Origin of the sequence: Saccharopolyspora karakumensis (assembly GCF_004349225.1) — a bacterium.
GTDB lineage: Bacteria > Actinomycetota > Actinomycetes > Mycobacteriales > Pseudonocardiaceae > Saccharopolyspora > Saccharopolyspora endophytica.
Genome location: NZ_SMLA01000001.1, coordinates 1 through 55,902, shown reverse-complemented (window position 1 = coordinate 55,902; position 55,902 = coordinate 1). Strand labels below are relative to the sequence as shown.

General features: G+C 69.8%; 56 protein-coding genes (1 of these 56 only partly in view). 32 read left to right on the top strand and 24 right to left on the bottom strand.

The features are described 5' to 3' along the window. The 8 genes from E1202_RS00275 to E1202_RS00245 form a co-directional block, all read right to left on the bottom strand. Positions 1 to 277 carry the 5' end (the start) of a DNA polymerase IV gene (locus tag E1202_RS00275; protein ID WP_132680232.1) on the bottom strand. It extends 1,076 nt beyond the left edge of the window, so only the first 277 of its 1,353 coding nucleotides appear in the window; its start codon is at positions 275 to 277; its stop codon lies beyond the left edge, outside the window. A 165-nt stretch (positions 278 to 442) separates the two neighbouring features. Further along, entirely contained in the window at positions 443 to 859 is a 417-nt protein-coding gene (locus tag E1202_RS00270; RefSeq protein WP_132680231.1) for a TipAS antibiotic-recognition domain-containing protein, read from the bottom strand. A gap of 198 nt (positions 860 to 1,057) precedes the next feature. Then, positions 1,058 to 1,234 carry a hypothetical protein gene (locus E1202_RS31175; RefSeq protein ID WP_165943689.1) on the bottom strand — a complete coding sequence of 59 codons (177 nt, stop codon included), beginning with the start codon at positions 1,232 to 1,234 and terminating at the stop codon, positions 1,058 to 1,060. A gap of 136 nt (positions 1,235 to 1,370) precedes the next feature. Next, positions 1,371 to 2,348 carry an ABC transporter substrate-binding protein gene (locus E1202_RS00265; protein WP_132680230.1) on the bottom strand — a complete coding sequence of 326 codons (978 nt, stop codon included), beginning with the start codon at positions 2,346 to 2,348 and terminating at the stop codon, positions 1,371 to 1,373. 58 nt (positions 2,349 to 2,406) lie between these two features. Beyond that, positions 2,407 to 3,459: an ABC transporter permease gene (locus E1202_RS00260; RefSeq protein ID WP_132680229.1), complete on the bottom strand. Its 1,053-nt coding sequence runs from the start codon at positions 3,457 to 3,459 to the stop codon at positions 2,407 to 2,409. Next, the gene (locus tag E1202_RS00255) at positions 3,459 to 4,223 is read right to left on the bottom strand and encodes an ATP-binding cassette domain-containing protein (protein ID WP_132680228.1); all 765 of its coding nucleotides are present in this window, start codon (positions 4,221 to 4,223) and stop codon (positions 3,459 to 3,461) included. The genes E1202_RS00260 and E1202_RS00255 overlap by 1 nt, the downstream gene beginning before the upstream one ends. Further along, on the bottom strand, positions 4,220 to 5,263 hold the full coding sequence (locus tag E1202_RS00250) for a class I mannose-6-phosphate isomerase (RefSeq protein WP_235877476.1): 1,044 nt from the start codon (positions 5,261 to 5,263) through the stop codon (positions 4,220 to 4,222). The genes E1202_RS00255 and E1202_RS00250 overlap by 4 nt, the downstream gene beginning before the upstream one ends. Continuing rightward, on the bottom strand, positions 5,260 to 6,234 hold the full coding sequence (locus tag E1202_RS00245) for a LacI family DNA-binding transcriptional regulator (RefSeq protein WP_132680386.1): 975 nt from the start codon (positions 6,232 to 6,234) through the stop codon (positions 5,260 to 5,262). The genes E1202_RS00250 and E1202_RS00245 overlap by 4 nt, the downstream gene beginning before the upstream one ends. 393 nt (positions 6,235 to 6,627) lie before the next feature. Between E1202_RS00245 and E1202_RS00240 the strand changes: the two genes are divergently transcribed. The 3 genes from E1202_RS00240 to E1202_RS00230 all read left to right on the top strand — a co-directional run bounded on the left by E1202_RS00240 (position 6,628) and on the right by E1202_RS00230 (position 8,838). After that, the gene (locus E1202_RS00240) at positions 6,628 to 8,013 is read left to right on the top strand and encodes a glycoside hydrolase family 47 protein (protein ID WP_235877473.1); all 1,386 of its coding nucleotides are present in this window, start codon (positions 6,628 to 6,630) and stop codon (positions 8,011 to 8,013) included. An 81-nt stretch (positions 8,014 to 8,094) separates the two neighbouring features. Continuing rightward, entirely contained in the window at positions 8,095 to 8,421 is a 327-nt protein-coding gene (gene cutA, locus E1202_RS00235) for a divalent-cation tolerance protein CutA (RefSeq protein WP_132680227.1), read from the top strand. Positions 8,422 to 8,478: 57 nt separating this feature from the next. Then, complete coding sequence (locus E1202_RS00230; protein WP_235877471.1) at positions 8,479 to 8,838, top strand: DUF3817 domain-containing protein; 360 nt, start codon at positions 8,479 to 8,481, stop codon at positions 8,836 to 8,838. Here the strand turns inward: E1202_RS00230 and E1202_RS00225 are convergent. Beyond that, complete coding sequence (locus E1202_RS00225) at positions 8,835 to 9,335, bottom strand: MarR family winged helix-turn-helix transcriptional regulator (RefSeq protein ID WP_132672322.1); 501 nt, start codon at positions 9,333 to 9,335, stop codon at positions 8,835 to 8,837. The genes E1202_RS00230 and E1202_RS00225 overlap by 4 nt on opposite strands. A gap of 100 nt (positions 9,336 to 9,435) precedes the next feature. Between E1202_RS00225 and E1202_RS00220 the strand changes: the two genes are divergently transcribed. Continuing rightward, on the top strand, positions 9,436 to 9,738 hold the full coding sequence (locus tag E1202_RS00220; RefSeq protein WP_132672495.1) for an MTH1187 family thiamine-binding protein: 303 nt from the start codon (positions 9,436 to 9,438) through the stop codon (positions 9,736 to 9,738). 68 nt (positions 9,739 to 9,806) lie between these two features. Here the strand turns inward: E1202_RS00220 and E1202_RS00215 are convergent, their stop codons facing one another. Continuing rightward, positions 9,807 to 10,058 carry a hypothetical protein gene (locus E1202_RS00215; protein ID WP_132680226.1) on the bottom strand — a complete coding sequence of 84 codons (252 nt, stop codon included), beginning with the start codon at positions 10,056 to 10,058 and terminating at the stop codon, positions 9,807 to 9,809. Positions 10,059 to 10,422: 364 nt separating this feature from the next. On the opposite strand from E1202_RS00215, the gene E1202_RS00210 reads away from it, so the two are divergent. Continuing rightward, complete coding sequence (locus E1202_RS00210) at positions 10,423 to 11,358, top strand: tetratricopeptide repeat protein (RefSeq protein WP_235877470.1); 936 nt, start codon at positions 10,423 to 10,425, stop codon at positions 11,356 to 11,358. A gap of 105 nt (positions 11,359 to 11,463) precedes the next feature. On the opposite strand, the gene E1202_RS00205 is transcribed toward E1202_RS00210, so the two are convergent. The 3 genes from E1202_RS00205 to E1202_RS00195 form a co-directional block, all read right to left on the bottom strand. Continuing rightward, positions 11,464 to 12,183 (bottom strand): tyrosine-protein phosphatase, encoded by a 720-nt coding sequence (locus tag E1202_RS00205; protein ID WP_132680225.1) that lies wholly within the window; start codon positions 12,181 to 12,183, stop codon positions 11,464 to 11,466. A gap of 44 nt (positions 12,184 to 12,227) precedes the next feature. Further along, complete coding sequence (locus E1202_RS00200) at positions 12,228 to 13,697, bottom strand: neutral zinc metallopeptidase (RefSeq protein WP_207918405.1); 1,470 nt, start codon at positions 13,695 to 13,697, stop codon at positions 12,228 to 12,230. Positions 13,698 to 13,850: 153 nt separating this feature from the next. Then, entirely contained in the window at positions 13,851 to 15,071 is a 1,221-nt protein-coding gene (locus tag E1202_RS00195; RefSeq protein WP_235877468.1) for a neutral zinc metallopeptidase, read from the bottom strand. 90 nt (positions 15,072 to 15,161) lie between these two features. Between E1202_RS00195 and glgP the strand changes: the two genes are divergently transcribed. Continuing rightward, the gene (glgP, locus tag E1202_RS00190; protein ID WP_132680223.1) at positions 15,162 to 17,711 is read left to right on the top strand and encodes an alpha-glucan family phosphorylase; all 2,550 of its coding nucleotides are present in this window, start codon (positions 15,162 to 15,164) and stop codon (positions 17,709 to 17,711) included. A 3-nt stretch (positions 17,712 to 17,714) separates the two neighbouring features. On the opposite strand, the gene E1202_RS00185 is transcribed toward glgP, so the two are convergent. Next, positions 17,715 to 18,887 (bottom strand): MFS transporter, encoded by a 1,173-nt coding sequence (locus E1202_RS00185; protein ID WP_132680222.1) that lies wholly within the window; start codon positions 18,885 to 18,887, stop codon positions 17,715 to 17,717. A gap of 105 nt (positions 18,888 to 18,992) precedes the next feature. Between E1202_RS00185 and E1202_RS00180 the strand changes: the two genes are divergently transcribed. Continuing rightward, entirely contained in the window at positions 18,993 to 19,565 is a 573-nt protein-coding gene (locus E1202_RS00180) for a TetR family transcriptional regulator (protein WP_132680221.1), read from the top strand. Positions 19,566 to 19,677: 112 nt separating this feature from the next. Beyond that, positions 19,678 to 20,622, top strand: a complete 945-nt coding sequence (locus tag E1202_RS00175; protein WP_132680220.1) for an NADP-dependent oxidoreductase — start codon at positions 19,678 to 19,680, stop codon at positions 20,620 to 20,622. 67 nt (positions 20,623 to 20,689) lie between these two features. Here the strand turns inward: E1202_RS00175 and E1202_RS00170 are convergent, their stop codons facing one another. The 3 genes from E1202_RS00170 to E1202_RS00160 all read right to left on the bottom strand — a co-directional run bounded on the left by E1202_RS00170 (position 20,690) and on the right by E1202_RS00160 (position 22,947). Further along, the gene (locus E1202_RS00170) at positions 20,690 to 21,814 is read right to left on the bottom strand and encodes a hypothetical protein (RefSeq protein ID WP_132680219.1); all 1,125 of its coding nucleotides are present in this window, start codon (positions 21,812 to 21,814) and stop codon (positions 20,690 to 20,692) included. Between the two features lie 174 nt (positions 21,815 to 21,988). Beyond that, positions 21,989 to 22,417: a rhodanese-like domain-containing protein gene (locus tag E1202_RS00165; protein WP_132680218.1), complete on the bottom strand. Its 429-nt coding sequence runs from the start codon at positions 22,415 to 22,417 to the stop codon at positions 21,989 to 21,991. Continuing rightward, the gene (locus tag E1202_RS00160) at positions 22,417 to 22,947 is read right to left on the bottom strand and encodes a cysteine dioxygenase (protein ID WP_165943699.1); all 531 of its coding nucleotides are present in this window, start codon (positions 22,945 to 22,947) and stop codon (positions 22,417 to 22,419) included. The genes E1202_RS00165 and E1202_RS00160 overlap by 1 nt, the downstream gene beginning before the upstream one ends. 540 nt (positions 22,948 to 23,487) lie before the next feature. Between E1202_RS00160 and E1202_RS00155 the strand changes: the two genes are divergently transcribed. From E1202_RS00155 to hrpA, 4 genes are all read left to right on the top strand, one after another. Beyond that, complete coding sequence (locus tag E1202_RS00155; protein ID WP_165943698.1) at positions 23,488 to 24,255, top strand: ABC transporter ATP-binding protein; 768 nt, start codon at positions 23,488 to 23,490, stop codon at positions 24,253 to 24,255. A gap of 144 nt (positions 24,256 to 24,399) precedes the next feature. Continuing rightward, positions 24,400 to 25,182: an enoyl-CoA hydratase/isomerase family protein gene (locus E1202_RS00150; RefSeq protein ID WP_132680216.1), complete on the top strand. Its 783-nt coding sequence runs from the start codon at positions 24,400 to 24,402 to the stop codon at positions 25,180 to 25,182. A gap of 101 nt (positions 25,183 to 25,283) precedes the next feature. Next, a complete protein-coding gene (locus E1202_RS00145; RefSeq protein WP_132680215.1) occupies positions 25,284 to 26,462 on the top strand; it encodes a THUMP-like domain-containing protein in 1,179 nt (392 codons plus the stop codon). A 166-nt stretch (positions 26,463 to 26,628) separates the two neighbouring features. Then, complete coding sequence (gene hrpA, locus E1202_RS00140; RefSeq protein WP_235877466.1) at positions 26,629 to 30,537, top strand: ATP-dependent RNA helicase HrpA; 3,909 nt, start codon at positions 26,629 to 26,631, stop codon at positions 30,535 to 30,537. A gap of 282 nt (positions 30,538 to 30,819) precedes the next feature. Here the strand turns inward: hrpA and E1202_RS00135 are convergent, their stop codons facing one another. Beyond that, positions 30,820 to 31,668: a DegV family protein gene (locus tag E1202_RS00135; protein WP_132680213.1), complete on the bottom strand. Its 849-nt coding sequence runs from the start codon at positions 31,666 to 31,668 to the stop codon at positions 30,820 to 30,822. A 296-nt stretch (positions 31,669 to 31,964) separates the two neighbouring features. Here E1202_RS00135 and E1202_RS00130 point away from each other — a divergent pair, with 296 nt between their 5' ends. Continuing rightward, positions 31,965 to 32,747, top strand: a complete 783-nt coding sequence (locus E1202_RS00130; protein WP_132680212.1) for an electron transfer flavoprotein subunit beta/FixA family protein — start codon at positions 31,965 to 31,967, stop codon at positions 32,745 to 32,747. 32 nt (positions 32,748 to 32,779) lie between these two features. Further along, positions 32,780 to 33,730, top strand: a complete 951-nt coding sequence (locus E1202_RS00125) for an electron transfer flavoprotein subunit alpha/FixB family protein (RefSeq protein ID WP_132680211.1) — start codon at positions 32,780 to 32,782, stop codon at positions 33,728 to 33,730. Positions 33,731 to 33,791: 61 nt separating this feature from the next. On the opposite strand, the gene rnhA is transcribed toward E1202_RS00125, so the two are convergent. Then, positions 33,792 to 34,238 (bottom strand): ribonuclease HI, encoded by a 447-nt coding sequence (gene rnhA / locus E1202_RS00120; protein WP_132676732.1) that lies wholly within the window; start codon positions 34,236 to 34,238, stop codon positions 33,792 to 33,794. Between the two features lie 463 nt (positions 34,239 to 34,701). On the opposite strand from rnhA, the gene E1202_RS00115 reads away from it, so the two are divergent. From E1202_RS00115 to mnmA, 5 genes are all read left to right on the top strand, one after another. Beyond that, positions 34,702 to 35,466, top strand: a complete 765-nt coding sequence (locus tag E1202_RS00115) for a GNAT family N-acetyltransferase (RefSeq protein WP_132680210.1) — start codon at positions 34,702 to 34,704, stop codon at positions 35,464 to 35,466. Continuing rightward, on the top strand, positions 35,463 to 36,287 hold the full coding sequence (locus E1202_RS00110) for a lysophospholipid acyltransferase family protein (RefSeq protein ID WP_235877464.1): 825 nt from the start codon (positions 35,463 to 35,465) through the stop codon (positions 36,285 to 36,287). Before E1202_RS00115 ends, E1202_RS00110 begins: the two co-directional genes overlap by 4 nt. A gap of 89 nt (positions 36,288 to 36,376) precedes the next feature. Next, positions 36,377 to 37,756 carry an MFS transporter gene (locus E1202_RS00105; RefSeq protein WP_235877462.1) on the top strand — a complete coding sequence of 460 codons (1,380 nt, stop codon included), beginning with the start codon at positions 36,377 to 36,379 and terminating at the stop codon, positions 37,754 to 37,756. 62 nt (positions 37,757 to 37,818) lie between these two features. Beyond that, the gene (locus tag E1202_RS00100) at positions 37,819 to 39,045 is read left to right on the top strand and encodes a cysteine desulfurase family protein (RefSeq protein WP_132680209.1); all 1,227 of its coding nucleotides are present in this window, start codon (positions 37,819 to 37,821) and stop codon (positions 39,043 to 39,045) included. 3 nt (positions 39,046 to 39,048) lie between these two features. Continuing rightward, on the top strand, positions 39,049 to 40,137 hold the full coding sequence (mnmA, locus tag E1202_RS00095) for a tRNA 2-thiouridine(34) synthase MnmA (RefSeq protein WP_132680208.1): 1,089 nt from the start codon (positions 39,049 to 39,051) through the stop codon (positions 40,135 to 40,137). Here mnmA and E1202_RS00090 read toward each other — a convergent pair. After that, a complete protein-coding gene (locus tag E1202_RS00090; RefSeq protein WP_132680207.1) occupies positions 40,118 to 40,357 on the bottom strand; it encodes a hypothetical protein in 240 nt (79 codons plus the stop codon). The genes mnmA and E1202_RS00090 overlap by 20 nt on opposite strands. Next, positions 40,354 to 40,566 (bottom strand): zinc finger protein, encoded by a 213-nt coding sequence (locus E1202_RS00085; RefSeq protein WP_132680206.1) that lies wholly within the window; start codon positions 40,564 to 40,566, stop codon positions 40,354 to 40,356. Before E1202_RS00085 ends, E1202_RS00090 begins: the two co-directional genes overlap by 4 nt. Before the next feature lie 122 nt (positions 40,567 to 40,688). On the opposite strand from E1202_RS00085, the gene E1202_RS00080 reads away from it, so the two are divergent. From E1202_RS00080 to E1202_RS00045, 8 genes are all read left to right on the top strand, one after another. Then, positions 40,689 to 41,543, top strand: a complete 855-nt coding sequence (locus E1202_RS00080) for a helix-turn-helix domain-containing protein (protein ID WP_132680205.1) — start codon at positions 40,689 to 40,691, stop codon at positions 41,541 to 41,543. Beyond that, entirely contained in the window at positions 41,543 to 41,740 is a 198-nt protein-coding gene (locus E1202_RS00075; protein WP_132680204.1) for a DUF397 domain-containing protein, read from the top strand. The genes E1202_RS00080 and E1202_RS00075 overlap by 1 nt, the downstream gene beginning before the upstream one ends. A gap of 80 nt (positions 41,741 to 41,820) precedes the next feature. Further along, positions 41,821 to 43,350 (top strand): fatty acyl-CoA synthetase, encoded by a 1,530-nt coding sequence (locus E1202_RS00070; protein ID WP_132680203.1) that lies wholly within the window; start codon positions 41,821 to 41,823, stop codon positions 43,348 to 43,350. 59 nt (positions 43,351 to 43,409) lie between these two features. After that, positions 43,410 to 44,441: a uroporphyrinogen decarboxylase/cobalamine-independent methonine synthase family protein gene (locus E1202_RS00065; protein ID WP_132680202.1), complete on the top strand. Its 1,032-nt coding sequence runs from the start codon at positions 43,410 to 43,412 to the stop codon at positions 44,439 to 44,441. Positions 44,442 to 44,619: 178 nt separating this feature from the next. Further along, positions 44,620 to 45,609 carry a DUF6461 domain-containing protein gene (locus E1202_RS00060; protein WP_132680201.1) on the top strand — a complete coding sequence of 330 codons (990 nt, stop codon included), beginning with the start codon at positions 44,620 to 44,622 and terminating at the stop codon, positions 45,607 to 45,609. Positions 45,610 to 45,659: 50 nt separating this feature from the next. Beyond that, on the top strand, positions 45,660 to 46,325 hold the full coding sequence (locus E1202_RS00055) for a hypothetical protein (RefSeq protein ID WP_132680200.1): 666 nt from the start codon (positions 45,660 to 45,662) through the stop codon (positions 46,323 to 46,325). 43 nt (positions 46,326 to 46,368) lie between these two features. Then, positions 46,369 to 48,540: an NAD-dependent DNA ligase LigA gene (ligA, locus tag E1202_RS00050; protein WP_132680199.1), complete on the top strand. Its 2,172-nt coding sequence runs from the start codon at positions 46,369 to 46,371 to the stop codon at positions 48,538 to 48,540. A gap of 35 nt (positions 48,541 to 48,575) precedes the next feature. Further along, on the top strand, positions 48,576 to 49,055 hold the full coding sequence (locus E1202_RS00045) for a GNAT family N-acetyltransferase (protein ID WP_132680198.1): 480 nt from the start codon (positions 48,576 to 48,578) through the stop codon (positions 49,053 to 49,055). 54 nt (positions 49,056 to 49,109) lie between these two features. Here E1202_RS00045 and E1202_RS00040 read toward each other — a convergent pair whose 3' ends face one another. Beyond that, a complete protein-coding gene (locus E1202_RS00040) occupies positions 49,110 to 49,763 on the bottom strand; it encodes an ACT domain-containing protein (RefSeq protein ID WP_165943697.1) in 654 nt (217 codons plus the stop codon). A 285-nt stretch (positions 49,764 to 50,048) separates the two neighbouring features. Between E1202_RS00040 and gatC the strand changes: the two genes are divergently transcribed. The 4 genes from gatC to gatB are packed head-to-tail and all read left to right on the top strand — an operon-like array spanning position 50,049 to position 53,594. Further along, on the top strand, positions 50,049 to 50,348 hold the full coding sequence (gatC, locus tag E1202_RS00035; protein ID WP_093413507.1) for an Asp-tRNA(Asn)/Glu-tRNA(Gln) amidotransferase subunit GatC: 300 nt from the start codon (positions 50,049 to 50,051) through the stop codon (positions 50,346 to 50,348). After that, positions 50,348 to 51,859, top strand: coding sequence for an Asp-tRNA(Asn)/Glu-tRNA(Gln) amidotransferase subunit GatA (gene gatA / locus E1202_RS00030; RefSeq protein WP_132680197.1), 1,512 nt, complete (start codon positions 50,348 to 50,350; stop codon positions 51,857 to 51,859). Before gatC ends, gatA begins: the two co-directional genes overlap by 1 nt. A gap of 35 nt (positions 51,860 to 51,894) precedes the next feature. After that, a complete protein-coding gene (locus E1202_RS00025) occupies positions 51,895 to 52,092 on the top strand; it encodes a hypothetical protein (RefSeq protein WP_132676766.1) in 198 nt (65 codons plus the stop codon). After that, entirely contained in the window at positions 52,089 to 53,594 is a 1,506-nt protein-coding gene (gene gatB / locus E1202_RS00020; RefSeq protein ID WP_132676768.1) for an Asp-tRNA(Asn)/Glu-tRNA(Gln) amidotransferase subunit GatB, read from the top strand. Before E1202_RS00025 ends, gatB begins: the two co-directional genes overlap by 4 nt. Before the next feature lie 50 nt (positions 53,595 to 53,644). Here the strand turns inward: gatB and E1202_RS31985 are convergent, their stop codons facing one another. After that, entirely contained in the window at positions 53,645 to 53,860 is a 216-nt protein-coding gene (locus E1202_RS31985) for a hypothetical protein (RefSeq protein WP_235877459.1), read from the bottom strand. Then, the gene (locus E1202_RS00015) at positions 53,857 to 55,059 is read right to left on the bottom strand and encodes an FAD-dependent monooxygenase (RefSeq protein WP_235877457.1); all 1,203 of its coding nucleotides are present in this window, start codon (positions 55,057 to 55,059) and stop codon (positions 53,857 to 53,859) included. Before E1202_RS00015 ends, E1202_RS31985 begins: the two co-directional genes overlap by 4 nt. Positions 55,060 to 55,151: 92 nt before the next feature. Here E1202_RS00015 and E1202_RS00010 point away from each other — a divergent pair, with 92 nt between their 5' ends. Further along, positions 55,152 to 55,739 carry a TetR/AcrR family transcriptional regulator gene (locus E1202_RS00010; protein ID WP_132680196.1) on the top strand — a complete coding sequence of 196 codons (588 nt, stop codon included), beginning with the start codon at positions 55,152 to 55,154 and terminating at the stop codon, positions 55,737 to 55,739. Positions 55,740 to 55,902 lie beyond the last annotated feature (163 nt).

Genomic DNA, 55,902 nt, shown 5'->3' with positions numbered 1-55,902 from the left:
AGACCTCGCGCACGATGCCCAGCACGTGCTTGCTCACCGCTTGGTAGACGCGGAAGCGCGGCGGCAGGACCACGGCCACCGGGCAGCGGCGGCGGGCCTCGGCCATCGGCATCGCCGACTTCGCCCCGTACTCGCGGGCCTCGTAGCTGGCTCCGGCGACGGTGCCGCGCGGCCCGAGCCCGCCGACCAGCACCGGGCGTCCCCGCACGGTGGGGCGGGTGAGCTGCTCCACGGACGCGAAGAACGCGTCCATGTCCATGTGCAGCACCCACCTCATGGGACTCATTGAACTCGAACGGGCCGACAACGGCGCGGAAGGCGCGGTTGTGAGCGCCGTCTCCGTTGCGGTTCGTCCGGTGGGTGAGGTGAAGGTCGTCCTGCGGTCACCTCGCCCCGGCGCGGACCGGTGCTGGGGAACCTTCCTGTCACTCCCGGGCGGAGTTCAGCGCAGGCGGGACCAGGCGTAGGTGGTCATGGCGTCGCGGAGGTAGGAGGCCATGCCCTTGGGCTTGCGCCGTTCGATGCGGTGCCGGAACTTCGGCTGGTTGACGTACATCTCGGCCAGCCGCAGGTAGGAGGCGCGGTCGGGCGTCCAGAAGTGGCCTAGCCACTGGTAGTGCTCGTGCACGATCTGCTGCGTCCGGGGGTCGTTGCTGGGCACGCCGGTGGCGAACAGCTCGGCGACGGTGGAGCTGATGCGCTGCCAGTCCTCGCCGATCTTGCGGGCCACGGCTTGCTTCTGCGCGGGGCTGCGGTTCCCGGCTCCTGAGGGGGTGAGGTTTCCGATCAGCGCGGTGCCGTCCTCGACGGCCTCGGTCTGTTCGAGAGCTGCGCTCCCGGACAGGTTGTTCGGCTGCACGGCATCCCCCTTGTTTCGATCACGCGCGCACAGCGCCTTCTGCCACGACCAACGGGCAGTGATGCATCAAGACTCTTTCGAGCGAAATGCGTCAACTGCCCGTGGCACAGTAGCGGAGACGACTGGCTGCGGTGCGTGATCTACCGGATCCGCGACAACTCTGTGATTGCGCTGCGGATTCTCCCGGGGGGAGGGGCGTCACTCCGGCCGGTCTTCGTCCGGTTCTTCCTTCGGGGCGGTGTCGCGGGGCGCGAGGAACACCACGCCCCGGTCCAGATCCAGCGGACCTCCCGGGTCGTGATCGCGGGACACGCCGTCCTGGTCGCCCTCGTGCTTGAGCTTGCGACCGGGGAACATCTCACCGATTGCGGCCATGACCCCACCGTAACCGCGACCTGCGGTGATGCACAGCGCTGAGCGGAAGGTTCCCATGCTCGCGCCCGCGCGAACGGCGCCGAAACGCCGGTGCCCGTCTCGCCCGGGGCGAGACGGGCACCGACCGATCAACGGTTCAGCACTGCGACTTGTAGAAGTACTGGGCCTGCTGGTCCAGGTTGTCGCGGGTGATGGAGATCATCTCCGTCTTCGTCTCCCGCTCCACGGGCTGTCCCTTGATCGCCGCGATCGCGCGCTTGACGCCCTCCTGGCCGATCTTGCCCGGGTTCTGGGCGATGAGGGCCTGCACCCGACCGTTGCGCAGGTCGTCGACCTGCTTCGGGCTCGCGTCGAAGCCCACCAGCTGCACCTGACCGGACTTGCCCGCGTTGGACAGCGCCGTGCCCGCGCCCTCGCCGGTGTTGAGGTTCGTGCCGAACACGCCCACCAGGTCGGGGTTGGCCGCCAGCGTCGAGGACACGATCTGCGCGGCCGTGGCCGGCTCGTTCTCGGTGTACTGGGTGGGCAGCAGCTTCAGGTTCGGGTGCTTGGCGATCTCCTCTTCGAACCCCTTGGCGCGCTCGTCCGTGGTGGAGGTGCCCGCCTTGGTGTTGAGCGCCAGCACCGAGCCCGGCTTGCCGCCCAGCAGCTGCACGAGGGTCTGCGCCGCCAACTGCCCGCCCGCGTAGTTGTCCGAGGACAGCGACGTGACCGAGATGGAGCGGTCCTCCAGCGCCGTGTCGACCTCCACGACCTGGATGCCGTTGCCCTTCGCCTGCTGCAGCGGCGCGGCCAGGGCCTTGTCGTCGGTCGGGGCGATGATCACCGCACCCGGCTTGCCGGCGACGATGCCACCGAGGATCTGCGACTGCTCGGCCTGCTCGAACTTCTCCGGAGCCTGCACGTTGAGCTGGTAACCCTGCGCCGCGGCTTCCTGCTGCGCCGCGCATTCGATGGAGACGTAGAACGGCTCACCGCGCTGACCGGTGATCAGCGCGAGATTCTTGTTGTTCGGGTCGGTCTGCCCGCCGGTGCCGCCGATCTGCCCGGAACCGCAGCCGGCCAGCAGCAGCGCCGCGGCGCCGAGCGCCAACAGCCCCTTGTGCGTTCTCATCGAAACAACCTCCACACGACTCTGTGTTGAAAAAGGCTTGGGTTTCAAAGGATTCGGTTCAACGGTTGTTGCGGGCTCGACGCCGACGCTGGTCCAGGTAGACCGCGGCGACCAGGACCGCCCCGACGGCGATCGGCTGCCAGAACGGGCGAACACCGGCCATCACGAACCCGGCGTCGAGCACCGCCGGGATGAAAACGCCGATGACACTGCCCAGAATCGTCCCGATGCCGCCGAACAGGCTGGTGCCGCCCAGCACCACCGCGGCGATCGAGTTGAGGTTGTCGTTGCTGTGACCGCTGATCGTGGTCGTGCCGAAGTAGGCCAGTGACATGAAACCGGCCAGCCCGGCCAGCACGCCGGTGAGCGTGTAGACGGCGATGAGATGGCGAGTGACCTTGATGCCGCTGCGTCGCGCGGCTTCGGAGTTCGAGCCGATCGCGTAGGTGTAGCGGCCGAAAGCGGTGGTGTGCAGCAGCCACATCGCCAGCAGCGTGATGATCGCCGCGAGGATCACCAGGTTCGGCACCACGCCGAAGGACGTTCCCGTGCCGAGCGTGGTGCGCAGCGTGGCGGGCACCGTGCGCACGTCGATGCCGTTGGTCAGCAGCTGCGCGGCACCCAGCGCCGCACCGAACGAGCCGAGGGTGACGATCAGCGCGGGCACTCGCGCCACCGCGACCAGCAGCCCGTTGAGCAGTCCCCACGCCGCGCCGCCGACCAGCGCCGCCACCAGGCCGATCGCGATGACGCCCCAGCCCGCAGCGGTGGCATCGCCGCCGCTGAGCGCCTCCATGGTCATGGCCGAGACGACCCCGGCGAACACCAGCACCGAACCGACCGACAGGTCGATGCCGGAGGTGATGATCACGAAGGTCATGCCCACCGCGAGCATCAGCAGCGGCGCGGCCTGCACCAGCAGGTTCTGCACGTTGAACAGGGTCAGGAAGGCGTCGGGCCGCAGTGCGCTGAACAGCGCGCACAGCACCACCAGCACCAGACCGGTCCACGCCGTGTTGGATCCGGCCAGCCGGGAACGCAGGCTCACGGCGGGTTCGTCGGGGGTCTGCTGCACGGGCTCGTCGGCGGAGGTCTTCTGCGAAGTCGACATCAGCTCGCGTCCTCCTGAGACAGGGCCCCGGTCATCGCACCGACCAGGTCTTCCAGCTTGGCTTCGGCGGCGTTGAACCGGGCGACCCGGCTGCCCAGGCGCAGCACTTCGACGCGGTCGGCGACCGAGAGCACCTCGGGCATGTTGTGGCTGATCAGAACGACGGCCATGCCGGTGTCGCGCACCCGGCGGACGACGTCGAGGACGCGTTCGCGCTGCACCACGCCCAGCGCGGCGGTCGGTTCGTCGAGGAACACCAGCCGGCTCGCCCACGCCACGGACCGAGCCACCGCGACGCTCTGGCGCTGACCACCCGAGAGCGCACCGATCGGCACGGACAGGTCGGGGAGCGAAACGCCGAACTTGGCGAACTGCTCGGTGGCTTCGGCGCGCATCTTGGCCTTGTCGAGCATTCCGAGCTTGCCGAGCAGGCCCGGCCGCCGGATCTCGCGGCCCAGGAACAGGTTCGCGGCCGGGTCCAGATCCGGCGCCACGGCGAGGTCCTGGTAGGCGGTCTCGATGCCGTGACCGCGCGCGGCGGTCGGCGAGTCCAGCGACACGGGATTGCCGCCGACCAGGATCTGGCCGGAATCCGGCTGCTCCACCCCGGACAGGCACTTCACGAGGGTCGACTTGCCCGCACCGTTGTCACCGATGAGCGCGACCACTTCGCCCGGGTGCACGGTGAAGGAGGCCCCTCGCAGCGCTTCCACGCTGCCGTAGCGCTTGACGAGATCACGTGCTTCGAGAAGTGGTTCGGTCATGCGTGGCTCCCAGCTGAGGGTGGTCTGCACAGCACGGTGGTGAGGTCGCCTTCCAAGCGGGTCTGCCCGGCGGCGTGCGGCACGACGGCGGTGGTTCCGCGCCGCAGCGGCAGAGGGGAACCGTTCGCGCAGTGCAGTTCTCCGCTGCCGTCGAGGACGATCAGCACGCCGAAGGACGGGTCGAGTTCGGCCGAGCCGTGCAGGCGGTCGGCGCGGAAGAACGGGGCCGCGTCCTCGGCGAGGAGAGGAACGCGTCCTTCCCCCAGGTCGCCGGTGCGCTTGATCAGCGAGGCGAGCAGGGCGTCGTCGAAACCGGAGTGGTTGACCGTCTCCAGTGCGGTGGCGGTCTCCAGGCCGAGGAACGCTCCTTCGGCGTCGGTCAGGAAGCCCTGCCACTCCAGGGTGATCGAGAAGTCGGTGGGCTGCTGCAGTTCGACGATGAACACCCCGGCGCCGATGGCGTGCGGAGTTCCGGCGGGCACGTGCACGGTGTCGCCGGGCTTGACCGGGATCTCGTTGAGCGAGCCCAGCATCGCCGAGGAGTCCTGGGTGCGCACCCACTCGGCCACCGTCTCCGGCGTCACGTCATCCCGGAACCCCAGGTGCACCACGGGGTTCGCGCCGCTGGTTCCCACCACGATCCACGCCTCGGTCTTGCCGAAGCGAGAACCCAGGTGCTGCTTGGCGAACACGTCGTCGGGGTGGCAGTGGACGGGCAGGCGCTGCCCGGCGTCGAGCAGCTTCACCAGCAGCGCGGTGCTCTCGCCGTAGGCCGACACGTGATCGGCGCCCAGCCAGGACCGGGGGTCGGCGCTGACCACGTCGCGCAGCAGCCGGCCGTCGGGCAGCCGGGACAGACCGGACTCGTCCTGCCCGAACCGGGTGGTGGTGGAGGCGACCCAGTCTTCGGGTCCGAACTCCCGGTCATCTCCGCCGCCGCGCAGTGCGGCGATCGACGCTCCGCCCCGGTAGAACTGCCGGGGTTGGTTCGCCGGCAGCACCGTTGCTCGCGCGGATGAAGAACTGTGGACGGAACTCAACGAACTACCTCTCCAGAACCTCGGACCAGCAGCCTGGTCGGGACGACCACGCGACCGGGCGGCGACGTGTCGCCGTCCAGCCGCGCGAACAGCAACTCGGCCGCGGACTTGCCCAACGCCCAGGTGTCGTGGGTGACCACGGTGATCGGTGGGTCCAGCAGGTCGGCCAGCTCGAAGTCGTCGAAGCCGACCAGTGCCGGACGAGCGGGCCGCCCCGCGAGCGCGCGCAGGGCGTGGATGGTGATCCGGTTGTTGCCGGTGACCAGTGCGGTGGCCTCGCGCAGCGGGCCCGACAAGACCTCGGCGACGGACTCGTCGGTGTGCGGGCCCATCACGACCAGATCGGACTGGAACGGCACTCCGGCTCGCGCGCATCCTTCGCGGAACCCGCGCAGTCGTTCGGCGGCGGTGTGGATCTCGGGGGCGTCGCCGAGGAAGGCGATGCGGCGGTGGCCGTGTTCGGCGAGGTGCCGGGCGGCCTGGGCGGTCCCGCCTGCGTTGTCGATGAGCACGGAGTCGGCGACGAGGTTGCCCGGCGGGCGGTCGACGAAGACGACCGGCGTGCCCGCGTTGATCTCGTGCGCGATGTAGCCGTGCTGGTGACCTGCGGGAACGACGATCAGCCCGTCGACGCGGCGCGCGCAGAACTCCAGCACCAGCTCTCGCTCGCGCGTCGGGTCCTCATCGGAGGACCCGGTGAGCACCTGCTTGCCCTGCACGCGGGCGACTTCCTCCACGGCGCGGGTCAGCACCGAGTAGAAGGGGTTGGCGAGGTCTTCCAGGACCAGGCCGAGGGTGCCGGTCCCGGTGCCGCGGCGCAGGTTCCGGGCGCTGACGTTGCGGCGGAAGCCGAGCTGGTCGATCGCGGAGAGCACGCGCTGCGCGGTCGTCGGGTGCACGCCGTCCTCGGCGTTGACGACGCGGGAGACCGTTTTGACGCTCACGCCGGCGAGCCGCGCGACATCGGTCATGGTGGCGCGGCGGACGTTCCTCGACTCAGACAACGTTGTCATGGCGGAGCGGATTGGACCGCACGTTCGAGCGTTTTGTCAATGCTGGGCTTCCACTTCTGCTGCGCTCGGTCGCCCGTCTTGCACCACCCGGATCAACTGGCAAAGGGTCGGAAACCTGGCCTCCAGGCGTGGGGCGGTGGCAGAGAGGTTCCCTTCCTCGCGGTTCAGGGCCTCGGTGCGGGGCGGGTCAATGCTTCCGACGGTCGCAACCGGTGCGCTGATCGGCGCCCGCCGGTGACCAAAAACGACAGGAACCCAGCCGCGTGTTGACCTCGCGCGCGACGGGTCGAGACTGTGGGCTCGCGTGGCTGACAAGGTTGTCTAGGTGCGGAGAAGACGATGCTTCCAGGCATGTCCAGAAGGTCCGTGTTGCGCGCGTTGGGCGCGGTCGCCGCCGCAGGCGGGATGTTGGCGACCACGTCGGTGCCGGGGTCGGCGCGGCGGGATTGGAAACCAGTCGCCGACGCCGTTCGCGAGGAATACCTGTGGGCGTGGCGCCAGTACGTCGAACGCGCCCTCGGTGCCGACCACATCAAGCCCATCTCGGGTGGCAGGGAAGATTTCTTCGTCGAGGGTCATTCGGTCGGGCTGAGCCTCGTCGAAGCGGTGGACACGTTGTGGCTGATGGAGGCGGACGCCGAAGTCGCCCAGGCCGTGCAGTGGATCGTCGACGACCTGGACTTCGACATCGACGCTCCCTTCCAGGTCTTCGAGACCAACATCCGCGTGGTCGGAGGGCTCGCCGCCGCCTACCACTGCACGGGTGACCAGCGGCTGCTCGAACGCGCCGAGGACGTCGCCGACCGATTGCTGCCGGCCTTCACCCAATCCCCGACCGGTCTGCCCTACCGGTACGTGAACCTGGCGACCGGGGCGGTCAGCGACCCCGAGACCAACATCGTCGAGATCGGCACCTACATCGTCGAATTCGGCGTGCTCTCGCAGTGGACCGGTGACAACCGCTATTACGACCTGGCGAAACGAGCGATGCGCGTCGCCTACGACAAGCGCACCGAACTCGGCCTGCTGCCGCACGACATCAACGCCGAGACCGGGCGGTGGCGGAACCGCCAGGCGACGGTCGGGCCGCCCGGGGACTCCTACTACGAGTACCTCTGGGACGGGTTCCGGCTCTTCGGCGACCCCGAGCTCAAGCAGTGGTACGACACGCTCACCGGCGCGATCCTGTCGGAGCAGGCCGAACGGCACGACGGAATGCTGTGGTTCCCGCAGGTGGACGCCTTCACCGGCGAGGTCCTCAGCCGGGAGCAGAGCGTCCTCGCCGGCTTCTACGCCGGACTGCTCGCCGAATCCGGGCACGTCGCCGAAGGGCGCGCCTACCACGACGCGTTCACCGCTGTGCAGGAGCGGTTCGGCGTGATCCCGACCTCCGTGGACTACTCGACGATGACCGCCACCCGCGTCGACACCGCCCTGCGGCCGGAGTTCGCCGACTCCGCGCTGATGCTGTGGCTGGCCACCGGCGACGAGGTGTTCCGCGAACGCGCCCGCACCCACTTCGAGAACATGGTGGCCACGTCGAAGACGACCTACGGCTTCGCGTCCCTGACCGACGTCACCGCCGAGCCACCGTCCCAAGAGGACACCTGTCCGGGCTACTGGTGGTCGGAGCAGATGAAGTACTACTGGCTGCTGTTCTCCGACACACCTCGCCTGGACTACCGGGACAACTACTTGAGCACCGAGGCGAACCTGCTGCGCGGGGCGCGGCGCTGAGGTGAGGATGGGAACCTTCCTGCCACTGCGGTGCGCGAAAGGTTCCCCTCCTCGCTCCGCTCACCCGGATACCCTGGGGCCATGGCTGATCATGTGCAGGTGGTGACCACCACCGACTCCGAGGAGTCCGCCGCGGAGCTCGCGCGGGGCGTCGTGGAAGCCCGGCTGGGAGCGTGCGTTCAGGTCGTGCCGATTCGCAGCTTCTACGTGTGGGACGGCGCGGCGCAGGACGACCCGGAGTGGCAGCTGCAGATCAAGACCGCCAGCGGTCGGCTGGACGCCCTGGTCGGGCATCTGAAGGCCCACCACGGCTACGACGTGCCGGAGATCATCGTGACGCCGATCGTCGGCGGGAACCCCGACTACCTGACCTGGGTCGACGAGCAGACGACTCCGGCGTCTCGGTGACGCGCGCCACCGGGCACACTCGCTGTGAGGTGTCGTGCAATCGGAAGTGGGGTCGACGTGCCGCGTAGCTATGGCGGGTGGTTCCGGCTGGTCGCGATCGCCGAAGCGTTCTCCTGGGCGGGACTGCTGGTGGCGATGGCGTTCAAGTACGGGCTCGGGATGCCGCTGGGCGTGACCATCATGGGTTCGGTCCACGGGGCCCTGTTCACCGCCTACGTGGTGACCACCCTGATCGTGTTCAGCCCGCTGCGCTGGCGCTTCTGGCCGCTGGCGTTCGCGCTGGTGGCGTCGGTGCCGCCACTGGCCACGGTGTGGTTCGAGCGTTGGGCCAACCGCCGCGGGATGCTCACCGAGCCCGACTCCGACGCCCCGACGTTCTGGGGCCACGTGCGCTACGCGCTCAAGGAGCTGAACTAGAAGTCGCCCGCCGCGTGGCGGACCTTGCCGAGCAGTTCGGTGAGCTGCTGGGTCTGGCGTTCGGTGATGCCGCCCAGGCCGAAGTCGATCTCGGTGACCGCGTCGGTCGCCTTCTGCATCAGGTTCCGGCCCTCTTCGGTGATCTCCACCAGGGTGGTGCGCCGGTCGGTGGGGTGCGGCACGCGCCGGACCAGGCCGTCCTGTTCGAGCCTGTCGACGATGTTGGTCACGCTCGTGGGGTGCAGCTGAAGCCGGTCGCCCATGACTCGCATCGGGAGGCTGCCGCGCTTGGAGAACGTGAGCAGCACGAGGGCTTCGTAGCGGGCGAAGGTCAGGTTGTGCGCGCGCAGGGCGTTGTCGACGGCGGACTGCAGGATCTGCTGCACGCGCATCACGCTGGTCACCGCGGCCATCGTCGTGGACGGGCCGATCCGTTCTGCCCAGGTCTCGGCCGCGCGCGCGATGGGGTCGAAGGGCAGTGGACCACGGGAGCTCATAGCGTCCGACGCTAGCAGCGAGAGCGAGCACGTCTGAGGGCTGTGCTGCTACTACTGGTTCCGGGACTCATGTGACGTGGACGAACCGATGGGAGCAGACGTGCTGGTGGCCTTCAGTGTTGCCCCGAGCGGGGCTGGTGAGAGCGACAGTGTCAGCGAGGCGGTGGCCGCTGCGGTGAAGGTGGTCCGGGAATCCGGTCTGCCGCACGAGACGACCTCGATGTTCACCACGATCGAGGGCGAGTGGGACGAGGTCATGGACGTGGTCAAGCGCGCCACCGAGGCGGTTTCGGCGCACTCCCCGCGGACCAGCCTGGTGCTCAAGGCGGACATCCGTCCCGGGCACTCCGGACAGCTGCGGTCCAAGGTCGAGCGGGTGGAGCAACATCTTCGAGAACAGTAGGTGAACGCGAAACGGGGATGGTGTCCTCATCGACACCATCCCCGTGATCACGTCAGGCTCGGCTGACGTCAGCCCTGCGGGTGGTCGACCACCGGGGCGTTGACGCACTCGGCGTTCTGCGGCGACAGAAGCGGGACGGTCAGACCCACGACGGCAACGTTGTTGCCGCAGGCCTGCACCGGCACGGCGCTGATGTTGTTGTCGTCCAGCAGGTTGACGCCGTCGTTGTCGGCGGTGTCCGCGAACGCGGTGCTGCCCAGGGTCACGATGCTGAGGGCGGCGACGCCGGCGGCACCGGCAACACGGGTTGCAATACGCACTTTTTCGAACCTCTCGTTGAACTACTGGCCGAAGGTCCCCCACGAGAGACCCCGCAGCCCGCGAGGCGACCACAGTCCCTCGCAGGCTCTGTGTCCTCTTCGGCGATCACCACCGGAAAACATGAGGGTTTGATCGCCTACGCCACCTGTTCGTGTGGCTTCGTTCACCGAATCGAATTGACCTTTGGGGCTTCGGCGTGTCGGGATGAGCGCATTCGGTGACCACTTCGCCGCCCGTACGTGACCTTGGGGCGGGTGGTGCGAGAAAGGTTCCCCGCATCGCACGCCCACGCGCCACGCCGCTGGTCGGACGTGTCAGGATGGAACTGTGACGAGGCCGGATCCACGCCAGAACGCAGCAGCGATGTCCGCCGCGATGGCGGGCGCAGTCGACCTGTCGGCACTCAAGAGCCGTGCCGAGGCCGCAGCCAATTCCACAGCGCAGCCGCCCAGCGGTGGCGGCGACGGGGCGGCCGGGCAAGCGCACCCGGCGATCATCGAGGTCACCGAGACCGACTTCCAGGCCGAGGTCGTCGAGCGGTCCATGCAGGTACCGGTCGTCGTCGACCTGTGGGCCACCTGGTGCGAGCCGTGCAAGCAGCTCTCCCCGGCGTTGGAGAAGCTCGCCCGCGAGGGCAACGGCGCTTGGGTGCTGGCGAAGATCGACGTCGACGCGAACCCGCGGATCGCGCAGCTGTTCCAGGTGCAGTCGGTGCCGATGGTGATCGCGGTGGCCGGAGGGCAGCCGGTCGACGGCTTTGCCGGCGCGCAGCCCGAGCCGCAGCTCCGGGAGTGGATCAGCTCCCTGCTCAACGCCCTGCGCGACCAGCTGCCGGGAATCCGGGCGGCCGAGGAGGGCGCCTCCGAGGCCGAGCCCGAAGAGGAGCCCGAGGACCCGCGGTTCATCGCCGCCGAGGACGCCTTGGAGCAGGGCGACTTCGCCGCCGCCGAGACCGCTTACCAGCAGATCCTCGACAGCGAGCCGAACAACGAGCAGGCCAAGGCCGCCCTCATGCAGGTGCGCTTCATGGCCCGCGCCGAGCAGGCCGACCCGTCGGCGATCGAGCGCGCCGACAACGCACCGGACGACCTGGACGCCCAGATCGCGGCCGCTGACGCGGAGGTCGCGTTCGGCAAGGTCGACGAAGGCTTCACGCGCCTGATCCAGGCGGTCAAGCGCACCTCGGGCGACGATCGCAACCGGGTTCGCACGCACCTGGTCGAGATGTTCGAGATCTTCCCCGAGGGTGACGAGCGGGTCGCCAAGGCCCGCCGCAACCTGGCCAGCGCGCTGTTCTGATCTTTCCCACCGCTGTCGCCCTCTCCTCGAACACCGGCGGGGAGGGCGACAGCGTGTGGTGAGCGAAAGGTTCGCCTCCTTCACGATCCTGCCGGGCTCGACCCGTCAGGCGAAGGTCACGAGGCGATGGCGCAGGGTCGCCAGGCCGTCGTCGCCGAGGCCGGACGTCCGCAGGTACTCGGCGAAGTCGCGGCCGTTGACGACCTCGTCGACAAGACCGCGTTCGGTGGCGTCGTGCTGGGCGAGGAACTCCTGGATCTTCGGGGTGTCATCGCCCAGACCGGCCGCCGCGCACAGCTCCGCGCGGCGTTGGTGGCTGATCGCGTAGTCCTCGGCGATGTCCTGCGCGCTCACCCCGACCGAGGCCAGCAGGACCAGGGCGATCAGCCCGGTGCGGTCCCGGCCGCCGCCGCAGTGCACCAGCACCCCACCGGGTTCGGCGTGGACCACCGCACCGACGACCTCGGCCACGAGTCGCGGATACCGGTCCAGGAACGGCTCGTAGTACAGGGGAGTGCACGAGAAGGCCCCTCCCCACCGGTCCCAGAACTCGGTGTCGGACTTCTCGTCCAGCGGGATGCGGACGGTGGTCAGACCGGCCGGGCGCGGTGAGCGGTCGGTTTCTCCCTCGTCCAGGCCGGTCAGGTCGATGATCGTGCGCACGCCGTGCTGCCACAGACCTTCCCAGCCCGCTGCCGTCGCGGCGGCGGGGTGCTCGGCGCGCACCACGGCCCCCCAACGGGTCCGCCCGCCCTCAGCGGGCAGGCCTCCCAGATCACGAGCGTTGAGAAGGCCGTCGAAGCCCAGAACTCGTCGTCTGCTCATGCTTCGAGGGACGCGCGGACCCGCTCCGGGGTTGAGCGGAGGGCTCAGCTGTCGTACTTGGTGGTGCAGGGCGCGAGACCTTCCTGCACGCCGACGCGGAACGCCTCCACCCTGGCGAAACCGACCGGGACCTGGTCGCCGTTGGCGTTGGCCGCGATCAGGCTCTCCTCACCCAGCAACGCCGACACGCCCTCGTCGATGTCCTCGGGCACGATCCGCAGCCTGCCCACGGGATTGCGCTGCCCGATCGGGTCTTCCACCAGCAGACCGCTCCACGCACCGACCATGCACGCGGTCCGCAGCCCGGCGGCCTCGTCGTCGACGGAATACCCGGCGGCCTTCTGCACCGACAGCGCGTACCGGGAAGCGATCTGCGCGTAGGCGGCGAAATCTCCGTAGCCCGCGGACTGGCTCGCCTTGCTCGGCGGCGTGGCGATCTCGCGCAGCTCCGGAACGTTCAGCGAGATCGTGTTGGTCTCGGTGCAGAACGAAGCGGGCGAGGTCGGCTGCCGGCCGGAGCAGGTCCTGGGCTCGGCGATGACCCTCGGCGGCTCGGCGCCGGTGTCGCGGAACACCGAGTGCAGGCTCTCCTGCACCGCCTTCAGGCTCTTGTCGTCGATGGGCAGCTCGGTCTCCTGCTGGGTGGGCTTCCAGTTCTGGAACAGCGTCGTGCGCTTGGTGACCTCCTCGTTGGTCATCTCCGCGCAGCGCTGAGGACCGTCGCTGAAGCCGAACTGGAAGGCGCTGACCCGGTCGAAGGCCGTGCCGTGCGCGTTGCTGCCGGTGAAGTCCGAGGTTCCCGGGGAGTCGCGGATGAAGTTGAGCACGCCCATGACCTCGTTGAGGCCCGAACCCGTGGAGACCTGGAAGTACTGCGAAGACCCCTCGGCGACGTGCCGGAAGTAGGCGCCGGTGAAGCAGTCGGCCTGCTGTTCGAGCACGATCACGGGATCGTTCTGCGCGACGGTGCCCGCCCGGTGCTGCACGGCGTGCCCCATCTCGTGGGCCAGCACGGTGACGACCGCCAGCGGACCGAAGCTGTTGTTGAGCTCGGGCAGCAGCGTCCCGCGGTCCCAGGCGACGAGGTCCTCGGACGGGCAGTAGAAGGCGTTGACCATGCCCGCGGTGTTCTGCTTGCACAGCTGCCCGCCTGGAGCCCCCGAGTCGTAGGAGATCAACCGCTTGACGGGCTCGAACTTCTTGCCGTCGAACGCCTGCGGGAAGGCTTCGGCCCAGTAGGCGTCGACGTCGGCGACGGCGTTGCGGGCGAGCTTGTCCATCTCGCCGTTGTCGGTGCCCTCCACCGGGAGCGGGGCCTGCGGAGCGCCCTCCTTCGGCCCGCTCGGACCGTCGGCGGCGGGAAGCCCCGCCACGCTGGTGGTGGAGTAGCCGCCCAAGGTCGTGGGAACGCCGCTGATGACCTGTGCGCATCCGCTGACCAGGGACGCGCAGGCGATTACCGAGACCGCGGCGCCGAGGACCCGCCCCCGCCGCCGGTTTGCCGTCGCCACCACTACACGCGCCCCATCTCGCTGCCGGTACCGAACTCGTTCGCCGTGGGCCGGTCGCGCGGCCCGGTCTTCGCGCAGCAGCCTATCGGGTGACCGATCTTCGTCACGGCCGATCTGGTCGGAGGCCGTTCGCGGGTGGCAGGAAGGTTCCCACGCTCACGTCAGGCACCCGCCCCAGCCGGAGCGCACCCCATCCGCGAAGGCCGCGATCCGATCGAAACCGCTCAGCGGTGCCTCGTCGCCGCCGCGGGACACCGCGTCGGATTCGAGGACGACCTGCACCGCCTCGTCCAGGTCTCCCGGCGACAGGTTCGGCTGCTCCGCGGTGAACGCGCCGGTCAGGCAGACGATGTCGGTGCCGTTCGCCCGGTGGCCGAGGTCGGTCAGGGCCGCCAGCGCGTAGCGGGAGGCCAGCAGCGTGGTGACCGCCTGGTCGCCGATGTCGTCGTGGGTGCGGCGCAGCGCCTCCGGATCGGCGGCGACCGTCGGGGGAGAGGGGCAGAAACCGACCGGCCCGCCGGCGCCGGGGCAGCCGGTGGAACGCGCCGGAGGGACCCATCGCCCGCCCAGGTCCGCGACCGCGGTCCCGAAGCGCTCAGCCACCGGCGCCGTGTCCAGGACCGACTCCAAGGGAGCGTTCGGGTCGTCGTCGACCGGTTCGGCGACCCCGCTCTCGGTCACCTGGGTGCAACCGCGGGGGCCTCCGGTGAAGCCGTGCTGGAAGGCCGTCACCCGGTCGAAGGCGGTGCCGTGCCCGGAGGTGCCGATCGGATCGCGGAAGACGGTGATGGCGCGCAGCGCGTCGTCGAGCCGGTCCGGGTCGGTGCGCAGGTGCGGGGCGTGCCCGTCGGAGACCCATCGCAGGAAGGACCCCGCGTAGCAGTCGGCCATCGACTCCAGCCGCAGCGGTTCGCCCTCGGCGAGCCCGGCTCGCTGCTGCACCGCGTGCCCGATCTCGTGGGCCAGCACCACCGCCACCGCCGTGTCCCCGTAGTGCTCGCGCAGCACCGGCAGCAGCGCGGCGCGGTCCCAGGCGATGGCGTCCACGGACTGGCAGTAGTACGCGTTGCCCTCGACCTCCCGCGGCTCGGAGGCGCAGGGCGGGGCGGTGCCGGTGCTGCCGGTGTCGACCGAGAAGAACCCGCCGTCGAGGTCCCGCCAGGGCGAGCCGAAGGTGTCGGGGTAGGCGTGGGCCCAGTAGCGCTGGACGTCGGTGACGACGGTGGCCGCCAAGCGGTCGGTCCCACCACGGTCCGTGCCGTGCACGAACGCCGGATCGACCGTGGGTTCCGACACATTCGGCGCCTGCTCGACGGGCGTCGTGCAGGCGCTGATGATCAGCCCGATGGTCACCGCGACAAGTCCGAATGCACGCACGCGCCCCAGCTTCCCACCTGCCTCGGGGTGTGCGCGGGCGTCGGGTGCACATCGCACGCGAGCGCGTCGAGCGAGATATGGTCCGCTCCCGTGAGAGCCGTCCACCGCTTTACCGTCCGGGCCCACCTGCCCGAGCCGCTCAGCCCGCTGGGCAAGTTGGCGACGAACCTGCGCTGGGCGTGGCATCCGCCCACGCAGGACCTGTTCTCGGCGGTCGACCCGCAGGTGTGGGCGGCGGTGGGGGCGGATCCGCTGCGCCTGCTCTCGGAGGTGCCCGCCGAGCGGTTGCGGCAGTTGGCCGCCGACGAGGACTTCCTGGCGCGCACCCGCGCGGTGGGCGACGATCTGCGCCGCTACCTCACGGTTCCGCGCTGGTACCAGCAGCGTCAGGACGAGGGCGCGGGACTTCCCGCGTCGATCGCCTACTTCTCCATGGAGTTCGGTCTCACCGAGGCGCTGCCGAACTACTCCGGCGGGCTCGGCGTGCTCGCGGGTGATCACCTCAAGTCGGCCTCCGACTTGGGGGTTCCCCTGATCGGTGTCGGCTTGCTCTACCGCTCCGGCTACTTCCGGCAGGGCCTGTCGTCGGAGGGCTGGCAGGTCGAGCACTACCCGGTGATCGATCCGCGCGGGTTGCCGCTGGAGGTGCTCACCGACGAGGACGACCGCCCGGTGGTGGTCAAGGTCGCCATGCCCGCGGCCCGCACGCTGCACGCCAGGGTGTGGAAGGCGCAGGTCGGACGGGTTCCGCTGCTGCTGCTGGACAGCGATCTGCCGGACAACGACGACGAGCTCCGCAGCACCACCGATCGGCTCTACGGCGGCGACGCCGAGCACAAGATCCGCCAGCAGATCCTCGCCGGTGTCGGCGGGGTGCGGGCCGTGCGCGCCTACTGCCGGCTCACCGGGCATCCGCAGCCCGAGGTCTTCCACACCAACGAGGGGCACGCCGGTTTCCTGGGCCTGGAGCGCATCAGGGAGCTGCAGACCGACCCGGGGCTGGACTTCGACCAGGCCACGGCCGCGGTGCGGGCCGGGACGGTGTTCACCACGCACACCCCCGTCCCGGCCGGCATCGACCGGTTCCCGGTGGACCTGGTGCGGCGCTACTTCGACGACGGTTCTCAGCAGCCGCTGCTGCCGGGGGTGCCCGCTGATCGCGTGCTGGCGCTGGGCGCCGAGGACAACCCGGGCATGTTCAACATGGCGCACATGGGTCTGCGGTTGGCGCAGCGGGCGAACGGGGTCTCGGAGCTGCACGGCGAAGTGATCCGCAAGATGTTCCGCAATCTCTGGCCGGGCTTCGGGGTCGAGGAGGTCCCGATCCGCTCGGTCACCAACGGGGTGCACGGGCCGACCTGGTCCGCCCGCGAACTGGGCAAGCTGCTCGGGGAGTCCGAGATGGACAGCGGTGCCGGGTTGCGCGGCATGGAGCCGGTGAGCGATTCGCTGCTGTGGGAGCTCCGGTGCTCGCTGCGTCAGCGGCTGATCGACGAGGTGCGGCGCAGGTTGCGCGTCGCCTGGCAGCAGCGGGGCGCCTCGGACCTGGAACTGGGCTGGTGCGACTCGGTTTTCGACCCCGAGGTGCTCACCATCGGTTTCGCGCGAAGGGTTCCCACCTACAAGCGGGCGACGCTGATGTTGCGCGACACCGACCGGTTGCGGGACCTGCTGCTGGATTCCGAACGTCCGGTGCAGATCGTGGTGGCGGGCAAGTCCCACCCGGCGGACGAGGGCGGCAAGGCGATGATCCAGCGGATCGTGCGCTTCGCCGACGGCGCCGATGTGCGGCATCGCATCGTGTTCCTGCCGGACTACGACATGTCGCTGGCCCGCTACCTGGTGTCGGGCTGCGACGTCTGGCTGAACAACCCGGTGCGGCCGTTGGAGGCGTGCGGGACGTCGGGGATGAAGGCCGCGCTCAACGGCGTGCTGAACCTCTCGGTGCGCGACGGCTGGTGGGACGAGATGTACGACGGCCGCAACGGGTGGGCGATCCCCACGGCCGACGGCGTCAGCGACCCCAACCGGCGGGACGATCTGGAAGCCACGGCGTTGTACGAGCTGATGTCCGAGCACGTGGCGCCGATGTACTACGAGCGCAACAGCGATGGCGTGCCGGGCAAGTGGATGTCGATGGTCCGCCACACCCTGGCGACCTTGGGACCGAGGGTTCAGGCGTCGCGCATGATCCGCGAGTACGTCGACGGTCATTACACGCCCGCCGCGCAGTCGGCGCGCGCGATGTTCGACGACGACTTCCGCGGTGCGCGGGAGCTGGCCGACTACCGGCGCCGGTTGCAGGCGGCGTGGAACCGGGTTCGGGTCGGTGACACCGAGATGTCGGTGGATCACGGGACGCCGCTGCTCGGCGGTCAGGTCACGGTGCGCGCCAGGGTGGACCTGGCCGGTCTCGATCCGTCCGATGTGGACGTCGAGGTCGTGGTGGGCCGGGTCGACGACAACGACGTGCTGCACGACTTCGTCACCGCGTCGATGAAGCCCATCGGAGATGACCGGTACGCGGCCGCGGTGACGCTGCCGCACGCGGGCCCGGCCGGCTACAACGTCCGGGTCCTGCCTCGGCACCCGTTGCTGTCGGAGCCCGCGGAACTGGGCAAGGTCGTCCTCGCGGGCTAGTGGTCAGCGGATCCGGCGCAGCCCGATCCCGCCGAGCGCCAGGAAGATCAGGGCGGTGACGCACACGCCCGGCCAGCCGTGGAGGCCGTAGGTGAGGCTGCCCGCGGCCGAGCCGATCGCGCCTGCCAGGAACGTCGAGAGCATGAAGATGGTGTTCAGGCGCCCACCTGAGGCGGGGTCGACCGACAGCGCCGCGTTCTGGTTGGCGGCTTGGCCGACCTGCAGGCCGATCGGCACGGCCGCGGTGCCCAGCAGCAGGGCGGTCAGCGAGTTCGTGCCCAGGGCGAGCACTAGGGCGGCGAAGGCGAGCACGGTCAGTCCGATCGCGCCGACGAGCCGAGGCCCGCGGCGGTCGACCATCTTCCCGGCCACGGGCGCCAGCGCGGCGCTGAGCAGTCCGAGCAGGCCGACGAGTCCTGCTTCGGCGACGGTGAAGTCGTGCGGTGGTGCGGTGAGCACGAGGGCGAGGGTGGTCCAGACGGCGTTGAACGCGGCGAAGCTGCCCGCCTGGCGCAGGCAGGCTCGGCGCAGGCCCGGTTCGCGGCGCAGGTAGCCGGGCAGCGAGCGCAGCAGCGCCCAGTAGCGCACCGGGTTCCGCTCGCCGTCGCTCGGCAGCGCGCGAACCGTCCACAGGCCCACGACCAGCGTGAGCACCGCTGCCGCGGCGAAGACCCAGCGCCAGCCCAGCAGTTCGGCGAGCTGGCCGGACACGACCCGGGCGCCCATGATCCCGGTGATCAACCCGGCCTGCACCCAGGACATGGCGGTGCCGCGCTGCGCCGGGTCGGCCAGTTGCACGACCAGCGGGATGAGGATCTGCGGCACGACGGTGGTGACCGCGGCGAGTCCGGTGAGCACCGCGAGCACCGGCAACGACGGTGCGAGGGAACTTCCCACCAGCAGGAGCGCGGTGAGGACGCTGAGCGCGCCGACCATCCTGCGCCGGTCCCTGCTGTCGCCGAGGGGGATGACGAACAGCAGACCGGCGGAGTAGCCGAGCATCCCGGCGGTCACCACGATGCCCGCGGTCGGCGGCGAGGTGCCGAAGGTGTGGGCGACGGGGCCGATGATCGGTTGCGCGAGGTAGATGTTGGCGACGGTGACACCGGCGCACAGCGCGGCGGCGAACAGCAGCGCACGGCTCAGGCGGCCGGTGTCGGGGGCGACGGTGGTCATCCACTCTCCGCAGGCGAAACGGTGTAACCAACTGGTTGGTTGCAGTCTCTCCGCGCCCAGAACTCGTGTCAACCGAATGGTTGGTCACAGCGGTACAGTGCGGCTGTGTCCCGCAACGCCGAAGCCACCAAGGCCCGGATCTTCCAGGCCGCGACGACCGAGTTCGCCGAACACGGCATCGCCGGCGCCCGCGTCGACCGCATCGCCAAGCAGGCCCAGGCCAACAAGCAGCTGATCTACGCCTACTTCGGCAGCAAGGACGCACTGTTCACCGCAGTCCTGGAAGCGGCCATGGCCGAGCTCGCGGCCGAGGTGCCCATCGACGGCGAAGACCTCCCCGGCTACGTCGACCGGCTCGCCGCCTACCACTCGGCCAACCCCCACGTCCTGCGTCTGCTCATGTGGGAATCGCTGGAGCGCGGCGACAGCGGTGTGGCCGCCGAGTCCGAACGCGCCGAGCACTACCGGGACAAGGTCGACGCGGTCCGCCGGGCCCAGGACAACGGCAAGGTCACCGGAGCGATCGACCCGGGAATGCTCGTCCTGCTGTCCCTCGGCACGATCAGCTGGCCCCTGGCCGTTCCCCAGCTGCGCCGCCTGATCCTCGGCGAGACCAAGGTCGACGACCTGCGCTCCGCGTCACGCGAAGCCGTCCGCCGCCTCACCGACCCCACCTGAACCGATCGGCGCAGGGGAACCTTTCGCGCACTCCGGTGACAGAAAGGTTCCCATCCTCACAACGCCCCATGGCCTGCACGCCGGTCCGCTTTCGATGGGGCAGGGTGGGGGCATGAGTGAAACCATGCGTGCCATCACCCAGGACGCCTACGGCGGTCCGGAGGTGCTGCGCGAGGCACAACTGGACAAGCCCGAGCCGGGACCGAGCGAGGTCCTGATCCGCGTGCGCGCCGCCGGGGTCAACCCCACCGACTGGAAGCACCGCGCCGGCCAGGGATTCCTCGGTGAACCTCCGCGCATCCTCGGCTGGGACGTCTCCGGCGTCGTCGAGGCCATCGGAACCGGCGTGACCCTGCACAAGCCGGGCGACGAGGTCTTCGGCATGCTGCCCTACCCGTTCGGGCTCGGTTCGCACGCCGAGTACGTGACCGGTCCGGCGCGAGCCTTCGTCCCCAAGCCCACCGGGGTGGACCACGTGCAGGCGGGAGCCATCCCGCTCGCCGCGCTGACCGCGTGGCAGGCGCTGAACGACACCGCCGATCTGCAGGCGGGCCAGCGAATCCTGATCCACGCGGCCGCGGGCGGCGTCGGGCACCTCGCCGTGCAGATCGCCAAGGCCAAGGGCGCCCACGTCATCGCCACCGCGAGCAAGAGCAAGCACGAGTTCCTGACCGGGCTGGGCGTCGACGAGCTCATCGACTACACCTCGGCCGACTTCACCGAGGTCGTCAGCGATGTCGACGTCGTCCTCGACCCGATCGCCGCCGACTACCGCAGCCGCTCGTTGCACGTGCTGCGCAAGGGCGGAATCCTCGTCTCGATCCTGCCCTACGACCGGGACGAGCTCGTCGCCGAAGCCGAGGAGCTCGGCGTGCGCGCCGAACTCATGCTCGTCGAAGCCGACCAGGCCGGGATGCAGTCCGTCCGCGAGCTGGTCGAGTCGGGCAAGCTGCGCGTCGAGATCGCCGGGACGTTCCCGCTGGCCGATGCGGCCAAGGCCCACGCGCAGGGCGAAACCGGGCGCACCCAGGGCAAGCTCGTGCTGACCATCGACTGAAGCAACGCGCGAAAAGCAGCAGGGGAACCTTCCTGCCACTTCGGTTGGCAGAAAGGTTCCCCTGCTCCTAGTTCACGGACAGGCGCTGGCGGGTTTCGGTGACCCGGGGAGACCACGGCGCCAGCTCTTCGGCGCGCGCCAAGGCGGTCCGGGCCGCCGCGTTGTCGTGCAGGGCCATGTGCGCGCGGGCGAGGGTGGTGAGGTCGTCGGCGCGCGAGAGCGGTGAGTGGTTGTAGTCCGCGCCGCTGGTGGACAGCCGGACCGCGTTGTCGGCGTCGCCCTCGATCAGGGCCAGCAGCCCGTTGGTGCCGTTGAGGTCGAACTCGGGATAGCCCAGCTGCACCGCGTCGTGAAGGGCCTTCTTCGCCGTCGGGAGCAGGCTGTCGGCCGGCATCTGCCCGGACTCGACCGCCTTGAAGCCCAGCCCCGCCAGACCCGCCAGCAGGTACGCCATCTTCCGCGGCGGAACGTCGTTGTCGGACAAGAACTTCAACAGCAGCAGCACGCCCGGAGCGTAGAGCCCGCGCGATTCCAGCACCGCGATCTGGCACGACACCGTCGCGTTGATGCCGGGAAAGCGCTCCGCGAGTTCGTCGGCGCGGGCCTGCGCCGTGTCGAGGTCGCCGACGCGCAGCGCCTCGTAGGCGCGGGCCGCCAGCGGAGCGGCGAGGAAGTCCGAGCGTTCCGGCTCGGCCATCCGGGGAAGCGAGAACAGCAGCCAGCCGGTCGACGTCGTCAGAGGCACCCGCTTGGGCCACAGCTTGACGAGCATGAACGCGCTCATCGCCAGCGCGAGACCCCGCCCGAACGCTCCCGGCACCCACAGCCACGCAGCGGCCACCGAGGCCACGCCCACCAGCGCCGAAACCAGCCCGGCCAGCCAGCAGCGCAGGATCACCGGCGAGCGCCACGGCCCGATCTGCGCCCGCAACGTCACCGGCAACGCCCGGAACGTGAAGGTCACGCTGCCGCGCTTGAAGGACGCGACCTCCCGCATCGCGCCGAACACGACCTGCCGAACGCGCAGCCCGAAGATCACCGACCCGAGCAGCAATCCGACCTGCGTCGCCACCGGCAGCAGGATCGCTCCCGCCACGCCACCGAACCAACCCGCCACGACACCCGCGAAACCGGTGCCGAGGACCAGTTCGACCGCCGCTAGGACAACCGCGCCCACCACGGTGACCAACACCCATGGGCGGAACAAAAGGCTCTGCGCTCGCACAAGGCCCGGAGCCTACGGGACCAGCACCCACCGGGGAGGCGCTTTGCTCGCCCTGGTCGCCGCGCGGGGCGCGGACGTGGGCGAGGGAACCTTCCTGTCATCGCCTGCCCGGCGCGTGACAGGAAGGTTCCCTCGCGCAGGTCAGGCGACGGCGGCGGTGGTGGGAAGGCCCGCTTCCTTCCACGCGCGGAATCCGCCTGCCAGGTCGGTGGCCTTGGTGAGGCCGAGCTCCTGGGCTTGGGCGGCGGCGAGGCTGGAGGCGTAGCCCTCGTTGCAGACCAGCACGATCGGGCGTTGCGGGTGCAGGCCGTCGAGGCGGTGGCTGCCGGCCGGATCGAGGCGCCACTCCAGGACGATGCGTTCCACGGTGAGGGCACCCGGGATCTCACCGTGGATGAGGCGGTCGGATTCCGGCCGGATGTCGACGATCAGGCCCCCGGTGCGCTGGAGCTCGAAGGCCTCCTGCGGGCTGACCCTGGCGAGTTTCTCCCGGGATTCGGCCAGCAGGTGCTCGATCCCGTACGGGCCGTGGCTGATCAGCTCTTCGCGGGGCTTCGGGATGTGCGGCATCACACGACCTCGCTTCGTTGCGGAGGGACGGCGGGGATCTCGGCCAGGTCGGCGTAGTAGCGGACCGGGAGCAGCGGCGGTGAGTAGGCGTGCACGCTGGCGGAGTTGACCGAGCTGACGTTGGTGACCTGGTGCGCGCGTCCGGCGCCGAACCCGATGCCGTCACCGAGGTCGTGGTGCTGGGTGCGAACGGGGCCGCTCGCGTAGCGGTAGTCCTCGCGCAACCCTCCGAACAGGACTGAGAACGATCCCGACGCACCGCCGTGGTCGTGGGCCGGTGTGCCTTGGCCAGGGGCCCAGGACAGCAGCCAGAGTTCGACGCCCGCGGTCAGGCCCAGCTTGGCCCACCACCGCTGCTGCTCGTCGATGCGCACGATGTTCATCAGTGGCGTGGTCAGCTCGCTGGTCACCAGGCCGGTGAGGTCGCGGAGCTCGCACGGGGTCCAGTTGAGGTGGTCGGGGCGGATCAGGTCCCGCAGCAGCGTCAGGTCGAAGGCGGGGTGCACTTCGGCTTCGCCGAGCGCGGGCACGGGTGCGGTCGGGGTGTACTCGGATTGCGGGGAGGTCGGCCGTTCCGGCTGCGTGATGCTCAAGGGGTGTCTCCAGGTGTCTTGTGTGCACCGGCACGACACGGCGCACCCCTGCTGCGAGAGGTGCTGGGGTGGCTGGATGATTCGTCGTGCCGCGATGAAGTCGCGTGAAGCGGGAGGTCTCTCGGACCGCTTTCAGCGACAGGCGGAGGCGGTGACCCGGAACAGGTCGATCACGCGATCGCGGGTGAGCAACGAATCGGACACGTCGCAGATCGTGGCACCGGGTCGTCGCCGGGGCCAGTGGTTGAGCGGGGTTCCCGGCATGTGGACCGGCGTGAGGCGCGAGGTCGATCATCGGGCGCGCGGCAGTGGCATCCCGCCCGCAGGGAGTGCGGCGTCGGCGGGAACAATGGGCTCAGAGGGGACCGGCCGGAGCCTGTGGCGGTCCCGGACGGAGACGAACGCCGAGTGCGCGCCCGGGGCGCCGCCGCGGTCAGTCACGGCTGGGAGGTAGACGTGGACGACCTGGTCATCCAGATGGATGGCGTCGGTGTCCGGCGAGGCAAGACGACGCTGTTGGCCGACGTGAACTGGTCTGTGGAGCTCGACGAGCGCTGGGTCGTGCTGGGCCCCAACGGCGCCGGCAAGACCACGCTGCTGAAGATGGCCAGCACGGAGATGCACCCGAGCACCGGCACCGTCGACGTCCTCGGCGAGCGGCTCGGCAAGACCAACGTGTTCGACATCCGGCCCTTGATCGGGCTGTGCTCGGGCGCGCTGGTCAACCGCGTCCCGGGCGACGAGCTGGTCCGCGATGTCGTGGTCAGCGCCGGGTATTCGGTGTTCGGCCGCTGGCGCGAGGAGTACGACGCGCTGGACACCGACCGCGCCGTTGAGCTGCTCGAACTGCTCGGTGTCGCGCACCTCGCCGACCGCGAGTTCGGCACGCTGTCCGAGGGCGAGCGCAAGCGGGTCATGATCTCCCGCGCGCTGATGACCGATCCCGAGCTGCTGCTGTTCGACGAGCCCGCGGCAGGGCTCGACCTCGGTGGCCGCGAGGACCTCGTCGCGCGCCTGTCGACCCTCGCCATGGACCCTGACGCGCCCGCATCGGTGCTGGTCACGCACCACGTCGAGGAGATCCCGCCGGGCTTCACCCACTGCCTGCTGCTGCGCGACGGCGGCATCGTCGCCCAGGGGCTGCTCGACGCCGTGCTCACCGAGGCCAACCTCTCGAAGACCTTCGACCAGAACCTCGAACTCCAGCGGGCGGGTGACCGGTACTTCGCCCGCCGCCGTCCCTGACCTGCGCTCAGGCCCCGGAGGTGTCGTTTGCGCACCGCCGGTGAGGTCTTCGGCGATGTTGAGATCGGTGACACAGCAGATGTGGCGCGGGGCGCGATAGCCTCGCCTGCGGCACGAGCGGTGGTTCGACGAGGAGGTTGCTGCGTGGGCGAGTTCGTCAGGCTTGAGGTCGAAGGCGCGATCGGCACGATCCGGCTGGATCGACCGAAGATGAACGCGCTGAACAGGCAGATCGAGACCGAGTTGCGGGAAGTGGCGATCGAGGCCGCTGAGCGCGACGACATCCGCGCGGTGATCGTCTACGGCGGCGAGAAGGTCTTCGCTGCCGGCGCGGACATCAAGGAGATGGCCGACATGTCCTACGCGGACATGGCCGCCAAGGAGCAGCGCGGGCTGTCGGATGCGATGAGCCAGGTCGCGGCCATCCCGAAGCCCACGGTCGCGGCGCTGACCGGTTACGCCCTCGGTGGCGGTTTCGAGCTGGCTCTGTCGTGCGACCGGCGGGTCGCGGCGGACGACATCAAGGTCGGCCAGCCGGAGATCCTGCTCGGCGTCATCCCCGGTGCCGGTGGCACCCAGCGGCTGGCGCGGCTGATCGGCCCGAGCAAGGCCAAGGACATCATCTACAGCGGCCGGTTCGTCGAGGCCGAGGAAGCGCTCGCGCTGGGCATGGTCGACGAGATCGTGCCGTCCGCCGACGTCTACGCGACGGCGAAGCGCTGGGCGGAGCAGTTCACCGGCGGTGCGGCGCGGGCCCTGGCGGCGGCGAAGGCCGCGATCGACGGTGGTCTGGACGTCGACCTGGACAACGGTCTGAAGCTCGAAACGCACCTGTTCGCGGGAACGTTCGCGACCGAGGACCAGGAGATCGGGATGAAGTCGTTCATCGAGAACGGCCCCGGCAAGGCGAAGTTCACCGGGCGCTGACCCGGCACTCAGCAGCGGAAGCAGTCGTGACGAGCACACCCCGCCTCTCAGTCCCCGGTTCGGACCGGCCGTTCGCGGTCGGCTCGTTCTAGGGGGCGAGGGTGGGGTACTCGTTCGACGTCGATGACGTCCTGTTCCTGCGCTCGACGGCGGGCCGCGAGGCCCTCGCCGAGCTCTCCGGTCTGCCGCTGACCGGCAAGTCGCGGCTGACCGACGTCGCCGCGGCACGCCGGCAGGTCGGTGACCGGTTCGCCGCCGCCGCGCTGGAAACCGCGGTGTTGCGGCGCAAAGCCGCGTCCAAGCTGGACGACAGCGGCGACTGGCTGTTCACCGATTCCGCGTTGCAGCAGGCGACCGCGAGCGTCGTCGCCCGGCACCGCGCGCAGCGCCTGGCGGGCCGCGACGTGCACGACGTGACCTGCTCGATCGGTGCCGACCTGATCGCCGTGGCCGCTGTCGCCCACCGCAGCGTGGGCTCCGATCTGGACCGGGTCAGGCTGCTCATGGCGCAGCACAACCTTGCCGCCGCCGGTCTCGAGGCGCTGCTCGTGGAGGCCGACGCGCTGCACCCGGTCACCCGGGACACCGTCGTGGTCGCCGACCCCGCGCGCCGGGACGAAGGCGGCAGGCGCCGGTGGAATCCCGCCGATCTGGTGCCTCCGCTGGACGAGCTCATGGCCGTCCACGCCGGGCGCGATCTGGTCGTCAAGTGCGCTCCTGGCCTGGACTTCGCCGCGGTCCCCGACGAGGTCGAAGCCGAGGTGGTGTCGCTGGACGGGCAGGTCCGGGAGGCCGCGTTGTGGTTCGGCTCGCTGGCCGATCCGACGGCGCGGCGCCGCGCCAGCGTGCTGCGGGCCGACGGCGGTGCCTGGAGCATCACCGATGCCGAACCCGACGACTGCCCGGCCGAGGACGTGCGCGAGTGGATCGTCGATCCGGACGGGGCCGTGGTGCGAGCGGGACTGGTGCGCCACTACGCCGCGCGGCACGGGCTCGTCCAGCTCGATCCGCGCATCGCCTACCTCACCGGTGATGCGCCGCCGCCGGGTGTGCGGGCCTTCCGGGTGCTCGACCACGGCCGGTTCAACGAGAAGGCGCTGCGCGCGCTGCTGCGCAGGCACGACGTGGGTCGGCTGGAGATCCTGGTGCGCGGTGTGGACGTGGACCCGGACGCGTTGCGGCGCCGGCTCAAACCCAAGGGGGCGCAGGAAGCCAGCGTCGTGATCACCCGGGTCGGGGATCAGGGGATGGCCTACCTGTGCCGCGCCGAGCGCACCTGAGCAGCCCCCGTTCCGTGACCGGCGTCACGGAACGGGGGCTTCTGCTGTGAGTGCGGCGAAATTGGGAGGCAGTGCCGCAGGGGCCTTCTCTATGCTTGTGCGGAGTATGGGTACGTCGTCTGTGAAATCTCCGCTCGCTGATCTGCGGGAACGTTTGCCCGAGCTGATGCTGCAGGACCAGCGTCGGCTGCGTCGACGCATCGAAGGCGCCCGCAAGATCCGCGATCCCGAGGCGCTGCGGTCGGTCACCGCGGAGATCACCGGCGACGTCGAGACCGCGGAGCTGCGGGTGCAGCGCCGCCGCGACGGCACTCCCAAGATCACCTATCCGGACAGCCTGCCGGTCAGTCAGCGACGGGACGACCTGCTCGCCGCCATCCGGGACAACCAGGTCGTCATCGTCGCAGGTGAGACCGGGTCGGGTAAGACCACGCAGCTGCCCAAGATGTGCATGGAGCTCGGGCGCGGCATCAAGGGCGTCATCGGCCACACGCAGCCGCGCAGGCTCGCGGCGCGGACCGTGGCCGAGCGGGTCGCCGAGGAGCTGGGCACCGAGATCGGCGGTGCGATCGGCTACCAGGTGCGGTTCACCGAGCGCACCGGCGACGACACCCTGGTCAAGCTGATGACCGACGGCATCCTGCTCGCCGAGATCCAGCACGACCGGCTGCTGCGCCGGTACGACACGCTGATCATCGACGAGGCGCACGAACGCAGCCTCAACATCGACTTCATCCTCGGTTACCTCAAGCAGCTGCTGCCGCGCCGCCCCGACCTGAAGGTGATCATCACCTCGGCGACGATCGACCCGGAGCGGTTCTCCCGTCACTTCGACGACGCTCCGGTCGTGGAGGTCTCCGGCCGGACCTACCCGGTCGAGGTGCGCTACCGCCCGCTGCTGGAGGACTCCGACGACGAGGAGGACCCGTCGACGGACGTCCGGGACCAGCCGCAGGCCATCTGCGACGCTGTCCGCGAGCTGTGCGCCGAGGGCCCCGGCGACATCCTCGTGTTCCTCAGCGGGGAGCGGGAGATCCGCGACGCTGCCGACGCGCTGGCGCAGCTCGCGCTCCGCGACACCGAGGTGGTGCCGCTGTTCGCGCGGTTGAGCGCCGCCGAGCAGCACCGGGTGTTCCAACGCCACTCCGGGCGCAGGATCGTGCTGTCGACCAACGTCGCGGAGACGTCGCTGACCGTTCCCGGCATCAAGTACGTCATCGACCCGGGCACGGCCCGCATCTCCCGCTACAGCTTCCGCACGAAGGTGCAGCGGCTGCCGATCGAACCGATCTCGCAGGCCTCGGCGAACCAGCGCAAGGGCCGGTGCGGCCGGGTTTCCGAGGGCATCTGCATCCGGCTGTACTCGGAGGAGGACTTCGAGTCCCGGCCGGAGTTCACCGACCCGGAGATCCTGCGCACCCACCTGGCTTCGGTGATCCTGCAGATGACCTCCCTGGGACTCGGTGAGATCGAGTCCTTCCCGTTCCTGGAACCGCCGGACCGCAGGCAGATCACCGACGGCGTCAACCTGCTGCACGAACTCGGCGCTCTGGAGAGCAGCAAGTCCGCCGACGAGCGCAAGCTCACGCGGATCGGCCGCAGCCTCGCCCAGCTGCCCATCGACCCGCGCCTGGCGCGGATGGTGCTGGAGGCCGAGCGCAACGGTTGCGTGCGCGAGGTGCTGGTGATCGTGGCGGCGCTGTCCATCCAGGACCCGCGCGAACGCCCGGCCGAACACCAGCAGGCCGCCGACCAGAAGCACGCGCGTTTCGTCGACAAGGAAGCCGAATCCGACTTCCTCTCCTACCTGCGCCTGTGGGAGCACCTGCGCTCCCAGCAGAAGGAGCTGTCCTCCAACCAGTTCCGCAAGCTCTGCCGCAACGACTTCCTCAATTACCTGCGCGTGCGCGAGTGGCAGGACCTGTTCGGCCAGCTGCGCCAGATGGTGAAGTCGATGGGGATGACGCTGGCGGATCAGCCCGCCGACGCCACCCGCGTCCACCAGTCGTTGCTGGCCGGTCTGCTCTCGCACATCGGCCTCAAGGACGTCGAGAAGCGCAACGGCGCGCAGCGTTCCGGCCCGCCCGGGCGAGGCGGCAACGAGTACCAGGGAGCCCGCAACGCGCGGTTCGCGGTGTTCCCCGGGTCGTCGTTGTTCAAGAAGCCGCCGCGCTGGGTGATGGCCGCGGAACTGGTGGAAACCTCCCGCCTGTGGGCGCGCATCGTCGCCCGCGTCGAGCCGGAGTGGATCGAGCAGCTGGCCGGACACCTGGTCAAGCGCAACTACAGCGAACCGCACTGGGAGAAGGACCGGGCAGCCGTCGTCGCCACCGAGCGGGTCACGCTCTACGGCGTGCCGCTGGTGGTGGACCGCAAGGTCAACTACGGGCGCATCGATCCCGAGGTCAGCCGCGAGCTGTTCATCCGGCACGCGTTGGTCGAGGGCGATTGGGAGACCCGGCACGAGTTCTTCCGACAGAACCGGGCGCTGCTCGACGAGGTCGAGGGCCTCGAAGAACGCGCTCGCCGCCGCGACATCCTGGTCGACGACGAGACGCTGTTCGAGTTCTACGACCAGCGCATCGGCGACGAGGTGGTCTCCGGCAGGCACTTCGACACCTGGTGGAAGAAGACCCGCCGCGATCAGCCCGACCTGCTCAACTTCGAGAAGTCCATGCTGATCAACGAGCGCTCGGCGCAGGTCAGTGACCAGGACTACCCGGACCAGTGGGTTTACGGCGAGCACCGGCTGAACCTGACCTACCAGTTCGAGCCGGGCGCCGACGCCGACGGCGTCACCGTGCACATCCCGCTGCAGGTGCTCAACCAGATCGACGCCGAGGGCTTCGACTGGCAGATCCCCGGCCTGCGGGAAGAGCTGGTGACCACGCTGCTCAAGTCGCTGCCGAAGCAGACCCGGCGCAACTTCGTGCCCGCTCCGGACTTCGCCAAGGCCGTGCTCTCCCGCGTGGGACCCGACGACGGGCCGCTGCTGGAGACGTTGCAGCGCAGCCTCCGACAGCTGACCGGCGTCGAGGTGCCGCGCGCGGAGTGGGATCCGGAGCGGGTTCCCGAGCACCTGAAGATGACCTTCCGCGTGGTGGGCCGGCGCGGGCGCAAGCTCGCCGAGTCCAAGGACCTCGAATCGCTGAAGCTGCGGCTCAAACCCAAGGTGCGCGAGGAGATCTCGGCAGCGGCCGACGACATCGAGCAGGACGGGCTGCGTTCCTGGAGCTTCGGTGAGCTGCCGCGCACCTTCTCCGAGCAGCGTTCCGGGCACGCCGTGAAGGCGTATCCGGCGTTGGTGGACGAGGGCGAGAGCGTTGCGGTGCGGATGTTCGACACCGAGCAGGAGCAGCGGCGTGCGCTGTGGAACGGCACGCGCCGGTTGCTGCTGCTCAACGTGCCGTCGCCGGCGAAGTCCATCCAGCGCGGCATGAACGCGACAAGCCGCCTGGTGCTGGGTGGGAGCCAGTACGGCGACCTGGGTTCGGTCCTCGACGACTGCGTGCGCTGCGCCGTGGACAAGCTGATGGCCGACAACGGCGGGCCCGTCTGGGACGGCGACGCCTTCACCTCGCTCGAGGCGAAGGTCCGCGCCGGGCTGGGCGAGTACACCGTGGCGGTGCTGGCCGAGGTGGAGCGTGTTCTGGTCGCGGCCCAGCGGGTCGAGACGGTGCTCGCCGATCGCCCCAAGGGCATGTCGACGGAGTCGCTGGCCGACATCCGTCGGCAGCTGGAAGGCCTGCTGCACCCCGGATTCGTCACCGCTACCGGCTTCGACAGGCTCCGCGACCTGGTTCGCTACTTGGGCGCGATCGAGCAGCGGCTGGACAAGGCGCAGCACCAGCCGCAGCGCGATCGGGAGTGGATGCACCAGGTGGACGAGGTCAGGCAGCGCTATCGGGACCTGCTGGACGCGGTGCCGCCGGGCCGTTCGCCCAGTGAGGGGCTGCTCGACGTGGGTTGGATGATCGAGGAGCTGCGCGTGAGCCTGTTCGCGCAGTCCTTGGGAACTCCGCGGCCGGTTTCGGTCAAGCGCGTGCACCGCGCGATGGACAAGCTCCAGGACTGAGCGCCTGTCGCTCGCGCGGCAGCGCCCATGACGGATCGCACTCATGATTCCCCCAGGAATGGTGCGAAATTCGTGCCCGCGTGACGTCTTTCGGGCCGGACAACAACGAGTATCCCGCATCGAACACGCGTTCGCACCACTCGAAAGGGTGGAAGACTCAGGAAGAATCAGCAAGAACTGCGAAGTGCGGTCCCGTGAAAGGGGTCCGCGGAAATGCGCGGTCGATCCGATCGCTCGGCGAGTCCGGTCCCCGAGCCGGACTCCGCGGAGGAGGGGAACCGCTCAGAAGCTGGCGGGCGAGACGGCGATTCCGAGCGCCCCGGGTCCCGTGTGGGCTCCTATGATCGCGCTGGTCTCCTCCAGGGTGACCCGGCGGACCTGCGGCAGCTGCGAGCACAGCGCGTCGAGGACCTGCTTGGCGCGATCAGCGGCCTCGAAGTGCTCCACGCCCACGTCGACCGGACCTCGGCCCGCGCGCTCCACGGCGGTCGCGACGGCCTTGCGCAGCGCCCGTTCCGGGCCGATGGCCTTGTGCAGCTGGTCGATCACGCCGTCCTTCATGATCAGCACCGGTTTGATCGACAGCGCTTCGCCGACCCACGCCTGGGCCCGGCCGATCCGGCCGCTGCGCTGCAGGTACTCCAGGGTGTCGACGTAGAGCAGCTGCGTGGTGCTGCGAAGGCGGTGCTCCAGGACGTTCATCACGTCGTGCGGTGTGGCGCCCGAGGCGGCGGCCTCGGCTGCGGCGATCACCGGGAAGCCGAGGCTGAGCCCGGTCAGCCGCGCGTCGACGACGTAGACCGGTACGCCGATCTCCGCCGCGGCGATCCGGGCGGACTGGCAGGTTTGGGACATCCCTTCGGAAATGTGGATCGAAATGATCGCCTCGACACCGGAAGCGGCGGCGTCCGCGTAATTCCAGTAGAAGGCCGGCGGCGGGGGCGGGTTGGTGGTGACCGGGACGTTGTTCCGCATTGCCTCGGCCATCTGGGGATGCAGCACCCGGCGCTCGTCGTTCTGTTCATCACCGACGGTCAGCTCCAACTGCACGATGGAGATTCCCAGCCGGTCGGCGACGTCGAGCGGAACGGAAGCCGTCGAATCGGTCACGATGGCGACGCGTCTTCTCATAGGCGTCAGGCTACTAATACGTAAGGTTCGTTCACATACTTTCCGGATGACCCGCCCCCACTTTTGCGGTGGGCGATCACCCCCGCTGAGCGAAGGTGAGTACTGTCACGGGTGGGACCTGGTTGCACCAGGGCTACTGGCAAGTAACATCCTCGGTGGTTGGCATCACTGTGCTTTCCAGCTGAGGGCATGGCAAGGTCAACCTAACCCGGACGGAAGAAGCGCCGGGTCCACAAGCAGAGCCGCTGGAGGACCAGCGAGCGTCATTTGAGTCCGCAGGAGGTCGAAGAGGGCCCATGAACATCGTCGTCCTGGTTAAGCAGGTGCCCGACACGTATTCCGAACGGAAGCTGTCTGCTGCGGATCACACGTTGGACCGCGAGTCGGCGGATGCCGTGTTGGATGAGATCAACGAGCGCGCGGTGGAGGAGGCGCTGTTGATCAAGGAGGCTCAGGGCGGCGAAGTGACCGTCGTGTGCATGGGCCCGGATCGCGCCACGGATGCCATCCGCAAGGCGCTGTCGATGGGTGCGGACAAGGCGGTGCACCTGTCCGACGAGGCGTTGCACGGCACCGACGCGCCGGCCACCGCCAAGGCGCTGGCGAAGGTCATCGGCACGGTCGAGGGAGTCGACCTGGTGATCGCGGGCAACGAGGCGACCGACGGTCGCTCCGGCGCGGTGCCGGCGATGGTCGCCGAGGTGCTGGGCTGGCCGCAGCTGACCTTCGCGCGCAAGGTCGAGACCGACGGTTCCAGCGTGAAGGTCGAGCGCGAGACCGACGCGGGCATCCTGACCGTCGAGTCCGGTCTGCCGGCCGTCGTGTCGGTCACCGAGAAGATCAACGAGCCGCGGTACCCGTCGTTCAAGGGCATCATGGCCGCGAAGAAGAAGCCGGTGAGCGCGCTGTCGCTGGCCGACGCGGGGATCGACGCCTCCGAGGTGGGCCTGGCCAGCGCCGGCTCCCAGGTCGTCGAGTCCGCTCCGAAGCCGCCGAAGTCCGGCGGTGTGAAGGTCACCGACGAGGGAGAGGGCGGCGTGGGAGTCGCCGACTTCCTGGCCGGCGAGAAGCTGCTCTGAGTCGTTCACGGTTTTCGAGGAGGCATTGATTCATGGCTGAGGTTCTGGTCCTCGTCGATCACGTGGACGGCGAGGTCAAGAAGGTCACGTACGAGCTGCTGACCGCGGCCCGTCGCATCGGTGAGCCGTCGGCGGTCGTCGTCGGCGAGCCGGGCACGGCGGGCAAGCTGTCCGAGGCGCTGGGCTCCTACGGTGCGGCGAAGGTCTACGCGGCGGAGTCCGCCGAGGCCGCCGAGTACCTGGTGACGCCGCAGGTCGACGTGCTGGCCGCGCTGGCGGGTTCGGCGAACCCGGCGGCCGTGCTGGTGCCGGCGTCGGTCGACGGCAAGGAGATCGCCGGTCGTCTGGCGATCCGCCTGGACACCGGTCTGCTGTCGGAGGTCGTGGACATCGACGATGAGGGCGTCGCGTCGCACTCGCTGTTCGGTGGCACCTACGACGCCAAGGCGAAGGTCACCAAGGGCACCCCGGTGGTCACCGTTCTGCCCGGCTCCATCGAGGCCGAGCAGGCCTCCGGTGCCGCCGCGGTCGAGCAGGTCGAGGTCCCGGCCGCGTCCGGCGCCAAGATCACCGGTCGGCAGCCGGCCGAGGCCGGCGACCGTCCCGAGCTCACCGAGGCCAGCATCGTGGTCTCCGGTGGTCGCGGTGTCGGTTCGGCCGAGTCGTTCGAGGTCGTGGAGAAGCTCGCCGACACGCTGGGTGCCGCTGTGGGTGCCTCGCGTGCCGCGGTGGACTCCGGTTTCTACCCGCACCAGTTCCAGGTCGGTCAGACCGGTAAGACGGTCTCGCCGCAGCTGTACGTCGCGCTGGGCATCTCCGGCGCGATCCAGCACCGTGCGGGCATGCAGACGTCCAAGACGATCGTCGCGGTGAACAAGGACCCGGAGGCGCCGATCTTCGAGATCGCCGACTACGGCGTCGTGGGTGACCTGTTCAAGGTCGCCCCGCAGCTCACCGAAGAGGTCACCAAGCGCAAGGGCTGACCCCTGACGCGAACGAAGCGGGCCGTGCTCACCCCGAGCACGGCCCGCTTCGTCGTCTTCATCAGCGCGCCTCGTCACGCCCCTTGCAGGCGAGCTTGTCCGCGCGTTCGTTCTCCGGGTGACCGGCGTGGCCCTTGACCCACTCCCATTGCACCTCGCCGTGACGGGAGCATTCGGAGTCCAGCCGCTGCCACAGATCGGCGTTCTTGACCGGCTTCTTCGCCGAGGTCATCCAGCCGTTGCGCTTCCACCCGCGCATCCACTCGGTGATGCCCTTGAGCACGTAGGTGCTGTCGGTGTAGACGCGCACCACCGGGATCGGCCGGGTGAGAGCGGCCAACCCCTCGATCACGGCCATCAACTCCATCTTGTTGTTGGTCGTGGTCGGATCCTTGCCGTAGAGCTCCCGCTCATGGTCGCCATAGCGCAGCACCACGCCCCAGCCGCCGGGGCCGGGATTCCCGCTGCATGCGCCATCGGTGTAGAGGTCGACGCGCTCGATCTGCATGCGCTGAATCTAGCCGCCACCGGCCGGGTGACCGGGCAGCGGCGTGCGCGGAAGGTTCCCACGCTCACACCGCTGAGGTTTCCGGGGCGGTGCGCGGAAGGTTCCCACGCTCACTTCGGAGGGTGGCGTCGCGTGCGGTGGAAGAAGGGTTCCCGTGTTCGCTCCGGAGGGCGGCGTCGGGAGCGGTGGAAGAAAGGTTCCCGTGCTCGCTCCGGAAGGTGCGTCGCGAGCGGTGGCACGAAGGTTCCCAAGCTCGTTTCGGCGGCGGCGTGCGCGGGATCCGCCGTCCGCACGAGGGTCGCCGCGGACGAGGTTCGAGGTAGGAAAGCCCCTCTGACGTGCTGCAACGGGCGGTATCGAAGGCCCGGACGGAGTAGTACGCACCTGGCATTCACCGAAAGTTCCGGCTCCGTGTCATCCGCTGGTGTGTTGGGCGTTCGCTGCGCGGCGATACACCTGGGACATGTCCGAGATGCAGCTGCTGGCCAGCGCCGCACCGAACGCGGCGGCCGACGCCCACTACTCGCTGCTCGTCGCCCGTGATTCCGACGAGGTCCACGCCGCACAACGCCTGCGCTACAAGGTGTTCGCGGAGGAGATGGGCGCCACGGTCAAGGGCGGGGAGCACGGCGTCGACCAGGACTCCTTCGACGACCACTGCGACCACCTGATCGTGCGGGAAGACCGCAGCGGCGAGGTGGTCGGCACCTACCGGATGCTGCCGCCCGCCCGCGCCTCGTCCGCCGGAATGCTCTACTCGGAAACCGAATTCGACCTCTCCGCTCTGGACCCGCTGCGCCCGTCGCTGGTGGAGACCGGCCGCTCGTGCGTGCACCCCGACCACCGCAACGGTGCCGTGGTGAGCCTCGTGTGGGCGGGAATCGCCCGGTACATGCTGCTGCACGGGCACACCATGCTCGCCGGCTGCGCGTCGGTGCCGCTGGACGACGGCGGGGTGCAGGCCGCGCACGTGTGGCGAACCGTGTCGCAGAAGCACTACGCGCCGGAGGAGCGCCGGGTGCACCCGCATCAGCCGTGGGAGCCCGGTGAGCTCAACGAGCGCTCGACGATTCCGCCCCTGCTGCGCGGTTACCTGCGCCTGGGCGCGGAGGTCTGCGGCAAGCCCGCGCACGACCCGGACTTCGGGGTGGCGGACTTCTTCGTGCTGGTCGACCTGGAACGCGCCGATCAGAGATACATGCGGTACTTCCTCGGAGAATCGGCATGAACCACTCGTGGATGCCGGAGTCGCCGTGCGGGCCGGATTGCCTGCCGCCGCGCGACCCCGGCACCGAGGTCGGCCGGCTGCGGCTGGCCATGCGCATCGGGATCACCGTCGGGCTGCTGCTGATCGGCAGCGCGATGGTGCTCGCGCTGCCTTCGCAGCTGCGGCGGAGGGCGGTGCCGAAGTGGTTCCGGATGTTGTTGCGGGCGTTGGGCATCCGTTTGGAGGTCGACGGGACCCTGTCGCCGAGCGGCGGGCTGATCGTGTGCAACCACGTCTCGTGGTTGGACGTCGTGGCCCTTCAGGTGCTCACGCCGATGAAGATGCTGGCCAAGGTCGAGGTCCGATCGTGGCCGGTGCTGGGTTCGTTGGCCGGGCGGGTCGGGACCGTCTACATCGACCGCGACCGGCTGTCGGCGTTGCCCGGGGCGGTGACCACGATCGCTGACGAGCTCCGGGCGGGTTCGGTGATCGGAACGTTCCCCGAAGGCACCACGTGGTGCGGCACTGCGAGTGGTCCGTTCCGTCCCGCGGTGTTCCAGGCGGCGTTGGACGCGGGCGCCCGGATGCAGCCGGTGGCGGTGCGCTTCCGCGACGGACGCGGGCGGCTGACCACCGGGGCGGCGTTCCTGGGCGATGCGAGCCTGGCCGATTCGGTGTTGTCGGTGGCGCGCATGCGCGGTCTCGTGGTGGAGGTCGTGGTGCTGCCGGAACTGACCGGCACCGACCGCAAGGCGCTGGCACGGGAGGCGCAGGCCGCGATCACGGGAGCCACCGGCGCACGCCTCGGCCACGAGGAGCCGGCGGAGGCCATCGCCGCCTGAACCCCTCGTCCCGGATCCAGGGGAACGTCCGGCTGGGCCGGGCGGGTGGAAGGACTGGACCTCCTCCGGGGTGGAGGTTGCAGGCTGGCGTGGTGGACATCGTCGACGAAGGCCGCGACCGTTCCGACAGCGCGCTGTGGCATCCGCAGCGCCGCGCGTTCACGGCCGGGCTGATCCTGGTCATCACGCTCGTGGCGTTCGAGGCGATGGGACTGGGCACCGCACTGCCGACGATCGTGGCCGATTTCCACGCATCGCAGTGGTATTCGTGGCCCTTCACCGTGTTCCTGGCCTCCAGCGCCGTGGGAACGGTGATCGGTGGGCGGCTGTCCGACCTCCGCGGTCCGGCGCTGCCGCTGCTGGTGGCGCTGCCGTCGTTCGCGGCGGGCCTGGTGATCGCCGCCGTCGCGCAGGGCATGGCGGTTCTGCTGCTCGCGCGGGTCGTGCAGGGCCTCAGCGGGGGTGTGCTCATCGTGTCCCTCTACGTGATAATCGCCCGCGTCTATCCCGAGCGGCACCGGCCGGCCGCGTTCGGTGCGCTGTCGGCGGCATGGGTGGTGCCTGCGCTGACGGGTCCCTTGATCGCGGGGTTGCTGACCGAGCACGCGAGTTGGCGGTGGGTGTTCGGCGGCCTCGCCCCGCTGGTCTGCCTCGGTGCTGCGCTGTTGGTTCCCACGCTGCGCCGCTTCGGCGCGCCGGGTGCCCATCGCGCTGGGGCCCGTCCGGGGTTGCCGGTGGCCGCGGCGGGTGCGGCGGCCGGTGTTGTGGCGCTGAACTGGGCTGGGCAGCAGGTCTCCTTCCTCTCACTCGTGGTCGCGGTGGCGGGGTTGGTCGTGCTGGTCCCCTCATTGCTGCACCTGCTGCCGCGAGGGACGCTTCGCGCTCGTCCCGGGCTGCCGGTGATGGTGCTCTCGCGCGGTCTGCTGGCGGGACTGTTCTTCACGGCGCAGGCCTTCGTGCCGCTGAGCCTGGCGGTGGTGCACGGTTTCTCCCCTTCGGCGGCCGGGGTCCCGCTGACGGTGGGCTCGGTGGGCTGGTCGGTGGGCGCTTTCTGGCAGAGCAGGCAGCGGCGGATGCGCGGGGAGCAGATCGTCGCGGCCGGGTTCGTGCTGATCGGGGTCGGGGTGTTCGCGCTGGTGTGGGCCCTGCCGGTCTGGGGCGTGCCGTGGCTGGTGTTCGGGGGCTGGTTCGTCGCGGGGATGGGCATGGGAACTTCCGTCGCGACGACGGCGGTCGCCGTTCTGTCGCTGTCACCGGAGGCCGACCGCGGGTTCAACTCCTCGGCGCTGCAGATCTCCGACATGCTCGGGCAGGCGTTGCTGGTCGGGGCCGGTGGCGTGGTGGTCAGCGCGTTGGCCGGCGACGGGGCGCCGACCCGCGGTGTGCTGCCGCTGGATCTGCTGGTGCTGGTGGCGGTGGTGCCGGCTGCTGTGATGCTGCTCCGGGCAGGGCGGGTCAAACCGGTCTGACCTGCGTGTTCCGTCGGACCGCAGGGGAGGCGGCGGTCGGCTTGCATTACCCTGGATGAGCGATGACTTACCTCGACCACGCCGCTACGACTCCGATGCGGCCCGCAGCGGTGTCCGCGATGAGTGAGGCGTTGACCCGGATCGGCAACGCCTCGTCCCTGCACACCTCGGGTCGGAGGGCGCGGCGGCAGGTCGAGGAGTCCCGCGAGGACATCGCCGACGCCCTGGGCGCCCGGCCCTCGGAGGTGCTGTTCACCGCAGGCGGGACCGAGAGCGACAACCTCGCGGTCAAGGGCATCTTCTGGGCGCGCCGCGCGGCCGATCCGGCCCGTCGCCGGATCCTGGCCTCCACCGTCGAGCACCACGCGGTGCTGGACGCGGTGGAGTGGCTGGCCGAGCACGAGGGCGCCGACGTCACGTGGCTGGAGGCCGACGCGGCCGGCCGGATCACGCCGGAGGTCTTCGAAGAGGCTCTGACCATCGCGGATGACGTGGCGCTGGCGACGGTGATGTGGGCGAACAACGAGGTCGGCACCGTCAACCGGATCACCGAGCTCGCCGCGATCGCCGACCGGCACGGGATTCCCCTGCACACCGATGCGGTGCAGGCGGTCGAGACGCTGTCGGTGGACTTCGCGTCCTCCGGTGCCTCGGCGCTGACGATGACCGGCCACAAGGTCGGTGGTCCTTACGGCGCGGGTGTGCTGCTGCTGTCGCGCGACGTCAAGTGCACGCCGGTGCTGCACGGTGGTGGCCAGGAGCGCGAGGTGCGTTCCGGGACCCTCGACACCCCCGGAGTGCTGGGGCTGGCCGCGGCGGTGCGCGAGGCCGTCGAGGTGCGCGAGTCCCACGCGGCGCAGTTGGCGAAGCTGCGCGACGAGATGATCGACGGGGTGCGCGCGGCGGTGCCGGACGTGGTGCTCAACGGCGATCTCGGTGACGAGATCATCGCCGGTGGGCCGTCGCGGTTGCCGGGTAACGCGCACTTCACCTTCCCCGGCTGCGAGGGCGACAGCCTGCTGATGCTGCTGGACGCCAAGGGGATCGAGTGCTCCACCGGGTCGGCCTGCACCGCGGGGGTTTCCGAACCGAGCCACGTGCTGCTGGCGATGGGCGCCGATCCGAAGGCCGCGCGCGGGTCGCTGCGCTTCTCCCTGGGACACAGCTCGACCGCGGCCGATGTCAAGGCACTCACCGATGTCATCGGACCGGTGGTGCAACGAGCGCGTAGCGCCGGGTTGGCCGGGTTGCGCCGATCTTCGGCGGCTTCGGCCGCCACGGAGGTGTGAGTCGTGCGAGTGCTGGCAGCCATGAGCGGTGGAGTGGACTCCGCGGTCGCGGCGGCGCGGGCGGTCGCTGCAGGTCACGACGTGGTCGGAGTGCACCTGGCGCTGTCGGCGAAGCCCGGGACGCTGCGCACCGGTGCGCGGGGGTGCTGCACCATCGAGGATTCCCGCGATGCGCGCCGCGCCGCGGACCTGCTGGGCATCCCGTTCTACGTGTGGGACTTCGCGGAGCGCTTCACCGAGGAGGTCATCGAGACCTTCGTCGGTGAGTACGCCGCCGGCCGCACCCCGAACCCGTGCTTGACCTGCAACGAGAAGATCAAGTTCGAGGCGTTGCTGGAGAAGGCGATGGCGCTGGGCTTCGACGCGGTCTGCACCGGCCACTACGCCCGTCTGTCCGTGGTGGACGGTGTTCCGGAGCTGCGGCGCAGCCGCGACGAGGGCAAGGACCAGTCCTACGTGCTCGCGTCGCTGACCTCCGAGCAGCTGCGGCACTCGATGTTCCCGCTCGGCGGTTCGCTGAAGTCCGAGGTCCGCGAGGAGGCCGCCGAGCAGGACCTGGCGGTGGCCAAGAAGCCCGACAGCCACGACATCTGCTTCATCCCGGACGGCGACACCAAGAGCTTCCTGGAGAACAAGCTCGGGCAGGCCCCGGGGCAGCTCGTCGACGAGGAGACCGGCGCGGTCCTCGGCGAGCACACCGGCGTGCACGGTTTCACGATCGGCCAGCGCAAGGGGCTGGGCATCGACGCCCCCGCCGCGGACGGCAAGCCGCGCTACGTCCTGTCCCTCGAACCGGTTTCGGGCACGGTGACGGTCGGTTCGCGCGAGCGTCTCGCGGTCACCGAGATCGACGCGAAGCGCCCGATCTGGCCGTCCGAGCAGCCCCTCGACGGCCCGACCGAGTGCGTCATCCAGGTCCGCGCTCACGGCGGCACGGCCGACGCGGTCGCCGAGTTCGACGGCGAGAACTTCACGATCCAGCTCCGCCAAGCCCTCCAAGGCGTGGCCCCCGGCCAGGCGGTCGTCCTCTACCGCCCGGACGAAGCCGGAGACCTCGTCCTGGGCAGCGGAATCATCTCCGCCACCCGCTGACCGCTTCGGCGTTGAGGTCGACTGGTTCTTCGCGCGGTGGCTCACCGGAGATCGTGGTGTGGACGCTCGCGAGCAGGGCGCCCAGCCCGGCCAGGACGGTTGCGGCTTCGGCGAGTTGGGCTGCGTCGAGGCGGTCGGCGCCGGCGTCGGAGGCGAGGTCGTCGAGGAGCCACTGCGCTTGGCGGAGGCGCACGGCGAGGACCGTGGACTGCGCGGTCACCGCGCAGGAATCCCGGCCAGGCGGAGAGCTTCCTCGTAGCAGGTCGGGCAGGTGTCCCAGAACCAGCCGAACTCGCTGTTCTCGGCGACGAGCTCCTGCCCGCACAAGGTCGTGACCTCGGGGCCGGTCGGGTAGGAGCGCCCGTGCGGGTGCTCGTCCAGACTCGCGTGCCTCCGCCCCTCGCACGGCACCCAGTGGAACGGATACATCGGACTCCTCGGTTCTGCTCAGAGTGACTGGTTCCGGGAACCATGGTTTCGTGGTCGGACCACCTGATCAATTACCCGAAAGAGCGTTCTCACCTGCGGTTTTATCCGGATATGATCGGTTCATGGCCCGAACCACCAAGGCGAATCCGCGTGCTCGCGCGCTGGGAGCTGAGCTGCGACAACTACGGGAAGACGCCGGCTTCGGTGTTCGGGAGTTGGGACGCGTCCTGGGCGTTGGGCACACCACGATCTGGCGATACGAGTCCGGTCTCAAGCCTCCGACACCGGAAGAGGTCGCCAGCGTCCTCACCGCGCTCGGTGTGAAGGGTGAGGACAAGGAACGGGTCATCGGTGGCGCTCGTGCTGTCCGAGACCCGAACTGGTTGACGTCGGGATTTCCTGGTGTGAAGGGCGAGCTCGCGGTCATGGCGGATTTCGAGCGGACCGCGACCGCCATCACCGAGGTCCAGATGCACGTCGTGCCCGGACTGTTCCAGACCCGCGACTACATGAGCTCCATCATGGGGCCATTGCCCAGAGCGACCCGTGAAGCGCGAGTGGCGTTCCGTCTCAGCCGCAGAGAGATTCTGGACGCGCTGAATCCGCCTGAGTACGTCGTCGTGCTCGGCGAAGCGGCCCTCCGCGAGGTCTTCGGTGGGCCTGAGGTGATGGGTGAGCAGCTGCGCTACCTGATGAAGGTCGCCGAACGCCCCGGGGTGACGGTTCAGGTTCTGCCGTTCGGTGCGACGGACTGGCATCCAGCCCACGCGGGATCGTTCATGCTGTTCGAGTTCGGTGATCAGGATCCGATCGTGCACCTGGAGCACTACCGGACAGCAGCCTTCCTGCGTAACGTCAAGGACGTTCGCGACTACCAGGAGGCCGCGATCGATCTGCGACGACGAGCGATGAGTCCAGCGGAGTCACGTGATTTCATGGGCAGTCGTCTGCAAGCGATCGAAAGCGAGTTGCTCTGATGGCGTTACGTGAACCTATGAGCTGGCGGAAGTCATCTCGGTCTCATCAGGAGACAGCGTGCGTCGAGGTCGGCTCCGTGGGTTCTGGTGCTGCGGTGCGGGATTCGAAGAACCTCGACGCCGGGTACTTCACGACGACCTCGCGGCAGTGGCGATTATTCATCGAAGCCCTGAAGGCCGACCGCTTCGAGCGCTGACCGCCCCGACCACCGACGATCTAGTGCTCTCCGGTTTGTCGGGTTAGTGTCTGGCCTCACACGACGGAGTGGGAGGTCCGATGGTGGAGCTTCGGGGGAGCGCGGTCCCGGACGTGGTGCGGCGCAGCGCGGCGCGCGTGGGCGATCGGGAGGCGCTGCGGTTCGTCGATTCCGGCGGCAACGAGCGGGTCTGGACCTACGCCGAGCTCGACGCCGCGGTCAGCCGGGCTGCCGGGTTCCTGCTGGAGGCGGGGGCGGTCAAGGGCGATCGGATCGCCGCCTACGGCAAGAACTCCGACGCTTATCTGATCGGCTTCCTGGCCTGCGCCAGGGCGGGACTGGTGCACGTGCCGATCAACTACAACCTGACCGGAGGGGAACTTTCCTATCTCCTCTCCCAGTCGGGCAGTTCCCTCGCGCTGGTCGATCCCGCTTTGATGGGCAACGTCGATGCGGTGCGGGAGGAAAGTTCCCCGCAGCAGGTCATCCCGCTGCGCGACGAGACGGGATCTTTGCTGTCGCGCAGCGTCGAAGGGGAGGTTCCTGTCATCGACGTCGTGGTCGCGGACGACGACCTCGTGCAGCTGCTCTACACCTCCGGCACCACGTCGCTGCCCAAGGGCGCGATGATGACGCACCGCGCGCTGCTGCACGAGTACGTCTCCTGCCTGCAGGCGCTGGACTTCGGCGAGAACGACCTGCCGCTGCACGTGATGCCGCTGTACCACTCGGCGCAGATGCACGTGTTCCTGCTGCCGCACTTGATGATCGGCGCGAGCAACCTCCTCGTCGAAGTGCCCGATCCGGCCGACATCCTGCGCCGCATCGAGAGCGAGCGGATCACGTCCTTCTTCGCCGCCCCCACGGTGTGGGTCGCGCTGGCCAACCACGCCGACTTCGCCACCCGCGACCTCAAGGCGCTGCGCAAGGCCTATTACGGCGCCTCGATCATGCCCGGGCCGGTGCTGCAGCGACTCCGCGATCAGTTGCCCGAACTGGGTTTCTACAACTGCTTCGGGCAGTCCGAGATCGCGCCGCTGGCCACCGTGCTGCGCCCGGAGGAGCACGAGGAGCGGCCGGACTCCGCCGGTCGGCCGGTGCTGTTCGTCGAGGCCAAGGTCGTCGACGACCAGGGCGAGGAGGTCCCGGCGGGCGAGCTCGGCGAGATCGTCTACCGCTCCCCGCAGCTGTGCACCGGGTACTGGGACAAGCCGGAGGAGACCGACGAGGCCTTCCGCGGCGGCTGGTTCCACTCCGGTGACCTGGTGCGACGCGACGAGGCCGGCTACTGCTTCGTCGTCGACAGGATCAAGGACGTGATCAACACCGGTGGTGTGCTGGTCGCCTCCCGCGAGGTGGAGGACGCCCTCTACGCGCACCCGGCCGTGGCGGAGGTGGCCGTCATCGCGGTCCCGGACCCGAAGTGGATCGAGCGGATCGCGGCCGTCGTCGTCACCAAGGACGAGGTCACCGAGCAGGAACTCATCGACCACGCCCGCGACACCCTCGCCGGCTTCAAGGTGCCCAAGCAGATCCGCTTCGTCGACGACCTCCCCCGCAACAGCTCCGGGAAGCTCCTCAAGCGAGTCCTCCGCGACGAACTCGCCTGAACCCGAAACGCCGACCCGCCCGCCCGGGCTGCGGCGTGGGTCCGGTCGATAATGGGTGGGTGACTGAATCTGTTTGGGGACCGGGTGTGGCCACTGCCGTCGGGTCTGTGCCGGGGACCGACCCGGTGGAGGCCGCGCGGACGGTGGTCGGGGAGTTGCCGGAGCTGATGCCGGTGCCCGAGCTGCCCGCGCGCGGGGTCGGGGCCGACATCCTCGGGCGGACGGCCGGGCTGCTGGTCGACCTGGCGGTCGAAGTCGTGCCGTCCGGTTACCGCGTGGCCGGTACGCCCGGGATGGATCACCGGCGGGCCGTGGACCTGCTGCGCTGGGACCTCGACGCGCTGGAGCAGGCCGTCGCCGAAGCCGGTGCGCCTCGGGTCGTGAAGGTGCAGGCGGCCGGGCCGTGGACGCTCACCGCCGGGATCGAGCTGATGCGCGGGCACCGGGTGCTCACCGACGGCGGCGCGTTGCGGGACTTCGCCGAATCGCTCACCGAAGGCCTGATCGCGCACGCCGAGCAGGTCACCGCGCGCACCGGCTCGAGGGTCGTGGTGCAGCTGGACGAGCCGTCGCTGCCCGCCGTGCTGCGGGGCTCGCTGCCCACTCCCTCGGGGTACGGCAACGTGCCGGCCGTGCCCGAGCCCGATGTGCAGCGGCTGCTCGGCGAGGTCATCGAAAAGCTCGCCACGGCAACGGGATCACCCGTCGTCGTGCACTGCTGCGCGAAGCGCCCGCCCGTCGAGCTGCTGCGCCGCGCCGGGGCCGGGGCGATCTCGCTGGACGCCTCCGGGCTCGGCGACGTCACCGGCACGTTCGCCGACGAGCTCGGGGAGGCGTGGGAAGAGGGGACCGCCCTGTTCCTCGGACTGACCCCCAGCCTCGAACCGGCGGGCCAGGTCGACCTGCGCGGCATCGCCCAGCCCGCGTTCGACCTGGCGACCCGGCTCGGGTTCGGCAAGAAGACCCTCGCCGAACGAGCCGTGCCGACCCCCACCTGCGGCCTCGCCGGAGCAACACCGGCCTGGTCGCGCCGAGCCCTGTCCCTGACCAAGGACCTGGCCACGCTCTTCGCCGACGAAGCCGAATCCTGATCCGACGTCGTCCTCCGGTGGCGGATCGGCGTGCCGTTCACGGATTTCCGCCCGGTTGGTGTCCATTGTGGAATTGGGTGTGGGCGCGTCCGTTTGGACCGGTTGGTGTGGTCTCGTTGTCCGAATGTTTTGCGAAAATGGCCGTGGTCTGACCTTTGCGCTGGTAGGAAGAGCACCTGTGGGCAGTCATTGCGTCGGCGAGCTTGACCGCGTCGCTTGGATCGAGCGCAGCACGATCCGGGACGCGGCGTGCCTGACCCTGGTCCGGAACAGCGACCTCGGTCGGGTGGCCGAGTCGTTCGGGGCCGTCACGTCGCACGGGCGGTCGTTGGACATCGACGAGTTCTGCGAGGAGGCCTACGCCTACCAGGAGAAGCACCCGATGATCGGGCTGCGCTCCGTCGGGGAGTGGACCCTCGTCGTCGAGGACAGCGGTGACCAGGGGGTTCGCCCCGAAGTGCTGCGCCGGGCGGCACGTCCTGAAGCCGTCTCCTGCTACTGGGACGAAGACGTGCGCACGCGGTTCGTGCACGCCGTCGACGGCGTGATCCAGACGTCCTTCGAAGCCGTGCTGCCCGAATACCGCGAAGGTGCCTTCCCGGACGCCCTGGAGGAGCACCGCGAACGACTTCCCTGGTCGCAGGCGGCGCCGGTGCCGCTGATGCTGGCCTTGGCCGGGCGGGTCACCGGGGAAGCACCCACCGAGGAATGGCTCGGCGGGGAGTTCCGCACCTACCCGGTCGCGCCGTGGCCGGACGACCTCGTCTCGATGCCGCTGGGCGACCTCGACGGCTATCCCGCGGAGATGCTGACCGCGCTGCGGGCCGCCGGTGAGCACGACCAGCGGCGCGTGCTGCGGTCCCTCGCCCGCTACGTCGCCACCACCGCCGACTGCATGGACCTGCCCGTCGTGCAGCGCATCCTCGCCGGGGTCCGCCCCGAGTGCGCCGAAGTCGACCAGACGCTGCGCGAACTGGTGTGGAACGGGATCTGGGAGCGGCCCGCGCTGGTCAGCCGCAACCGGCTGCACGCGATGCAGGTGCTGCGGCAGGTCATGCACGAGGATTCCCGCCGCGCCCTGTCCGGTGTCCTCACCGGCGTCACCGGTGTGCGCGGTGCCGAACCGGCGGCGATCACCGCGATCGTCCGCGACGAGCTGCCGGGCTGAAATTCCTCGTCCTGCCACGGCGGGCTCCGGCGGGCGGCACAATAGTTCCCATGTTCAGGTTCCTGCGCCGCCGCGACGCCGAAGTGCCCGCCGAACCGGTCGACGTCCCCGCCGAGGCCGCGGAGCGCGCGACGACGTTCTGGCAGTGGTGGGACGACAACCTCCCCGAGATCGCCTCCGCGCTCGGTGACAACGAGCCGCAGCGCATCGAGAACCTCGTCGCCGAGGCCGTCGCCGGCGTCCACCCGGACCTGACCTTCAGCATCGAGCACGGCGAGGACGCCGCCTACGCGCTGGTCATCAGCAGCCAGGCCGACCCGGAGCTGCGGCCCTACACCGATGCGTGGATGGCCGCCGCGCCTGCCGCCGACACGCTGTGGGAGTACCACGACTCGGTTCCGGCCGTGCCCGATCCCACCGAGGTCACGGTGAACCTGCGCGGCGAGAAGTACCCGCTCGACCAGGTCCGGATCGCAGCGCAGGTCGACGAGGACGAGGGGCTGGTCGACGTCGCCGTGTACCACCCGGGTTTCCACGCGCTCGACGACAACGCGCGCCGGGCCCTGACCTTCCTGCCGCTGGACGCCACCCTCGGTGAGCGGCTCGCCGCCGACCGGCTGGGGCGCGTCGAAACCGCCGAGGCCGAACCCGAAGGCACCATCGGTTTGCTCGAACTGCGCGAGCTCGTGCGCGAGTTGGACCGCAACGCGCAGTGAGCCGCTGCGTGCCGGTGTCGGGGTCGCTCGTTAGTCTCGGGGCGTGACCAGCAAGGACGTTCACGAGCTCAATCCCAGCGAGGACGCCGAGGGCGTGCCCGCCGACCCCGCCGCCGCGAGCGCGGCCGAAGGCGTCGAGGACGTGCCGCCCGACGTGCGCGAACAGTACGCGGAGCTCGCCGAGGAGGTGCGCGGCCACCAGTTCCGCTACTACGTGCTGGACTCGCCCACGATCTCCGACGGCGAGTTCGACGAGCTGTTCACCCGGCTCCAGCGGATGGAGTCCGAGCATCCCGCGCTGCAGGCTCCCGACTCGCCCACGCAGGTGGTCGGCGGCACCTTCTCCACCGCGTTCACGCCGGTCGCGCACCTGGAGCGCATGCTCAGCCTCGACAACGCCTTCGACTCCGAGGAGCTGGCGGCGTGGGTCGAGCGCGTGGAGCGCGAGGTCGGCAGCGGGGCCCACTACCTCTGCGAGCTCAAGATCGACGGGCTCGCCGTCAACCTGCTCTACCGCGACGGCCACCTGGAGCGGGCGCTGACCCGCGGTGACGGCCGCACCGGCGAGGACGTCACGCTCAACGTGCGCACCATGGGCGACGTGCCCGAGCAGCTCACCGGCACCGACGAGTACCCGGTTCCGGGCCTGGTGGAGGTGCGCGGCGAGATCTTCTTCCGCGTCGACGAGTTCGCCGAGCTCAACGCCAAGCTGGTCGACGCGGGCAAGGAGCCGTTCGCCAACCCGCGCAACGCCGCCGCCGGATCGCTGCGCCAGAAGGACCCGCGGGTGAGCCGATCCCGGCCGCTGCGGCTGATCTGCCACGGACTGGGCAGGCGGGAGGGTTTCGAGCCGGAGCGCCAGTCGGAGTCCTACGCGGCGCTCAAGGCGTGGGGTCTGCCGGTGTCGCGGCACACGGTGGTGCTGTCCGCTGTGGATGAAGTGCTCGGGCACATCCAGCACTGGGGCAAGAACCGCGACTCCGCCGAGCACGAGATCGACGGCGTGGTCATCAAGGTCGACGAGGTCCCGCTGCAGCGCAGGCTCGGCGCCACCTCGCGCGCGCCGCGCTGGGCGATCGCCTACAAGTACCCGCCGGAGCAGGCCACCACCAAGCTGCTGAACATCGAGGTCAACGTGGGCCGCACCGGCAGGGTCACGCCGTTCGCGGTGATGGAGCCGGTCAAGGTCGCCGGTTCGACGGTGTCGATGGCGACCCTGCACAACGCCGACGAGGTGCGCCGCAAGGGCGTGTTCATCGGGGACCGCGTGGTCATCCGCAAGGCCGGTGACGTGATCCCCGAGGTCCTCGGTCCGGTCGCCGACGTGCGCACGGGTGACGAGCGCGAGTTCGTCATGCCGGAGGCGTGCCCGGAGTGCGGTGCGCGGCTGGCGCAGCAGAAGGAGGGCGACGTCGACCTGCGCTGCCCGAACGCCCAGGGCTGTCCGGGTCAGCAGCGGGAGCGGTTGTTCTACCTGGCCAGCCGCAAGGTCCTCGACATCGACGCGCTGGGGTACGAGGGCGCCTCCGCGCTGCTCAACGCGGGTGTGCTCGGCGACGAGGGCGACCTGTTCGACCTCGACGAGGCGAAGCTGCTCAAAACGCCGCTGTACACGACGAAGGAGGGCAACCTCTCGGCCAACGGCGCCAAGCTGCTGGCGAACCTGGAGGAGGCCAAGCGGAAACCGCTGTGGCGGGTCCTGGTGGGGCTGTCGATCCGGCACGTCGGGCCGACCGCGGGGCAGGCGTTGGCGCGGGAGTTCGTGACGCTGGAGCGGATCGAGCAGGCCTCCGAGGAGGAGCTGGCCAACACCGACGGCGTCGGGCCGACGATCGCCAGGGCCGTGCGCGAGTGGTTCGCCGTGGAGTGGCACCGCGAGATCGTGCGCAAGTGGCGCGAGGCCGGGGTGCGGATGGCCGATGAGCGCGACGAGTCGATCCCGCGGACGCTGGAAGGCATGTCGATCGTGGTCACCGGGACGTTGCAGCAGTACTCCCGGGACGAGGCCAAGGAATCGATCATGGCCCGCGGCGGCCGGGCGGCCGGTTCGGTGTCGAAGAAGACCGCGTTCGTCGTGGTCGGCGACTCGCCGGGCTCGAAGTACGACAAGGCCATGCAGCTGAAGGTCCCGGTGCTCGACGAGGACGGTTTCACCGTGCTGCTGCAGCAGGGGCCGGAAGCGGCCACCGAGCGGGCGCTGCCCCCGGAGGAGTGAGAGAACCGCTGGGGCGGGGTGGCAGGATCGCTGCCATGGCAACGATTCGAGCCGCCCTGCCGGCGGAGTACGAGGTCGTGGGGGAGATCGCGGCCAAGGCCTACGCGGATGCGGGCAACGCCCCCGACTACTACCTGTCCGTGCTGCGCGACGCCGCCGACCGCGCGGCCAACGCCGAACTGCTCGTCGCCCTCCACGACGGACGCCCCGTCGGCACGGTGACGGTGGTCCGTCCTGGTGATCCCTACGCCGAGATCTGCCGGCCGGGGGAGATGGAGTTCCGGATGCTGGCGGTCGACCCGGAGTCGGGTTGCCGCAGCATCGGCCGGGAGCTGGTCGAGGCGGTCCTGGACCGGGCTCGGGCCGAGGGCGTGGGTCGCGTCGTGCTGTGCGTGTCGGAGACGGCGCACCGGCCGCGGCGGCTGTACGAGCGAATGGGGTTCCAGCGGACGCCCGAGCGCGACTGGAGCCCCACCGACGACATCCGCCTCCTCGCCCACGGCCTCCACCTCTGACCACCTCCGGCGCGGCGGGGCGTCGGTGAGGTGCGCGCCAGAGGGGCCCGGGGATCAGCCGTCGAGGACGACCGAGACGATGCCCGCGAGGTGGGCGAGGCGAGCGAGTTCCGCTGCGCGGAACATCGGGCCGCCGGGGCGTCCCGCGAGCAGGACGCGGTCGGGCTTGCCGATGGGGGTGGCGGCCAGCTCGGTGCCCAGCTCCTGCCAGGTCTCCGGCACCCAGGTCTCGTCGCCGTCGAGGATCGTGGCGCGCGGCAGCGGCAGCCACGGCAGCTCCAGGTAGCCCTCCTGCGGCGCGGAGGTGCTGGCGGCCAGCTGCTCGGCGCCGCCGGAGCGGTGGCCGAACACGATCGCCCAACCCGATCGGATGATCTTCGGGACGCCTTCGGCGAAGATCTGCAGCCCGCGCGCCGGCTCGGCCGCGATCTCCTCGACCAGCTCCAGCTCGCGGTGGGTGTCCAGCACGCCCGCGTAGGGGCGGACGGCGTCGACCTCGACGCCGTCGATGGACTCGGCGGCGGTGATCAGCACGTCCGGTGGGCGCCCGGAGGGCAGCTCCACCACGAGGTCGTCGATGGCCACGCCGCCGATGCGTTCGACGACGTCGACGCTGAGGATGTCGGCACCGATCTCGCCGAGCGCGCTCGCCACCGACCCGAGGTTGCCGGGTCGATCCGGTATCTGCACCCGGATGAGGAAGGACACCGGACTCAACGCCTCCAGTTTCATGCACGACACCTCGCCGGCCGCGCGTTTTCCTCCGCCTGCTCGTCCGCTTGCGCGGCCGCTCGTGCGAGGAACACCGCGGGGAAATTGTGTCAGACGCGGCGTAGTCATCTTGCTACAGCACTCCACGGAGTAGAACGACCAGGCCATTCGCGAAAGTTCCCGGGCGCGCCTCGCCAGGCACGACCCCTGCCAGGTCTGGCAGCGTGGTCGCCATAGACTGGGATGTACTCGTAAACCGGACATGACCAGGGAGCCTTCGCAGTGTCCAAGATCTCCCGCGACGAGGTCGCACACCTCGCCGGCCTGGCGCGGCTGGCCGTCACCGAGGCCGAGCTCGACACCTTCGCAGGCCAGCTCGACCAGATCCTCGATGCGGTGGCGAAGGTGGGGCAGGTCGCTGCGGACGACATCCCACCCACGTCGCACGCCGTGCCGGTGACCAACGTTTTCCGCGAGGACGAGGTCCGCCCGGGCCTGACGCGCGAGCAGGCGCTCGCAGCGGCGCCCGCGGCCGAAGAGGACCGCTTCCGCGTTCCGCGCATTCTGACTGAGGAGGCCTGATGAGCCTGACCGGGCTGACCGCGTCCGAGCTGGCCGCCAAGCTGGCGGCAGGTGAGGTCACGTCGGTCGAGGTGACCCAGGCGCACCTGGACCGCATCGCCGCCGTGGACCCGCTGGTGCACGCGTTCCTGCACGTCGACGCCGACGGCGCGCTCGCCGCGGCCCGCAAGGCCGACGAGGACCGGGCCGCCGGCAAGGCCGCTTCGCCGCTGGCCGGTGTGCCGCTGGCGCTCAAGGACGTGCTGACCACCACCGACATGCCCACCACCGTCGGGTCGAAGATGCTCGAGGGCTGGATGGCGCCCTACGACGCGACCGTGACGCGCAGGCTGCGCGAGGCCGGTGTGGTCGTGCTGGGCAAGACCAACATGGACGAGTTCGCGATGGGCTCCTCCACCGAGAACTCCGCCTACGGTCCGACCCGGAACCCGTGGGACACCGACCGCATCCCGGGCGGCTCCGGCGGCGGTTCGTCGGCGGCGCTGGCCGCGTTCGAGGCACCGCTGGCCATCGGCACCGACACCGGCGGTTCCATCCGCCAGCCGGGCGCGGTGACCGGCACCGTCGGTGTGAAGCCCACCTACGGCGGCGTGTCCCGCTACGGCCTGGTGGCGTTCTCCTCGTCGCTGGACCAGCCGGGCCCGTGCGCGCGGACCGTGCTGGACGCGGCGCTGCTGCACGAGGTCATCGCCGGGCACGACCCGATGGACTCCACCTCGATCGACCAGCCGGTGCCGCAGGTGGTCGAGGCCGCCAAGCAGGGGGCCAACGGCGACCTGACCGGTGTGAAGGTCGGTGTGGTCCGCGAGTTCTCCGGTGACGGCTACCAGCCGGGCGTGCAGCGCGCCTTCGACGCCGCGGTCGCGCAGCTGTCGAAGCTGGGTGCCGAGGTCGTCGAGGTCTCGTGCCCGCACTTCGACTACGCGCTGGGCGCCTACTACCTGATCGCGCCGAGCGAGTGCTCGTCGAACCTGGCCCGCTTCGACTCGATGCGCTACGGCCTGCGCGTCGGCGACGACGGTGAGAACAGCGCCGAGCAGGTCATGTCGATGACCCGCGAGGCCGGTTTCGGCCCCGAGGTCAAGCGGCGCATCATGCTCGGCACCTACGCGCTGTCCTCGGGCTACTACGACGCCTACTACGGCCAGGCGCAGAAGGTGCGGACGCTGATCACCCGCGACTTCACCGCCGCGTTCGAGCAGGTCGACGTGCTGGTCTCGCCGACCACCCCGACGACGGCGTTCAAGATCGGGGAGCGGGTCGACGACCCGATGGCGATGTACCTCGCCGACCTGTGCACGATCCCGTCCAACCTGGCGGGCAACGCGTCCATGAGCATTCCCTGCGGACTGTCCGATGAGGACGGTCTGCCGGTGGGTCTGCAGATCATGGCGCCCGCGATGGCCGACGACCGGCTCTACCGGGTCGGTGCGGCCTACGAGGTCGCCCGCGACGAGGCCGAGGGCGGTCCGCTGATCAACCGAGTGCCCGAGCTGGGAGCGGCCGTATGAGCCGCTCCCACGCCACCGATGCAGGAGGTCGCAAAGTGAACCCGAAGTTGAAGGCAGCGTTCCAGCTCGCTTCCGTGCTCTCGGCGGCCTTCGGGCTGAAGGCGAGCTACAAGGCCGCCCGCGAGAAGAACGACAAGCTCGAACTGGCCGACGTCATCATCACCACGCTCGGCCTGATCACCGGTACCGCGCTGGCGGTGCGCGCACTGCGCAAGGGGAGTGACGAGGAGTGACCGCGGTCGCCGAGATCATGGACTACGACGAGGTGCTGGCCCGGTTCGACCCGGTGCTGGGCCTCGAGGTCCACGTCGAGCTCTCCACCAAGACCAAGATGTTCTGCGGCTGCGCCAACGCGTTCGGCGCCGAGCCCAACACCCAGGTCTGCCCGGTGTGCCTGGGCCTGCCGGGTGCGCTGCCCGCGGTCAACGGCAAGGCCGTCGAGGCCGCGATCCGGATCGGTCTGGCGCTCAACTGCCAGGTCGCGGAGTGGTGCCGGTTCGCCCGGAAGAACTACTTCTACCCGGACATGCCGAAGAACTTCCAGACCTCGCAGTACGACGAGCCGATCGTCTTCGACGGTCACCTCGACGTGGTGCTCGACGACGGCGAGACGTTCCGCGTCGACATCGAGCGGGCGCACATGGAGGAGGACACCGGCAAGTCGCTGCACATGGGCGGTGCCACCGGTCGCATCCACGGCGCCGACTACTCGCTGCTGGACTACAACCGGGCCGGCGTGCCGCTGATCGAGATCGTCACCAAGCCGATCACCGGTGCCGGTGAGCGCGCCCCCGAGGTCGCCCGCGCCTACGTGACCGCGCTGCGCGACCTGCTGCGCGCGCTGAACGTCTCCGACGTGCGGATGGACCAGGGTTCGCTGCGCTGCGACGCGAACGTGTCGCTGATGCCCAAGGGCGCCGACGAGTTCGGCACGCGCACCGAGACCAAGAACGTCAACTCGCTGCGCAGCGTAGAGCGCGCGGTGCGCTTCGAGATGCAGCGGCACGCGGCGGTGCTGACCTCCGGCGGGTCGATCCGGCAGGAGACCCGGCACTTCGACGAGTCCACCGGGTCCACCTCGGCGGGCCGGCCCAAGGAGACGCAGGAGGACTACCGGTACTTCCCGGAGCCCGACCTGGTGCCGATCGCGCCGTCGCGCGAGTGGGTCGAGGAGCTGTCCAAGACCCTGCCGGAGCTGCCGTGGGAGCGCCGTCGGCGCGCCAAGGAGGAGTGGGGCCTGTCCGACGAGGAGCTCCGGGACCTCGTCAACGCCGGTGCCCTGGAGCTCATTGCCGAGACGGTCGAGGCCGGTGCGGCTCCGGGCGACGCCCGCTCCTGGTGGGTCGCCTACCTGTCGCAGCAGGCCAACGCGCGCGGCGTCGAGCTGGCCGACCTGGACATCACGCCGAAGCAGGTCGCGCGCGTCGCGGCGCTGGTCGGCGAGGGCAAGCTGACCAACAAGCTGGCCCGCCAGGTCGTCGACGGAGTGCTCGACGGCGAGGGTGAGCCGGACGAGGTCGTCGCTGCTCGCGGTCTGGAGGTCGTCTCCGACGACTCCGAGCTGCAGAAGGCGGTCGACGAGGCGCTGGCGGCGCAGCCGGACATCGCGGAGAAGATCCGCGGCGGCAAGGTCCAGGCTGCCGGGGCCGTGGTCGGTTCGGTCATGAAGGCCACCAAGGGCCAGGCCGACGCCAAGCGGGTCCGCGAACTCGTCCTCAAGGCCTGCGGCCAGTAATCACGCACACCGAGAACGCCCCCGGCCGCGCGGTCGGGGGCGTTCTCCTGTCAGCGGATGGTGGCGATGTAGCCGTCCGGGCGGATGAGGACCGTGGTTCCCGGGGTGACGTCGTAGGTCTCGTAGGCGTCGACGTCGGTGAGGGAACCTTCCTCGCATCCTCGGGTCATGCGAAGGGGACGGATGTGCGCTTCGGTGGCGGGAACTTCCGCGTCGAAGGCCAGCAACGTCCAGCGGGTGCCTCGGAGCAGGTCGAAGAGGTTCACCTGGTCGCCTTCGGGGGTGCGGAGAAGGGAACCCGGAGCCCGGTCTCCTGCCCGGACGCGGCCGGGGTCGGTGCGGTGGTCGGTGGTGAGGGGACCGTGGCGGTAGCCGACGCCGAGCTGGGTGGTCTCCGGCCGCGCCGCAGCGCGTCGGGGCTTCCCCTGAGGGTCTTGCCGAGCAGGTCGGTGCTGATGCCGAGCACGCCCGCCGCGACGGGGCGGCGTTCGGCGTCGTAGCTGTCGAGCAGTTCGGGCGAGCCGTCGGCGAGCTTCCAGCCGAGGTTGTAGGCGTCCTGGACGCTCGTGTTCAGCCCTTGGCCGCCGGTCGGCGGGTGCACGTGCGCGGCGTCGCCGGCCAGGAACACCCGGCCTGAGCGGAAGGTCTCGGCCACCCGGGAGTTCGGCCGCCACACCGTCGCCCAGGTCAGCTCCCGGATCGTGACGTGCGCTGCGCCGACGTCGTCCAGCAGCCCTTGCACGTAGTCGGCGTCGGCCCTGATGTCGTGTGTGGAGGGCGGCCTCGCCGCGCACTGCAGCACATCGGTTCCCGCGAGCGGGGTGACGCTGACGCCGCATCCGGGTTCGGTGGCCGAGGCGAACCAGTGGGCGAGCTCGGGGTGGTCGAGGCCGGTGACGCGAGCGTCGAAGAGGACCATCTTCGCGTCCTCGTCGGTGTCGCCGAGGAAGTCGACGCCGAGTTCCCCGCGGACCGTGCTGCGGCCGCCGTCGGTGCCGACCAGGTACTCGGCTCGGATGTCTCCGCTGGTCAGCGAGGCTGTGACGCCGTCGTCGTCCTGGTGCAGGCGCAGCAGGGCCGTGCCGCGTTCGACCTTCACGCCGAGTTCGGCGAGGCGGTCGCGGAGGATCTCCTCGGTGCGCCACTGGGGAACCATCCACCCGTTGGGATGCGGCACCTGAGGGGTCGGTTCGACCCGTTCCGCCATGCGCCGTTCGCCGGTGGGCTCGCCGCCGGAGTAGGTGCGGAACGAGGGCGGGAACATTCCTGCCGCCAGCACCTCGTCGAGGACGCCGAGGTCGTCGAAGACCTCCAGGGTGCGCGGTTGGAGCCCATCACCTCGGGAGCCGGGCAGCGGCTGCTCGCTCACGTCGATGATCCGGCACGGAACGTCCCGCCTGGCCAGTTCGATGCCCAGCGTCAGTCCGGCGGGGCCTGCTCCGACGATCAGCACTCGGGTGTCCATCGCGCCTCCCTGGGTGAATTGTGATTCAGTGAATAGTGGTTCAGTGAACCGGTTGATAGGTTCCCCCGTCCAGGGGCGAAGGGGGAGCGACGATGCCGGGAACCACCCGCAAGGCGCGGGCGGCCGAGACCGAGGCCGCGCTCAAGGCCGCCGCGGTGCGGGTCTTCGGCAGGCAGGGGTACCTCAACCTCAAGATCACCGACATCACCGCCGAAGCCGGCCGATCGGCGGGGTCGTTCTACAACCACTTCACGAGCAAGGAAGAGCTCCTCGAAGCGCTGCTCGCCGACCTGCTGGAGGCCGGTGACTCGGCAGTGCTCTCCGATGAGCGGCACTCATCGGACTTCGGCGAACGCGACGCCATCCGCTGGCACGTCGCCGGGTTCTGGGACTTCTTCCGCGCCCACCGGGTCGTGCTCATCGCGCTGCGCCAAGCGGCGCTGGTCGACCAGCGCTTCGCCGACCGCGCCGCCGAAATCCTCGAACCGGACGTGCACCACCTCGCGGGCCACCTGGCCCACACCGAACGGCCGGAAGCGACCGCGATCGCCATCACCGGGCTCTGCCAGCAGTTCGCCTACGCCAAGCTCGTCGAGGAGCAGCCGATGCTGGCCGCGCTCACCGACGAGGACGTGATCGACATGCTCACCGGCCTGATCGACCGCGGAATCAACGGCTGAGAGCGCGACAACGGGCGCACGCCCGAGAGGTGGCTCCTAGGTTCTGTCCTGTAAGTCATCGGAGCCAGAGGATGATGGCGGCGATGGTGAGTTCGGCCTGGTAGTAGGCGGCGCGTTTGGCGTAGCGGGTGGCCAGGTCGCGGAATTGTTTGAGTCGGTTGAA

What these genes read in the sequence shown, in the direction of transcription:
- E1202_RS31175 (WP_165943689.1), bottom strand. Translation starts at nt 1,234, where the DNA reads ATGGCCGCAATCGGTGAGATGTTCCCCGGTCGCAAGCTCAAGCACGAG.
- E1202_RS00265 (WP_132680230.1), bottom strand. Translation starts at nt 2,348, where the DNA reads ATGAGAACGCACAAGGGGCTGTTGGCGCTCGGCGCCGCGGCGCTGCTG.
- E1202_RS00260 (WP_132680229.1), bottom strand. Translation starts at nt 3,459, where the DNA reads ATGTCGACTTCGCAGAAGACCTCCGCCGACGAGCCCGTGCAGCAGACC.
- E1202_RS00255 (WP_132680228.1), bottom strand. Translation starts at nt 4,223, where the DNA reads ATGACCGAACCACTTCTCGAAGCACGTGATCTCGTCAAGCGCTACGGC.
- E1202_RS00245 (WP_132680386.1), bottom strand. Translation starts at nt 6,234, where the DNA reads ATGACCGATGTCGCGCGGCTCGCCGGCGTGAGCGTCAAAACGGTCTCC.
- E1202_RS00240 (WP_235877473.1), top strand. Translation starts at nt 6,628, where the DNA reads ATGTCCAGAAGGTCCGTGTTGCGCGCGTTGGGCGCGGTCGCCGCCGCA.
- cutA (WP_132680227.1), top strand. Translation starts at nt 8,095, where the DNA reads ATGGCTGATCATGTGCAGGTGGTGACCACCACCGACTCCGAGGAGTCC.
- E1202_RS00225 (WP_132672322.1), bottom strand. Translation starts at nt 9,335, where the DNA reads ATGAGCTCCCGTGGTCCACTGCCCTTCGACCCCATCGCGCGCGCGGCC.
- E1202_RS00210 (WP_235877470.1), top strand. Translation starts at nt 10,423, where the DNA reads ATGTCCGCCGCGATGGCGGGCGCAGTCGACCTGTCGGCACTCAAGAGC.
- E1202_RS00205 (WP_132680225.1), bottom strand. Translation starts at nt 12,183, where the DNA reads ATGAGCAGACGACGAGTTCTGGGCTTCGACGGCCTTCTCAACGCTCGT.
- E1202_RS00185 (WP_132680222.1), bottom strand. Translation starts at nt 18,887, where the DNA reads ATGACCACCGTCGCCCCCGACACCGGCCGCCTGAGCCGTGCGCTGCTG.
- E1202_RS00175 (WP_132680220.1), top strand. Translation starts at nt 19,678, where the DNA reads ATGAGTGAAACCATGCGTGCCATCACCCAGGACGCCTACGGCGGTCCG.
- E1202_RS00165 (WP_132680218.1), bottom strand. Translation starts at nt 22,417, where the DNA reads ATGCCGCACATCCCGAAGCCCCGCGAAGAGCTGATCAGCCACGGCCCG.
- E1202_RS00155 (WP_165943698.1), top strand. Translation starts at nt 23,488, where the DNA reads ATGGATGGCGTCGGTGTCCGGCGAGGCAAGACGACGCTGTTGGCCGAC.
- hrpA (WP_235877466.1), top strand. Translation starts at nt 26,629, where the DNA reads ATGCTGCAGGACCAGCGTCGGCTGCGTCGACGCATCGAAGGCGCCCGC.
- E1202_RS00135 (WP_132680213.1), bottom strand. Translation starts at nt 31,668, where the DNA reads ATGAGAAGACGCGTCGCCATCGTGACCGATTCGACGGCTTCCGTTCCG.
- E1202_RS00130 (WP_132680212.1), top strand. Translation starts at nt 31,965, where the DNA reads ATGAACATCGTCGTCCTGGTTAAGCAGGTGCCCGACACGTATTCCGAA.
- E1202_RS00125 (WP_132680211.1), top strand. Translation starts at nt 32,780, where the DNA reads ATGGCTGAGGTTCTGGTCCTCGTCGATCACGTGGACGGCGAGGTCAAG.
- rnhA (WP_132676732.1), bottom strand. Translation starts at nt 34,238, where the DNA reads ATGCAGATCGAGCGCGTCGACCTCTACACCGATGGCGCATGCAGCGGG.
- E1202_RS00115 (WP_132680210.1), top strand. Translation starts at nt 34,702, where the DNA reads ATGTCCGAGATGCAGCTGCTGGCCAGCGCCGCACCGAACGCGGCGGCC.
- E1202_RS00110 (WP_235877464.1), top strand. Translation starts at nt 35,463, where the DNA reads ATGAACCACTCGTGGATGCCGGAGTCGCCGTGCGGGCCGGATTGCCTG.
- E1202_RS00100 (WP_132680209.1), top strand. Translation starts at nt 37,819, where the DNA reads ATGACTTACCTCGACCACGCCGCTACGACTCCGATGCGGCCCGCAGCG.
- E1202_RS00085 (WP_132680206.1), bottom strand. Translation starts at nt 40,566, where the DNA reads ATGTATCCGTTCCACTGGGTGCCGTGCGAGGGGCGGAGGCACGCGAGT.
- E1202_RS00080 (WP_132680205.1), top strand. Translation starts at nt 40,689, where the DNA reads ATGGCCCGAACCACCAAGGCGAATCCGCGTGCTCGCGCGCTGGGAGCT.
- E1202_RS00075 (WP_132680204.1), top strand. Translation starts at nt 41,543, where the DNA reads ATGGCGTTACGTGAACCTATGAGCTGGCGGAAGTCATCTCGGTCTCAT.
- E1202_RS00070 (WP_132680203.1), top strand. Translation starts at nt 41,821, where the DNA reads ATGGTGGAGCTTCGGGGGAGCGCGGTCCCGGACGTGGTGCGGCGCAGC.
- E1202_RS00055 (WP_132680200.1), top strand. Translation starts at nt 45,660, where the DNA reads ATGTTCAGGTTCCTGCGCCGCCGCGACGCCGAAGTGCCCGCCGAACCG.
- E1202_RS00045 (WP_132680198.1), top strand. Translation starts at nt 48,576, where the DNA reads ATGGCAACGATTCGAGCCGCCCTGCCGGCGGAGTACGAGGTCGTGGGG.
- gatA (WP_132680197.1), top strand. Translation starts at nt 50,348, where the DNA reads ATGAGCCTGACCGGGCTGACCGCGTCCGAGCTGGCCGCCAAGCTGGCG.
- E1202_RS00015 (WP_235877457.1), bottom strand. Translation starts at nt 55,059, where the DNA reads ATGGACACCCGAGTGCTGATCGTCGGAGCAGGCCCCGCCGGACTGACG.
- E1202_RS00010 (WP_132680196.1), top strand. Translation starts at nt 55,152, where the DNA reads ATGCCGGGAACCACCCGCAAGGCGCGGGCGGCCGAGACCGAGGCCGCG.